Source organism: Actinomycetota bacterium (genome assembly GCA_014360645.1).
GTDB lineage: Bacteria > Actinomycetota > Geothermincolia > Geothermincolales > RBG-13-55-18 > Solincola_B.
This window is the reverse complement of sequence record JACIXD010000006.1, coordinates 56703-114373: the sequence shown is the minus strand read 5'-3', so window position 1 is coordinate 114373 and position 57671 is coordinate 56703. Positions and strand designations below refer to the sequence as shown.

Annotated in this window: 49 protein-coding genes, 1 tRNA gene and 1 pseudogene (2 of these 51 cut by a window edge); 50 read left to right on the top strand and 1 reads right to left on the bottom strand. The window is 65.8% G+C overall.

Annotated features, from left to right (window positions below; genetic code table 11):
* From uvrB to H5T74_06915, 44 genes and pseudogenes are all read left to right on the top strand, one after another.
* A protein-coding gene (gene uvrB, locus H5T74_07130; GenBank protein MBC7230147.1) for an excinuclease ABC subunit UvrB crosses the window boundary here: on the top strand, nucleotides 1-1824 show its 3' portion. It extends 189 nt beyond the left edge of the window; the window shows 1824 of its 2013 coding nt (coding positions 190-2013); its start codon lies off the left edge, out of view; its stop codon occupies nucleotides 1822-1824.
* A 187-nt stretch (nucleotides 1825-2011) separates the two neighbouring features.
* The gene (gene uvrA / locus H5T74_07125; GenBank protein MBC7230146.1) at nucleotides 2012-4891 is read left to right on the top strand and encodes an excinuclease ABC subunit UvrA; all 2880 of its coding nucleotides are present in this window, start codon (nucleotides 2012-2014) and stop codon (nucleotides 4889-4891) included.
* An 8-nt stretch (nucleotides 4892-4899) separates the two neighbouring features.
* Nucleotides 4900-6849, top strand: a complete 1950-nt coding sequence (gene uvrC / locus H5T74_07120; protein MBC7230145.1) for an excinuclease ABC subunit UvrC — start codon at nucleotides 4900-4902, stop codon at nucleotides 6847-6849.
* The gene (locus H5T74_07115; GenBank protein ID MBC7230144.1) at nucleotides 6846-7355 is read left to right on the top strand and encodes a methylated-DNA--[protein]-cysteine S-methyltransferase; all 510 of its coding nucleotides are present in this window, start codon (nucleotides 6846-6848) and stop codon (nucleotides 7353-7355) included. Before uvrC ends, H5T74_07115 begins: the two co-directional genes overlap by 4 nt.
* Nucleotides 7356-7471: 116 nt before the next feature.
* On the top strand, nucleotides 7472-8329 hold the full coding sequence (gene rapZ, locus H5T74_07110) for an RNase adapter RapZ (GenBank protein ID MBC7230143.1): 858 nt from the start codon (nucleotides 7472-7474) through the stop codon (nucleotides 8327-8329).
* A gap of 8 nt (nucleotides 8330-8337) precedes the next feature.
* The gene (gene whiA / locus H5T74_07105; protein ID MBC7230142.1) at nucleotides 8338-9267 is read left to right on the top strand and encodes a DNA-binding protein WhiA; all 930 of its coding nucleotides are present in this window, start codon (nucleotides 8338-8340) and stop codon (nucleotides 9265-9267) included.
* 227 nt (nucleotides 9268-9494) lie between these two features.
* Entirely contained in the window at nucleotides 9495-10487 is a 993-nt protein-coding gene (gap, locus tag H5T74_07100) for a type I glyceraldehyde-3-phosphate dehydrogenase (GenBank protein ID MBC7230141.1), read from the top strand.
* A gap of 11 nt (nucleotides 10488-10498) precedes the next feature.
* Nucleotides 10499-11689 carry a phosphoglycerate kinase gene (locus H5T74_07095; protein MBC7230140.1) on the top strand — a complete coding sequence of 397 codons (1191 nt, stop codon included), beginning with the start codon at nucleotides 10499-10501 and terminating at the stop codon, nucleotides 11687-11689.
* A 5-nt stretch (nucleotides 11690-11694) separates the two neighbouring features.
* Nucleotides 11695-12456 carry a triose-phosphate isomerase gene (locus tag H5T74_07090; GenBank protein MBC7230139.1) on the top strand — a complete coding sequence of 254 codons (762 nt, stop codon included), beginning with the start codon at nucleotides 11695-11697 and terminating at the stop codon, nucleotides 12454-12456.
* 119 nt (nucleotides 12457-12575) lie between these two features.
* The gene (secG, locus tag H5T74_07085) at nucleotides 12576-12791 is read left to right on the top strand and encodes a preprotein translocase subunit SecG (GenBank protein MBC7230138.1); all 216 of its coding nucleotides are present in this window, start codon (nucleotides 12576-12578) and stop codon (nucleotides 12789-12791) included.
* Nucleotides 12792-12937: 146 nt separating this feature from the next.
* Nucleotides 12938-14134 (top strand): methionine adenosyltransferase, encoded by a 1197-nt coding sequence (locus H5T74_07080; GenBank protein MBC7230137.1) that lies wholly within the window; start codon nucleotides 12938-12940, stop codon nucleotides 14132-14134.
* A 61-nt stretch (nucleotides 14135-14195) separates the two neighbouring features.
* Nucleotides 14196-14720, top strand: a complete 525-nt coding sequence (gene def / locus H5T74_07075) for a peptide deformylase (protein MBC7230136.1) — start codon at nucleotides 14196-14198, stop codon at nucleotides 14718-14720.
* Nucleotides 14720-15679: a methionyl-tRNA formyltransferase gene (fmt, locus tag H5T74_07070; GenBank protein ID MBC7230135.1), complete on the top strand. Its 960-nt coding sequence runs from the start codon at nucleotides 14720-14722 to the stop codon at nucleotides 15677-15679. The genes def and fmt overlap by 1 nt, the downstream gene beginning before the upstream one ends.
* A gap of 489 nt (nucleotides 15680-16168) precedes the next feature.
* Nucleotides 16169-17611 carry a 16S rRNA (cytosine(967)-C(5))-methyltransferase RsmB gene (gene rsmB / locus H5T74_07065; GenBank protein MBC7230134.1) on the top strand — a complete coding sequence of 481 codons (1443 nt, stop codon included), beginning with the start codon at nucleotides 16169-16171 and terminating at the stop codon, nucleotides 17609-17611.
* 384 nt (nucleotides 17612-17995) lie between these two features.
* The gene (recA, locus tag H5T74_07060; protein ID MBC7230133.1) at nucleotides 17996-19051 is read left to right on the top strand and encodes a recombinase RecA; all 1056 of its coding nucleotides are present in this window, start codon (nucleotides 17996-17998) and stop codon (nucleotides 19049-19051) included.
* 52 nt (nucleotides 19052-19103) lie between these two features.
* Nucleotides 19104-19523, top strand: coding sequence for a RecX family transcriptional regulator (locus tag H5T74_07055; protein ID MBC7230132.1), 420 nt, complete (start codon nucleotides 19104-19106; stop codon nucleotides 19521-19523).
* A 438-nt stretch (nucleotides 19524-19961) separates the two neighbouring features.
* Nucleotides 19962-21500 carry a ribonuclease Y gene (gene rny, locus H5T74_07050; protein MBC7230131.1) on the top strand — a complete coding sequence of 513 codons (1539 nt, stop codon included), beginning with the start codon at nucleotides 19962-19964 and terminating at the stop codon, nucleotides 21498-21500.
* Nucleotides 21501-21624: 124 nt separating this feature from the next.
* Nucleotides 21625-22740 carry a sensor histidine kinase gene (locus H5T74_07045; GenBank protein MBC7230130.1) on the top strand — a complete coding sequence of 372 codons (1116 nt, stop codon included), beginning with the start codon at nucleotides 21625-21627 and terminating at the stop codon, nucleotides 22738-22740.
* Between the two features lie 115 nt (nucleotides 22741-22855).
* Nucleotides 22856-23116: a stage V sporulation protein S gene (locus H5T74_07040; protein MBC7230129.1), complete on the top strand. Its 261-nt coding sequence runs from the start codon at nucleotides 22856-22858 to the stop codon at nucleotides 23114-23116.
* A 59-nt stretch (nucleotides 23117-23175) separates the two neighbouring features.
* A complete protein-coding gene (locus H5T74_07035) occupies nucleotides 23176-23562 on the top strand; it encodes a DUF948 domain-containing protein (protein ID MBC7230128.1) in 387 nt (128 codons plus the stop codon).
* Between the two features lie 105 nt (nucleotides 23563-23667).
* The gene (locus H5T74_07030; GenBank protein MBC7230127.1) at nucleotides 23668-24363 is read left to right on the top strand and encodes a sugar phosphate isomerase/epimerase; all 696 of its coding nucleotides are present in this window, start codon (nucleotides 23668-23670) and stop codon (nucleotides 24361-24363) included.
* A gap of 46 nt (nucleotides 24364-24409) precedes the next feature.
* Entirely contained in the window at nucleotides 24410-25723 is a 1314-nt protein-coding gene (miaB, locus tag H5T74_07025; protein MBC7230126.1) for a tRNA (N6-isopentenyl adenosine(37)-C2)-methylthiotransferase MiaB, read from the top strand.
* A gap of 290 nt (nucleotides 25724-26013) precedes the next feature.
* Nucleotides 26014-27381: pseudogene (gene amrA / locus H5T74_07020) on the top strand (AmmeMemoRadiSam system protein A).
* A gap of 9 nt (nucleotides 27382-27390) precedes the next feature.
* Nucleotides 27391-28353: a tRNA (adenosine(37)-N6)-dimethylallyltransferase MiaA gene (gene miaA, locus H5T74_07015; protein MBC7230125.1), complete on the top strand. Its 963-nt coding sequence runs from the start codon at nucleotides 27391-27393 to the stop codon at nucleotides 28351-28353.
* A gap of 77 nt (nucleotides 28354-28430) precedes the next feature.
* Nucleotides 28431-29285 carry a diaminopimelate epimerase gene (locus tag H5T74_07010; GenBank protein ID MBC7230124.1) on the top strand — a complete coding sequence of 285 codons (855 nt, stop codon included), beginning with the start codon at nucleotides 28431-28433 and terminating at the stop codon, nucleotides 29283-29285.
* A 134-nt stretch (nucleotides 29286-29419) separates the two neighbouring features.
* A complete protein-coding gene (locus H5T74_07005; protein MBC7230123.1) occupies nucleotides 29420-30580 on the top strand; it encodes an LL-diaminopimelate aminotransferase in 1161 nt (386 codons plus the stop codon).
* 270 nt (nucleotides 30581-30850) lie between these two features.
* Entirely contained in the window at nucleotides 30851-32122 is a 1272-nt protein-coding gene (gene hflX / locus H5T74_07000) for a GTPase HflX (protein MBC7230122.1), read from the top strand.
* 259 nt (nucleotides 32123-32381) lie between these two features.
* Entirely contained in the window at nucleotides 32382-34490 is a 2109-nt protein-coding gene (locus H5T74_06995) for a diguanylate cyclase (protein ID MBC7230121.1), read from the top strand.
* Nucleotides 34491-34725: 235 nt separating this feature from the next.
* Nucleotides 34726-34803 (top strand) — tRNA-Pro (locus H5T74_06990).
* A gap of 324 nt (nucleotides 34804-35127) precedes the next feature.
* Nucleotides 35128-35736 carry a CDP-diacylglycerol--glycerol-3-phosphate 3-phosphatidyltransferase gene (gene pgsA / locus H5T74_06985; GenBank protein MBC7230120.1) on the top strand — a complete coding sequence of 203 codons (609 nt, stop codon included), beginning with the start codon at nucleotides 35128-35130 and terminating at the stop codon, nucleotides 35734-35736.
* Between the two features lie 79 nt (nucleotides 35737-35815).
* A complete protein-coding gene (locus tag H5T74_06980) occupies nucleotides 35816-36499 on the top strand; it encodes an MBL fold metallo-hydrolase (GenBank protein MBC7230119.1) in 684 nt (227 codons plus the stop codon).
* A gap of 21 nt (nucleotides 36500-36520) precedes the next feature.
* A complete protein-coding gene (locus tag H5T74_06975; GenBank protein MBC7230118.1) occupies nucleotides 36521-39022 on the top strand; it encodes an NTP transferase domain-containing protein in 2502 nt (833 codons plus the stop codon).
* A 91-nt stretch (nucleotides 39023-39113) separates the two neighbouring features.
* Nucleotides 39114-39602 carry a cysteine hydrolase gene (locus H5T74_06970; protein ID MBC7230117.1) on the top strand — a complete coding sequence of 163 codons (489 nt, stop codon included), beginning with the start codon at nucleotides 39114-39116 and terminating at the stop codon, nucleotides 39600-39602.
* Between the two features lie 133 nt (nucleotides 39603-39735).
* A complete protein-coding gene (locus H5T74_06965) occupies nucleotides 39736-40527 on the top strand; it encodes a lipoate--protein ligase family protein (protein MBC7230116.1) in 792 nt (263 codons plus the stop codon).
* Between the two features lie 167 nt (nucleotides 40528-40694).
* On the top strand, nucleotides 40695-40958 hold the full coding sequence (locus H5T74_06960; protein MBC7230115.1) for a hypothetical protein: 264 nt from the start codon (nucleotides 40695-40697) through the stop codon (nucleotides 40956-40958).
* A 161-nt stretch (nucleotides 40959-41119) separates the two neighbouring features.
* A complete protein-coding gene (locus H5T74_06955; protein ID MBC7230114.1) occupies nucleotides 41120-41593 on the top strand; it encodes an FHA domain-containing protein in 474 nt (157 codons plus the stop codon).
* A 152-nt stretch (nucleotides 41594-41745) separates the two neighbouring features.
* The gene (locus tag H5T74_06950) at nucleotides 41746-42477 is read left to right on the top strand and encodes a MerR family transcriptional regulator (protein ID MBC7230113.1); all 732 of its coding nucleotides are present in this window, start codon (nucleotides 41746-41748) and stop codon (nucleotides 42475-42477) included.
* Nucleotides 42478-42479: 2 nt separating this feature from the next.
* Nucleotides 42480-42980, top strand: a complete 501-nt coding sequence (locus tag H5T74_06945) for a Mut7-C RNAse domain-containing protein (GenBank protein MBC7230112.1) — start codon at nucleotides 42480-42482, stop codon at nucleotides 42978-42980.
* A gap of 235 nt (nucleotides 42981-43215) precedes the next feature.
* The gene (mgtE, locus tag H5T74_06940; GenBank protein MBC7230111.1) at nucleotides 43216-45009 is read left to right on the top strand and encodes a magnesium transporter; all 1794 of its coding nucleotides are present in this window, start codon (nucleotides 43216-43218) and stop codon (nucleotides 45007-45009) included.
* 282 nt (nucleotides 45010-45291) lie between these two features.
* Nucleotides 45292-46701 carry a D-alanyl-D-alanine carboxypeptidase gene (locus tag H5T74_06935; GenBank protein ID MBC7230110.1) on the top strand — a complete coding sequence of 470 codons (1410 nt, stop codon included), beginning with the start codon at nucleotides 45292-45294 and terminating at the stop codon, nucleotides 46699-46701.
* Nucleotides 46702-46739: 38 nt separating this feature from the next.
* A complete protein-coding gene (hpt, locus tag H5T74_06930) occupies nucleotides 46740-47300 on the top strand; it encodes a hypoxanthine phosphoribosyltransferase (GenBank protein MBC7230109.1) in 561 nt (186 codons plus the stop codon).
* Nucleotides 47301-47395: 95 nt separating this feature from the next.
* Nucleotides 47396-47866 carry a bifunctional nuclease family protein gene (locus tag H5T74_06925; GenBank protein MBC7230108.1) on the top strand — a complete coding sequence of 157 codons (471 nt, stop codon included), beginning with the start codon at nucleotides 47396-47398 and terminating at the stop codon, nucleotides 47864-47866.
* Nucleotides 47867-48014: 148 nt separating this feature from the next.
* Nucleotides 48015-49064: a potassium channel protein gene (locus tag H5T74_06920; protein MBC7230107.1), complete on the top strand. Its 1050-nt coding sequence runs from the start codon at nucleotides 48015-48017 to the stop codon at nucleotides 49062-49064.
* Between the two features lie 344 nt (nucleotides 49065-49408).
* Nucleotides 49409-49816, top strand: coding sequence for a hypothetical protein (locus tag H5T74_06915; protein MBC7230106.1), 408 nt, complete (start codon nucleotides 49409-49411; stop codon nucleotides 49814-49816).
* Nucleotides 49817-49919: 103 nt separating this feature from the next.
* On the opposite strand, the gene H5T74_06910 is transcribed toward H5T74_06915, so the two are convergent.
* Nucleotides 49920-50621 carry a helix-turn-helix domain-containing protein gene (locus H5T74_06910; GenBank protein MBC7230105.1) on the bottom strand — a complete coding sequence of 234 codons (702 nt, stop codon included), beginning with the start codon at nucleotides 50619-50621 and terminating at the stop codon, nucleotides 49920-49922.
* A gap of 92 nt (nucleotides 50622-50713) precedes the next feature.
* Here H5T74_06910 and H5T74_06905 point away from each other — a divergent pair, with 92 nt between their 5' ends.
* The 6 genes from H5T74_06905 to H5T74_06880 all read left to right on the top strand — a co-directional run.
* Nucleotides 50714-51013 (top strand): hypothetical protein, encoded by a 300-nt coding sequence (locus tag H5T74_06905; protein MBC7230104.1) that lies wholly within the window; start codon nucleotides 50714-50716, stop codon nucleotides 51011-51013.
* A gap of 96 nt (nucleotides 51014-51109) precedes the next feature.
* Nucleotides 51110-51313: a DUF1858 domain-containing protein gene (locus H5T74_06900; GenBank protein MBC7230103.1), complete on the top strand. Its 204-nt coding sequence runs from the start codon at nucleotides 51110-51112 to the stop codon at nucleotides 51311-51313.
* A gap of 406 nt (nucleotides 51314-51719) precedes the next feature.
* Complete coding sequence (locus tag H5T74_06895) at nucleotides 51720-52280, top strand: signal peptidase I (GenBank protein ID MBC7230102.1); 561 nt, start codon at nucleotides 51720-51722, stop codon at nucleotides 52278-52280.
* Between the two features lie 506 nt (nucleotides 52281-52786).
* Entirely contained in the window at nucleotides 52787-53545 is a 759-nt protein-coding gene (locus tag H5T74_06890) for a glycerophosphodiester phosphodiesterase (protein MBC7230101.1), read from the top strand.
* A gap of 1100 nt (nucleotides 53546-54645) precedes the next feature.
* Entirely contained in the window at nucleotides 54646-56367 is a 1722-nt protein-coding gene (locus tag H5T74_06885; protein MBC7230100.1) for an AMP-binding protein, read from the top strand.
* Nucleotides 56368-56988: 621 nt separating this feature from the next.
* A protein-coding gene (locus H5T74_06880) for a hypothetical protein (GenBank protein MBC7230099.1) crosses the window boundary here: on the top strand, nucleotides 56989-57671 show its 5' portion. The gene runs 379 nt beyond the window's last position; the window shows 683 of its 1062 coding nt (coding positions 1-683); the start codon lies at nucleotides 56989-56991; its stop codon lies off the right edge, out of view.

The window sequence follows — 57671 nt, the reverse complement described above, 5'->3', positions numbered from 1 at the left end:
CCCAACAAGACCCTGGCGGCGCAGCTCTGCAACGAGTTCCGCGAGCTGTTCCCGGAGAACGCCGTGGAATATTTCGTCAGCTATTACGATTATTACCAGCCGGAGGCCTACGTGCCCCGCTCGGACACCTACATAGAGAAAGACACCTCCATAAACGAGGACATCGACCGCCTGCGCCACCGCGCCACCTCGGCCTTGCTGTCGCGCCGCGACGTGATCATCGTGGCCTCGGTGTCCTGCATCTACGGCCTCGGGAGCCCCCAGGAGTACCTGAACCGGGTGCTCATCCTCGAGCGAGGCAGGGAGTACGACCTGGAGGCGGTGGTGCGCCAGCTGGTGGACATGCAGTACGTGCGCAACAACTACGAGTTGGCGCGCGGCGCCTTCCGGCTCAAGGGGGATACCCTGGAAATCTATCCCAGCTACGAGGAGAGAGTGGTCCGGGCAGAGTTCTTCGGGGACGAGCTGGAGCGGGTCACCGTCATCGACCCCCTCACCGGGGAGGTGTTGAGCAGGGAGGAGCGCCTCGCGGTGTACCCGGCCACCCATTATCTCACCAGTGAGGAGAACCTGCGGCGCGCCGTGGAGTCCATACGCGAGGAGTTGGAGGGACGCGTGGCGGAGCTGGAGGCGGCGGGTAAGCTCCTGGAGGCGCAGAGGCTGCTGCAGCGCACCACCTACGACCTGGAGATGCTGCGGGAGATGGGGTACTGTTCCGGGGTGGAGAACTATTCCCGGCACCTGGACGGCAGGAGGCCCGGCGAGCCCCCCTATACCCTGCTGGATTTCTTCCCCGAGGATTACCTGGTGTTCATAGACGAGTCCCACATCACCGTGCCCCAGCTGCGCGGCATGTACGAGGGCGACATGTCGCGCAAGCGCACCCTGGTGGAATACGGTTTCCGCCTCCCCTCCGCCTTGGACAACCGCCCCCTGCGCTTCGAGGAGTTCCTATCCCGGGTAAACCAGGTGATCTGCGTGAGCGCCACCCCCGGGGACTGGGAACTGGGTCTCTCCGCGCGGGTGGTCGAGCAGATCATCCGCCCCACCGGCCTGGTGGACCCCGAGCTTTCGGTGCGTCCCGCCCGGGGCCAGATAGACGACCTCATGGCGGAGATACGGCGCCGCGTGGAGCGCGACGAGCGCACCCTGGTGACCACCCTCACCAAGCGCATGGCGGAGAACCTCACCGATTACCTCCTGGAGATGGGCCTCAGGGTGCGCTACCTGCACTCCGAGATCGACACCCTGGACCGCGTGGAGATCATACGCGACCTGCGCACGGGGGAGTTCGACGTCCTGGTGGGCATCAACCTGCTGCGCGAGGGCCTCGACCTGCCCGAGGTGTCTTTGGTGGCCATCCTGGACGCCGACAAGGAGGGATTTTTACGCAACGAGCGTTCCCTCATCCAGACCATCGGGAGAGCCTCGCGCAACGTGCACGGGGAGGTGATCATGTACGCCTCGGAGGTCACCGAGTCCATGCGCCGGGCCCTGGAGGAGACGGAGCGCAGGCGCGCCCTGCAGATAGCCTACAACCGAGAGCACGGCATAGACCCCCAGACGGTCCGCAAGCGCGTGAGCGATATAATGGATATGGTCCTGGTCCCGGACGAGAAGGCTCCCTACCGCGTGCGCAGGAGGGAGCAGGAGGAGATGCCCCTCCCCGAGCTGGAAAGGCTCATCGCCGGCCTCGAGGAGGAGATGCGGCTGGCCGCCGACGACCTCCGCTTCGAGTACGCGGCGCGCCTGCGAGACGAGATCGCCGACCTCAAGAAACGCCTGCGCCGTCGGGCGGAGCGGGAGAGGGCCGGCGGCGTTTGAGGACCTCCCACGCCATGGGCGCACGGCCATTGCCGGCAAGGGAGGCGCGGAGCTTTCCCGGGTCGTGAGGGCGGGGGGCGGGGAGAGGCCGGGCAACCGGCCCCCGCACGGAGGCGAGCGCCGTCTATGAGACCGGGCAGGGGCGCCATGGTCCGGGTCCGGACACTTCTACGGAACGGGGATGGTGATGGAGGGAGCGACCGAGCTGCCGGAGGTGCCGCCGTATACGGAATGGATAGTCATCAGCGGCGCGCGTGAGCACAACCTCAAGAACGTCCACCTCAGGCTGCCCCGGGGCAGGCTCATCGTCATGACCGGCCTCTCGGGAAGCGGCAAGTCGTCCCTGGCCTTCGACACCATCTACGCCGAGGGGCAGCGCAGGTACGTGGAGTCCCTGTCCGCCTACGCCAGACAGTTCCTGGGCCAGATGGAGAAGCCCGACGTGGACCACATCGACGGGCTCTCCCCGGCCATCTCCATCGACCAGAAGAGCGCCACCAGGAATCCCCGCTCCACGGTGGGGACCATCACAGAGATCCACGACTACCTCCGCCTCCTCTACGCGCGCATAGGCAGGGCGCACTGCCCGTCCTGCGGCCGGCCCATCGAGCGCCAGACCGCGCAGCAGATCATCGAGAAGGTGCTCGCCTACGAGCCCGGGACGCGCCTCTACATCCTCGCCCCCCTGGTGCGCGGGCGCAAGGGTGAGTACTCGCGGCTCCTGGCGGAGATGAGGGGAAAGGGGTTCGCCAGGGCGCGGGTGGACGGACGTTACGTAGACCTGGAAGAGGACATACGCCTGGAGAGGTACGTACGGCACGACATCGAGGTGGTGGTGGACCGCCTGGTGATCAAGGAAGGCCTGCGCCGCCGCCTGGCGGACTCCCTAGAGACCGCGCTCGAGCTCGGAGGGGGCATGGTGGTGGTCGGGGCGGAGGGGGAGGAGGACCGCTGGTACAGCGAGCATTTCTCCTGCCCGCAGTGCGACGTCAACCTGCCGGAGCTGGAGCCGCGCATGTTCTCCTTCAACAGCCCCTACGGAGCGTGCCCGGAATGCAGCGGGCTTGGATACCTCCAGGTCATCGATCCCGAGCTGGTGGTGCCCGACCCCACCCTGAGCATCGAGGAGGGGGCCATAGCGGCCTGGCCCAGCGCCGCCACCTCCACCTACGCATACCGCCTCCTGGAAGCGCTGGCCGAGAAGTACGAGTTCAGCACGCGCACTCCCTTCGGCGAGCTACCCGCGGAGATAAGGGAGAAGATCCTCTACGGCACTGGGGAGGAGAAGGTGTACGTGCGCTACCGCAGCCGCCGAGGCTACGCGCGCGCCTACTTCACACGCTACGAGGGGGTGATCAGGTGGCTGGAGCGGCGTTACGCGGAGACGGACTCGGAATACGCTCGCGCCCGCATCTCCCAGTACATGAACCTCAGGCCTTGCCCCGCCTGCGGTGGTGCACGGCTGAAGCCGGCCAGCCTCGCGGTCACCGTGGGGGGCCTGAACATCCACCAGCTCTCATGCCTTTCCATCCGCGAGTGCGCACGCTTCCTGTCAAGTCTTCCCTTGAGCCCCACCGAGGAGGCCATCGCGCGCCGCATCCTCAAAGAGCTGTCGGCGCGCCTGGGTTTCCTCGTGGACGTGGGCCTTGATTACCTCTCCCTCGACCGCGCGGCCTCCACCCTGGCGGGCGGGGAGGCGCAGCGCATACGCCTCGCCACCCAGATCGGGAGCGGGCTGGTGGGGGTGTTGTACATCCTCGACGAGCCGTCCATAGGACTTCACCAGCGCGACAACCGCCGCCTCATCGCCACCCTGGAAGGCCTGCGCGACCTCGGCAACACCCTCATCGTGGTGGAGCACGACGAGGCCACCATCCGCGCCTCAGACTGGGTGGTGGACATCGGGCCGGGGGCGGGGGAGCACGGAGGAGAGATCGTCTACAGCGGTCCCCTGCAGGGGCTTCTGCAGCACCGGGATTCCATAACCGCCAGCTACCTGCGCGGCGACCGGTCCATCCGGCCGCCCGGTGCACGCCGCGCCGGCAACGGGCGCAGCCTGGTGATAAAGGGGGCGGAGGAGCACAACCTCAAGGGGATCGACGTGGAGATACCGCTGGGAAGGCTGGTGTGCGTGACCGGCGTCTCGGGGTCGGGAAAGAGCACCCTGGTGCACGACGTCCTCTACCGCGGGCTGGCGAGGAGGCTCTACCGCTCCAAAGTGCCCCCGGGGAAACACGCCGGCATCTTGGGCCTGGAGCACATCGACAAGGTCATCAACATCGACCAGAGCCCCATCGGTCGCACCCCGCGCTCCAACCCCGCCACCTACACCGGGGTATTCGACCGCATACGCGCCGTCTTCGCCCAGACGGTGGAGGCCCGTGCGCGGGGCTACAGGCCCGGCAGGTTCAGCTTCAACGTGCGGGGAGGCCGGTGCGAGGCCTGCCGCGGCGACGGCACCATCAAGATAGAGATGCACTTCCTGCCCGACGTCTTCATCCCCTGCGAGGTCTGCAAGGGCAAGAGGTACAACGAGGAGACCCTGCAGGTGACCTTCAAGGGACGCAACATCAGCCAGGTGCTGGAGATGTCCGTCGAGGAGGCGCTGGAATTCTTTTCCGCCATCCCTCCCATCCGTCGCCACCTGCAGACCCTCAACGACGTGGGCCTGGGGTACATAAAGCTCGGGCAGCCCGCGCCAACCCTCTCCGGCGGCGAGGCGCAGCGGGTGAAGCTCGCCTCTGAACTGAACAGGCGCGCCACGGGACGCACCCTCTATCTCCTGGACGAGCCCACAACGGGCCTCCATTTCGACGACATCGCCAAGCTCCTGGACATGCTCCAGGGGCTGGTGGACGCGGGCAATACCGTGCTCATCATCGAGCACAACCTGGACGTGATCAAGTGCGCGGACTGGGTGATCGACCTCGGTCCCGAGGGAGGCGGGGAGGGGGGCCGCGTGGTGGCGGAGGGGACGCCGGAGGAGGTGGCGGCGACCCCCGGCTCCTATACCGGAGAGTTCCTGCGTCCTCTGCTGGGCCTCGAAACAAGAGAGAAAGCGGGGTGAGGTCCGGGGTGAGCGAGCTGAAGGGGGCAGCGGCCTCGCTGCCGGACGGACCCGGGGTCTATCTCTTCAAGGACGCGTCCGGCAGGGTGATCTACGTGGGCAAGGCGGCGTCCCTGCGCAAGCGCGTGGCCTCCTATTTTCAGGGAGGAGAGCCCGACAACCCCCGCCTGGAGATGCTGCGCTCCCGGGCGGCGGCCGTCGACTTCATCGTCACCGCCAACGAGGTGGAGGCGCTCATCCTGGAGGCCAACCTCATAAAGCGCCATCGCCCCGACTACAATATCCTGTTCCGGGACGACAAATCCTATCCCTACATGGCCATCTGCGCCGGGGACGCCTTTCCCCGCGTCATATTCGTTCGCGGCAGGCGCCGTCCCGAGAACGTCTATTACGGCCCCTTTCCCCACGCCGGCGCGGTGCGCGAGGCCATCGAGACCCTGCGCAAGGTGTTCCCCTTCCGCTCCTGCCGGGGAAGGGAGCCCGGCAAGAGCACCGGCAGCCCGTGCCTCGAATACCATATCGGGCGCTGTTGCGGGCCATGTACCGGCGAGGTCACCAGGGAGGAATACGGGCGCATCATCGCCGGGGTGCGCGAGTTCATGGAGGGGGGACACGAGGAGATCCTGCGGGGGCTGGAGGAGCGCATGCGCCTCGAGGCCTCGCGCCTGGAATACGAGAACGCGGCGCGCACGCGCGACCGCATCCTGGCCCTGCAGCGCATCCTGGAGAGGCAGCAGGCGCACAGCCTGCGGGGCGAGGATCAGGACGTGTTCGGGATATTTGCCGATGAGCTCGACGCCTGCATCACGGTGTTCACGGTACGTGGCGGGAAGATACTGGGGAAACAGGATTATTATTCCACTCTTCCCGCTCTCCAGGACGAGGGAGAGGCGCTGTCCGCCTTCCTCCCCCGCTATTACATGGACGCCACCGCGGTCCCGCCCCGGGTGTTGCTGTCCCATACCCCGCCCGAGGAGGAGATGGGGCCGCTGCAGGCCTGGCTGCGGGAGAAAGCGGGAAGGGCGGTGCGGTTGAGCGTCCCGCAGCGGGGGGAGAAGCGCCGTCTGGTGGAGAAGGTGGTGGAGAACGCCCGCCTCGCGCACGGACTGCAGCGGGCCCGGCTGGAGAGCGACCTGGGCTGGATATCGCGCGCCGTGGAGGGGATCCACAGTGGTCTCTGCCTGCCCCGGGTGCCTTACCGCATCGAGTGCTACGACATCTCCAACCTCGGCGCCGACGACGCCGTGGGCTCCATGGTGGTCTTCGAGGCGGGTATCCCGGCGCGCGGCGACTACCGGCGATTCCGCATCCGCGGGGTCATGGGGCAGAACGACGTGGCCATGATGGAGGAGGTGCTGGACCGCCGCCTCTCCAGGCTCAGGGACGCCGGCGAGCATGCCTGGCGGGCCCGGGAAGGCGGAAGGGGCCCGCGCCTCGATTCCTTCCATAAGAAGCCGGACCTCCTGGTGGTCGACGGGGGGGAAGGCCAGCTTGCGGCGGCCTTGAAGGCCCTGCATAAACACGGTTTTACGGATATCGCCGTGGCTTCGCTGGCCAAGCGCCTGGAGGAGATACATCTGCCCGGAGAACCCTCCCGGGTGATGCTGCCCCGGGACAGCGAGGCCCTGCACCTCCTGCAGCGCATACGCGACGAGGCGCACCGCTACGCCCTGGAGTATCACCGCCGCGAGCGCGGAAGGAGGACGAGGGCTTCCCTGCTCGACGGCGTGCCGGGCATCGGGGCAAAACGCAAGAAGGCGCTGCTGCGCCACTACGGCAGCGTGAGGGCCATCGCGGCCGCCACCCTGCCCGAGCTCGCGGCCCTCAGTTTCATGGACCGGCGCAGCGCCGAGAGCCTCTACCGTGCCTTCCATCCCGAGGAGAGCGGGGAGGAAAGGAAGGAGTCCACGGCCGGTGGCAGGGGCGCGGAGGCCGGCGAAGGGGAGGTGGAAGGATGATCCATCCCGCGGTACGCGAGATGGCGACGCCGGTGGGAGTTCTGCGCATCTACCTGCTGGGGGACAAGCCGGCTCGCCTTACCCTGGGGGAAGTGGGCAGGCCGCCCGTCCCCTGCCTGTTGAGGCCCCCGCGGCTGGTGTCGGAGATGGAGGACGCCCTGGCGGTCTACTTCGCGGGAGGGGCGATCGACCGTGCCCTCTCCCTCCGCCTGCTGGGACTCTTCCATCCCACCCCTTTTCAGGAGGCGGTCTACCGTCGGGTCATCGCCATCCCGCGGGGAGAGACGCTCTCCTACCGCGAGGTGGCCGTGAGCGCCGGCCATGCGGGTGCGGCGAGGGCGGCAGGCAACGCTCTGCGCGACAACCCCTTTCCCATCTTCATCCCCTGTCACCGCGTGATCAGGGCGGACGGAGGGCTGGGGGGCTTCGGAGGACGAGAGGACATCAAGGCCATGCTCCTCGCCCACGAGGGCATCGAGGTGGACAGAGACCTGGTCCGCGCATGACCGTGCGCATGGCCACGGACGGTGGAGCCGCGGCGGGTGGCAGCGGCATGCCTGTTCATGCCCGCGCCGCAAGCGCTATAATCAGGTAAAGGCGACCAGAGTAGCGGAGGTGCAGGCTGGAGATAACCATCGTCACCGGCCTCTCGGGAGCGGGAAAATCCATCGCCATAAAGAGCATGGAGGACCTGGGACACTTCTGCGTCGACAACCTCCCCCCCTCCCTGCTGGTGAAGATGGTGGAGCTGTGTTCGGGCGAGGGCGCCAGGATCGACCATCTCGCGGCGGTTATCGACGTTCGTGGCGGAGAGTTCTTCGAGGACCTCAACGAATCCCTGGACGAACTGGATCGTGGCGGTATCCCTTACCGCATCATCTTCCTGGAGGCGGATGACGAGACCCTGCTCAAGCGTTTCAAGGAGACCAGGCGTTCCCACCCCATCCATGCCGGGGGTGGGATCCTGGAGAGCATCGCCAGGGAGCGCGAGCTCCTCCGTGGTCTACGGGGGCGCGCAGACATCGTCATCGACACCTCGGGGACGAACGTGCATCAGTTGCGAGAACAACTGGTGGAACTTTACAGCGGCGAGGAGGGCATCACCCTGCCGGAGATGACCCTGGTGTCCTTCGGTTACAAATTCGGCCTGCCCCTTGACGCCGATATGGTCTTCGACCTGCGCTTCCTCCCCAACCCCTTCTGGGTGGACGAGCTGCGCGACCTGGACGGGAGCGACGAGCGCGTGCGGCGTTATGTGCTGGACCAGGAGGAGAGCCTGGAATTCCTGGACCGTGTGGGATCCCTGCTCCTCTTCCTCAAGGACCGCTTTCTGCGCGAGGGCAGGAGGTACATAACCGTTGCCTTCGGGTGCACGGGCGGGAAGCACCGCTCGGTGGTGCTGGTGGAAGAGATGGCGAGGCGCCTTCAGGGAAGCGACTGGCGCGTGAACGCGCGACACCGCGACGTGCAGCGGGGCTGAGAGGGGAGATGGCCTTCACCTCGGAAGTGAAAGACGAGCTGGCGCGGCTCGGGCCGCCGCGCCGCTGCTGCAGCCTGGCCGAGCTCTCCGCCCTCCTGCGCCTGGAGGGTTCGCTGCACATCCTGGGGCCTCACCGGGTGGCTCTGCACACCGAGAGCGAGAACGCCGCCGTGGCCAGGAAGATGTTCTCTCTCCTCAGGGAGCTCTTCGACCTCGCACCGGAGCTGCGGGTGGAGAAGGCGCCGCGCCTCAGGGGACACAACTGCTACTGCCTTTTCCTGGCAGAAGATCCCCGCCTGGCACAGGTGCTCAACGAACTCCATCTCCTGGACGACGCCATGCGCCCGGTGATGGGGGTGCCGGCCCGCCTCACCAGGAGGACCTGCTGCGCCGCCGCCTACCTTCGAGGGGCCTTCCTGGGAGGCGGCTACGTGAGCCGGCCGGAGAGCCCCGCCCATCTGGAGATAAACGTGCGCCACCTCGAGATGGCCGAGGGGCTGGCGAGCCTGGCGGGACGTTTCGGTCTGGAGATGAGCGTGAACCGCAGGCGCGACCTCTACTGCGTGTACAGCAAGGGCCGGCGGGAGCAGGCCGACCTCCTCGCCCTCATGGGGGCCCACGCCGCGGTGTTGAGGCTGCAGAGCGACGCGGTGATGCGGGAGATGCGCGCGGGGGTCAACCGCCGCGTGAACAGCGAGACCGCCAATCTCGAGCGCGCCGTGGACGCGGCCCAGAGGCAGCTGCGGGACATCAGGCGCATCGAGGAGGCCATGGGCCTGGAGAGCCTCTCGCCCGCCCTGAGAGAGGTGGCATTGACGCGCCTGCGGCACCCCGAGGCGAGCATGCAGGAGCTGGGGGCCTGCATGCAGCCTCCCCTGAGCAAGTCAGCCGTCCACCACCGCCTGCTGCGCATCCGCCGCATCGCCTCAAGCCTGTGAGGCTTGTCCGTTCCTGCAGTGCCGGCGAGCGCACCCGTTAATGCGTGCCTTCTTTGCTGCCGGAAGGTCTCGTCCGTGACTTTGTCGCGGTCCCGGAGAGCGCCTTGGCGCAGGCGAACGCGGGCAGGCGATGTTTACCAGACACGCTAAATGCTTATAATGGCTTGTGGAAAGGCATCGGCAGGATATCCCGGCGACACGGGAGCGAGTCGAAGGAGGTATGCGACATGGCCGCAAGAGTGGGCATAAACGGTTTCGGCAGGATCGGGCGCCTGTTTCTGCGCGCGGCCGCCGCCAAGGGCGTGGAGGTGGTGGCGGTCAACGACCTCACGGACACCAGGACCCTGGCGCACCTCCTCAAGTACGACACCGTCTTCGGCAAGTATCCCGGCAGCGTGGAGGCGGGCGAGGGAGAGCTCGTCGTGGACGGCAGGAGCATAAAGGTCCTCTCGGAGCGTGATCCCGCCCTGCTCCCCTGGAAGGACATGGGGGTAGAGGTGGTCATCGAGGCCACCGGCGTGTTCACCGCTCGCGAGGGGGCCGCCAAGCACCTGGAGGCAGGGGCGCGCAAGGTGGTGATCACCGCCCCCGCCACCGACCCGGACATCACCGTGGTCATGGGGGTCAACCATGACCGCTACGACGCGGAGAAGCACCACATCATCAGCAACGCCTCCTGCACCACCAACTGCCTGGCGCCCGTGGTCAAGGCGCTCATGGACGCCATAGGGGTGGAGAGCGGCTTCATGACCACCGTGCACGCCTACACCAACGACCAGCGCATCCTCGATTTCCCCCACAAGGACCTGCGCCGCGCCCGGGCGGCGGCGGGGAACATCATCCCCACCTCCACGGGAGCCGCCAAGGCCATCGGCCTGGTCATCCCGGAGCTCAAGGGCAAGATGGACGGCATCGCCATGCGCGTGCCGGTGATGGACGGCAGCGTGGTGGACCTGGTGGCGGTGCTCTCGCGCGAGGCCGGCAAGGAGGAGATCAACGCCGCCGTGCGCGCGGCCGCCGAGGGCCCGCTGCAGGGCATCCTGGAATACACCGAGGACCCCATCGTCTCCTCGGACGTGATCGGCAATCCCGCCTCCTCTGTGTTCGACGCCGCCTCCACCATGGTCATGGGCAGGATGTGCAAGGTGGTGTCCTGGTACGACAACGAATGGGGTTTCTCCAACCGACTGGTGGACCTGCTGGGCATCCTGCTGCCGTGAGGTGGGCCGCCATGGCGGTGAGAAGCGTGCGCGACCTGGAGGTCGCGGGGAAAAGAGTGCTGGTGAGGGTGGACTTCAACGTCCCCCTCGACGAGTCGGGCGGGGTGAAGGACGACACGCGCATCAGGGCCGCGTTACCCACCCTCGAGCTGCTGCGGGAGCGCGGGGCGGCCTTGGTGGTCATGTCCCACCTGGGACGCCCCAAGGGAAAGGTGGTGGAGGAGCTGCGCCTGGACGGCGTGGCCGCAAGGCTGGGCGAGCTCCTCGGCGTGGCGGTGCGCAAGATCGACCTGGTGGTGGGGGAGGAGGCCGAACGGGCAGCCGCCGCCCTCTCCCCCGGCGAGGTGCTCATGTTGGAGAACCTGCGCTTCGAGGAGGGGGAGGAGAAGAACGACCCCGCCTTCGCGGCTGCCCTGGCGCGGCTGGGGGACCTCTACGTGGACGACGCCTTCGGAGCCGCACACCGCGCCCACGCCTCGGTGGTGGGGGTGGCGGAGCTCCTGCCCTCCGCGGCGGGCCTGCTCATGGAGAAGGAGGTTTCCGTGCTCCAGGGCCTGCTGCGCGACCCCGCGCGACCCTTCGTGGCGGTGCTCGGCGGGAGCAAGGTGTCGGACAAGCTCAAGCTCCTGGGCAACTTCCAGAGACTGGTAGACACCATGCTCATCGGAGGAGGGATGTGCTTCACCATGCTCAAGGCGCAGGGGGTGGAGATCGGCGCCTCCCTGTGCGAGGATGAGCTGCTGGATGAGGTCAAGGGGGTGCTTGACCCTGTGGAGGAGGGAAGCGCCGCGGTGGTGCTGCCGGCCGACCTGGTGGTGGCGGAGCGCTTCGAGGCCGACGCTCCCAGCAGGGTGGTGAGCGCAGGTGAGATACCCGCGGGCTGGATGGGCCTGGATATCGGTCCGGACACGGTTAAGGATTTCAAGCGTCACCTGGAGGGCGCGGCGACCATCTTCTGGAACGGCCCCATGGGGGTGTTCGAATGGGAGCGCTTCCAGGAAGGGACGCGCGCGGTCGCCGAGGCCATCGCCTCCTCCTCTGCGGTGAAGGTCGCCGGCGGCGGCGACACCATAGCGGCCATCGAGAAATACGGGCTCCGCGAGGCCTTCACCCACATCTCCACCGGCGGCGGGGCCTCCATGGAGATGCTGGAAGGAAGGGTGCTGCCGGGAGTGGCGGTGCTGGAGAAGGAGCAGGGGTGATGGAGATGAGGACGCCGCTTATCGCCGGCAACTGGAAGATGTACAAGACCAACCAGGAGGCGGTGGAGCTGGTGCGCGAGCTTACCGCCGGGATGGAGAGCACGGAGGCCGCGGAGGTGGCCGTCTGCCCTCCCTTCACCGCCCTCGCCGACGTCTCGCGCCTGCTATCCGAGACGGGGTCGCGGGTGGCGCTGGGAGCCCAGAACGTCTATCCGCGCCGCGAGGGCGCGTTCACGGGAGAGATATCGCCCCCCATGCTCAAGGTCCTTGGGGTGATCTACGTCATCGTCGGACATTCCGAGCGCCGCGAGATCTTGGGGGAGGACGACCAGCTGGTGTCCGCCAAGGTGCGCGCGGTGCTGGACGAGGGCATGACCCCCATCCTCTGCGTGGGAGAGACCCTGGAGGAGCGCGAGGCGGGCGACGCCTTCAGGAAAGTGCAGTCCCAGCTCGAGGCGGACCTGGCGGAGGTCGGCGTCGGGGAAGCGGCCGGCCTGGTGATCGCCTACGAGCCCATCTGGGCCATCGGCACCGGCAGGACGGCCACTCCCGCAGACGCCCAGGAGATGAACTCCTTCATCCGGGAGCGTCTGGCCGCGCGCTTCGGAGACGCCAACGCGCAGTCAGCGCGCGTGCTCTACGGGGGGAGCGTGAAGCCGGACAACGCCGGGGAGCTCATGGCCATGCCGGACATCGACGGCGCCCTGGTGGGAGGGGCCAGCCTGAAGGCGGGGGATTTCCTGGCCATCGTGCGCGCCGCCACATGAGCGCTGGCCGCGGGGAGAAAGGCCGTACCTGCGGCGGGCGGGCCCGCGGGCACGTCCTTATGTTATAATGAACCCTCGTATCGAGGAGGTATTGAGCCGTGGACGTATTGAAGTACATCATGCTGGTCTTCTTCTTCCTTTCCAGCGTCTCCATGACCGTCTTCGTGCTGCTGCATTCCGGACGCGGCGGAGGCATGTCCAGCCTCTTCGGAGGCGCATCCGTGGGAGGCGCGGCGGGAACCCAGATCGTGCAGAAGAACCTCGACCGCATCACCATCGCCAGCGCCGTGGTCTTCGTGGTCTCCACCCTGGTGCTCATCTTCATCTACAAGTAGCGGGGGTGTCCCCGTCGCGAATCCTCTGCTTCGCGAGGAAGCGCGGGCGAACCGCCTACCGCGAAGTCCTGAACGTGTATAATAATGCGGTTAAAGCGTTTGTCGCCGCGCCGCGGCAGCGGCGTTGCAGGAGGAAAGGAGGGGAAGTGTCCCAGCGCCACCTGTTCACTTCGGAGTCGGTCACCGAGGGACACCCGGACAAGATAGCCGACCAGATCTCGGACGCCATACTCGACGAGGTCTACAAGGACGACCCCTTCGGACGTGTGGCGGTGGAGACCCTGGTCACCACGGGGCTGGTGGTGGTGGCGGGGGAGATGACCACCTCTACCTACGTGGACATCCCGGGGACGGTGCGCCGCACCATCGAGGAGATCGGCTACACGCGGGCCAAGTACGGCTTCGACCACGAGACCTGCGGGGTGGTGGTCTCCATCGACCCCCAGTCCTCGGATATCGCGCAGGGCGTAGACCACGCCCTGGAGGAGAGGACCGGCGAGGCCGAGGACGAGATGCTGGACTCCCTGGGCGCCGGCGACCAGGGCATGATGTTCGGCTACGCCTGCAACGAGACCCCGGAGCTCATGCCCATGCCCATACTCCTTGCCCACAAGCTGTGCCACCGCCTCTCAGAGGTGCGCAAGGCGGGCGTCCTCCCTTATCTCAGGCCCGACGGCAAGAGCCAGGTGACGGTGGAATACGAGGGCGACCGCCCGGTGCGCGTGGACACGGTGCTCATCTCCGCGCAGCACCGTCCCAACGTGGACATCGAGGAGCTGATGAAACCGGACCTCATCGAGCACGTCATCCATCCCGTGCTCCCTCCGGATATGTACGACCGCAGCCTCCGGGTGCTGGTGAACCCCACCGGGAAGTTCGTCACCGGGGGCCCCATGGGGGACACGGGACTCACGGGACGCAAGATAATCGTGGACACCTACGGCGGCATGGCGCGCCACGGAGGGGGTTGCTTCTCGGGCAAGGACCCCACCAAGGTGGACCGTTCCGCGGCCTACGCGGCCCGTTACGTGGCCAAGAACGTGGTGGCCGCAGGCCTCGCCGACCGTTTCGAGGTTCAGCTGGCCTACGCCATCGGCGTGGCGCATCCAGTATCGGTGATGGTGGAAGCCTTCGGTACGGAGAAGGTCCCCCTCGAGGTCATCGAAGCCCTCATCCGGGAGTACTTCGACCTCCGTCCCGCGGCCATCATCAGGGACCTGAAGCTGCGGCGGCCCATCTACAGGAAGACGGCGGCCTACGGGCATTTCGGGCGCCAGGACAAGGACTTCGCCTGGGAGCATACCGACAAGGCGGAGCTGTTGCGCAAGGAGGCCGGTATCTAGGAGAGCCCGGAAAAGGCGGCCGGAAGTCATTCCGGACCATGACCAGCGGAGGAGCGGGAAGATGGCGGTCCTGCCCATAAGGACTTTCGGAGACCCGGTGCTCAAGGAGAGGTGCGCGGAGGTCGAGCGCATAGACTCCGACGTGGAGAGGTTGGTGCGCGACCTCATGGATTCCATTCCCAGGCCGGGCGGTGCGGGGCTGGCCGCGAACCAGATCGGCGTGGTCAAACGGGTCTTCGTATACGAGAACGAGGGAGAGCTCGAGGCGTGCATAAACCCGCGCATCGTCTTCGCGTCGGAGGAAGAGGTAGAGGAGGTGGAGGGCTGCCTGAGCCTGCCGGGGCCCGTCCTCCCCGTGAGCCGGCACCTTTCCGTGGAACTGGAATACCTGGACCTCACGGGCGAGCTGAGGCGCGTTCACGCCGAAGGTTGGCTGGCAAGGGTCTTCCAGCACGAGATGGACCACCTGGACGGAAAGCTCATCCTGGAACGCACCGACCGCGTGAGCCGCGTGGAAGCACTGCGCATGCTTGAGGAGGGGTGGGAGCCAGGCGTCGGCGGTCAGCGCGGGAGTGGGGCCCGCTGATGCGCTTGCGGGGTGCGGAACCGAGATACCTGTTCGTCGGCAGCGGAGATTTCGCGGCCGCCCTCCTGCGTGAACTGGCGGAGGCCGGGTTCCGTCCCCGGCGGGTGCTGACCCTCCCCGACCGGCCAGCGGGCAGGGGGCGCAAACCGCGCCCCACCCCCTGCAAGGCGGCGGCTCTGGAGGCTGAGCTGGCGCTCACGGAAACCTCTCATCCCGGCGAACCCGGCTTCCGGGAAGCCTTGAGCCGCGAGCATCCCGAGGTGGTGCTGGTGTCCGATTATCGCATCATCCTCCCCCGGGAGATCCTGGAATATCCTCCCAGGGGATGCGTGAACGTGCATCCCTCCCTGCTCCCGCGCCACCGGGGCGCCGCGCCCATCCGCAGGGCGCTAATGGAAGGGGATGAAAGGAGCGGCGTCTCCCTCATGCTCATGGACGAGGGCATGGACACCGGCCCCATCATCGCCGCCCGGGACACCGCGGTGGAAGAGGATGACGACGAACGGTCTCTGCGACTGCGCCTCGCCGCCTTAGGCGCCACGCTGGTGGAGAACTGCCTTCCCCTCTGGGTGGACGGTTACCTGGAGGCGCGCCCGCAGGGTGAGGAGGGAGCCAGTTACGCGCCCCCCATCCAACCCGGGGAGCTGCTCCTGGACTGGACCAGGCCGGCGAGGGAGGTCTTCAACCGCGTGAGGGCGCTCGCGCCCCGTCCCGGTGCCTATACCTACCTGCGCGGCCGGAGAATCAAGATTCTGCGCGCCGTGCCGGAGCGCACGCGGCCGGAGCTGGAGCCGGGGATGCTCTCGTCCGGCGGCGGAGGACTGCTCGTGGGCACGGGAGAGGGAACGCTGCGCATCCTCGAGCTGCAGCCGGAGGGAAAGAGGGCGATGTCGGCGGAGGAGTTCCTGCGGGGTTACCGGCCGGCGGAGGGGGAGCGCCTGGGAAAGGAGCCTGCATGACAGCGTCTCTGCCGGCGCGGGATCTCCAGCGGTCTGCGGATGGGAGCATGATGCGGCGGGAAGGCTACAATCAGTTCCGCGCTTTGCCCCCGTCCTGATGATGGCCGGTCCGTCGGGCGAAGGGGTGCGCGCCGTGCAGCTCGGCGGCCCGGCAGCGAAGCGGGCGGGGGACGCATGGGACGAGGATGGACCCAGCAAGCGCGGGAGGCGCGGCGGAACGGATGGATGTCGTTGACATGGGGGGCCGGTTCGCGGAGACTTCTCGGAAGGAAGATAGCGGGGCGCGGCGGCGTTGGAGAGGAGAGCGGCTCTGAAATAACATGCGGGGCGAGGCGACGGGCGAGCGGAAGGCGAGCGGGATGAAGGGCGCAAGGCCGCCTGAGGGGCGAGGGGGATGAAAAGAAGAGCGGGGCGCGGCGGCGTTGGAGAGGAGAGAGGTCGGGAAACGGCATGCGAGGCGAGGCGACGGGCGAGCGGAAGGCGAGCGGGATGAAGGGCGCAAGGCCGCCTGAGGGGCGAGCGGGAGGAAAAAGTCAGCGGGGCGCGGCGGTGGGCAAGCGCAAGGCGAGCGGAAAGGGAAAGCGAGGTACCCCGCCCCCCGGTGCGCGGGAGCTCGCCTTCGACCTCACCCGCCGGGTGAACGACGGCGGCGCATACCTGGGTCTCCTGCTGCGCTACTCGCTGGGGAAGTCACGCCTCGCACCGCGCGACCGCTCCCTGGTGGCGGAGCTGTGCTACGGGGTGCAGAGGCACCGCAACCTGCTGGACCACCTGATATCCCAGCTCTCGGACCGCCCCCTGGAGGAGATCGATGGCGCGATCCTGGACGTTCTGAGGCTGGGCATGTACCAGCTCTACCGCCTGGGCATCCCCGGCCATGCCGCCGCCAATGAGAGCGTATCCCTGGCGAAGGCGCGCCTGGGGCCGGGACCGGCATCTTTCGTCAACGCGGTGATGCGGAGGGCGGTGGCGGAGAAGGACTCCCTGTCCCTGCCGCCGCGCGAGGACACGCCGGAATATCTCGAGGTGGTGCACTCGCATCCTCGCTGGCTTGTGGAACTGCTATTGGCGCGCATGGCCCCGGAGGAAGCCGAGGCGCTGTGCGTCAGCGACAACACCATCCCCTCCCTCACGCTGCGCGCCAACCCGATGCGCATCGACGCCCCCGGACTGCTGGCGAAGGTCGAGGAGAGAGGCGGAGCGGGGGAGCTTTCACCCGCGCTGCGCGAGGCGGTGCGGGAGGTTTCTCTATCCTATCCCGCTCTGCAGGACCTGCTGTGCGAGGGGCTCTGCGTGGTGCAGGACGAGGGGTCCATGCTGGTGGGGTACGCCGTCTCTCCCGGAGAGGGCGACCTGGTGGTGGACGCGTGCGCCGCTCCCGGTGGCAAGGCTACCCACCTGGCCACGCTCGGAGGGCCCGCCTGCCGCGTCCTCGCGGTGGACGTCAACGCCAAACGCCTCGAGGCCATGAAGAAGTCCGTGGAGCGCCTGGGACTGGAGAACGTCGCGTTGCTGCAGGGCGACGCCCACGGACTTCCGGACCTGGTGGACGGGGAAGCCGACCTGGTCCTGGTGGACGCCCCCTGCTCCGGACTGGGAACCCTGCGCCGCAACCCGGAGCTCAGGTGGCGCAGGAAGCCCGAAGACCTCCCCGGCTTCACGCGCCTTCAGGCCTCACTGCTGGAGGCGGCGGCGCGCACGGTCCGCCCCGGCGGCGCGGTGGTCTATTCCGTGTGCACCTATACGCGCGAGGAGACATCGGAGGTGGTGGAGGCCTTCCTCGCCCGGCACGGCGATTTCCACGCCGCGGACCTCGGCGCCTTTCTGCCCGAGCCCTATCGCTCCTCGTTGTCGCCCGACGGGTATGCCCAGTTGATGCCGCACCTCCACGGCTGCGAGGGCATGTTCATCGCCCGCCTCGAGAGGAGTTGATGGAAACGGGGCCCGGCGCTCCGGAGGAGTGACCGAGGGACTCACCCGTGCCCCGGATTCCCGCTGGAGCACCGCCGGCTCCTCCGGCGGCACGTCCGGAGGTTTTGCCGTCACCGTGAAGACCTCAGCGCCGAGCCCCAAAGGTGTTGTTGTCACCCCGCTTAATAGGGCGTGATGCTCTTCATAGCAGAGTCGCAAATCCTCCGGCGGCACGTCCGGAGGTTTTGCCGTCACCGTGAAGACCTCAGCGCCGAGCCCCAAAGGTGTTGTTGTCACCCCGCAGAAATATAATGTGTGAGGACGCGAGGATGAGGCGTCGAAGACGATCGGGGCGGTTGCCGGTCGAGCACATATGCGGCGTGGATCAGTTCAGGAGGAGTGAAAGTGGAGAAACAGAAGGCTCTGGAGATGGCGCTGGTGCAGATAGAGCGCCAGTTCGGCAAGGGCTCCATCATGAAGCTTGGCCAGGACAACCACCGCTTCCAGGTGGAGGCCATACCCACCGGCGCCCTCTCCCTGGACCTGGCGCTGGGCATAGGGGGAGTGCCCAGGGGGAGGGTGGTGGAGATATTCGGCCCCGAATCCTCCGGCAAGACCACCGTGGCCCTGCACATCATCGCCGAGGCGCAGAAGAGGGGGGGCATCGCCGCCTTCATCGACGCCGAACACGCCCTTGACCCGGGTTACGCCAAAGCCCTGGGGGTGGACGTGGACGAGCTCCTGATCTCCCAGCCGGACACGGGAGAGCAGGCGCTGGAGATAGCGGAGATGCTGGTGAGGAGCGGGGCGCTGGACGTGGTGGTCATCGATTCCGTGGCCGCGCTGGTGCCGCGCCTGGAGATCGAGGGCGAGATGGGGGAGGCCCATGTAGGCCTGCAGGCGAGGTTGATGTCCCAGGCCTTGCGCAAGCTCGCCGGAACCATAAACAAGTCCAACACCACCGCCATCTTCATCAACCAGCTGCGCGAGAAGATCGGGGTGATGTTCGGAAGCCCCGAGACCACCCCGGGAGGCAAGGCGTTGAAGTTCTACGCCTCCGTGCGCCTGGACATCCGCAAGATCGAGAGCATCAAGCAGGGGGCGGAGATAACCGGCAACCAGGTGCGGGTGAAGGTGGTCAAGAACAAGATGGCGCCTCCTTTCCGCAAGGCCGAGTTCGACATCATGTACGGCAAGGGCATCTCCAGGGAAGGCAACATCCTCGACCTCGCGGTGGAGCACGGCCTGGTGAAGAAGAGCGGCTCTTGGTACACCTACGGAGACGAGCAGCTCGGGCAGGGGAGGGAGAACGCCAAGCAGTACCTGAGCGATAACCCCCAGCTCCTGGAAGCCCTGGATACGAGGTTGAGGGAGATGCTCAACCTCTCCAGGACCACTTCCCCGCTGCCCGAAAGGGAGGAGGCCAAGGAGGTGCCGAACGGAGACGGGAAGGGAAAATAGCTCCGGGCAGGAGGGCGGGGAGGTCAGGCGTGCTCTGTCCCGTGCCCTTAGAATGCTCTCCTACCGCCAGCGGAGCAGCCACGAGATAAGGGAGGACCTGCTGGCCAGGGGGTTCTCGTCTGAGACGGCGCGGGGTGTGGTGGAGGACCTGGAGGCGCGGGGCCTTCTCGACGATGCGGCGCTAGCGCGAGCGCTGGTGGCCGCGGCACAGCGGTCGCGTCGCGGGAGCGGGCGCGTCTACGGCGAGCTGCGGAGGCGGGGGATCGGGAGAGAGGTCGCAGAGGAGGCCATGCGCCGAGCCTTCGACCCCGACAGGGAGAGCGAGGACGCAGCTCGCATCGTAGCCGCCGTGCTTACGGAGCGTCCTCACGAGGACCGGGCCGAGGCGCTGAAAAAGGCAGCCGGTCTCCTCGCGAGAAGGGGATTCTCGCCGAGCTCCATATCTCGAGCTCTGGAAGGCTTTCGGACATGACCCGAGCCTCGCAGGGCAAGGCGATATCCGCTGCCATGCAACCGACCTTTCAGGGTTGTATGTCCCGCGGGCCCGGATAAAGCCGTCCCGCGAAGGATCAAGGCCCGACCTTTGACCCGGCCCCGGCGAGCTCCTCGATAAACGGGAAAAATCGGTTCTGCGCGGAAACCGCGGCTCCTCTCTACGCATGAAAAGACAGGACCGCTTTCCTTGACAGTGCAGGTGGCTACTCCTAGAATTTAATCAGGCTTAAGGTGTTCGTTCGTTCTTCAGGCGATCAGTCGCCTTAGGGATATACCGTTGGAGGCAGGTCTAAAGAGGGCCAAGACGGTAAATCTAAATCGCAGATTTAAGCCTTATGCCGAGATAACACTCGGCATTTTTGCGTTAAGTAAGGGGTTAAACCCCGGCTTTACATAAACGAAGGGAGGAGTATCCATGGTTGTCGTAAGCATAGTGATCGGCGTGGCGGCCCTTGCCTGCGGGCTGCTGGGTGGCTACCTGGCCAGGAAGTTCATGGCCGAGGCGAAGATATCCTCGGCGGAGGAGGAGGCCAGGAGGATAAAGCAAGAGGCGGAGAAGGTCGCCGAGACCAGGAAGCGTGAAGCTCTAGTCGAGGCTAAGGATGAGATCTTCGCCATGCGCAGCGAGGCGGAGCGGGAGATAAAGAACCGTCGCAGCGAGCTCCAGAGGCTGGAGCGCCGGCTCCTGCAGCGCGAGGAACAGCTCGACAACCGGGCCGAGAACCTCGAGAAGAGGGAAAGGTCGCTGGCAGCCAAGGAGAGCGAGATCCAGGACATGCGCGAAGAGGTGAAGAGGACGCTGGATGAGCAGAGGTCCAAGCTGGAGAGCATCGCCGGTCTTTCGAGGGAGGAGGCCAAGCAGCTCCTGCTCACCCAGGTGGAACAGGAGACCAAGCGCGAAGCGGCTCAAGTGATCAAGAAGATCGAGAGCCGCCTGCGCGACGAGGCGGACAAAAAGGCCAAGCACATCATCGCCAACGCCATCCAGAGATGCGCGTCCGACCACGTGGCCGAGACCACGGTATCGGTGGTCCCTCTGCCCAACGACGAGATGAAGGGGCGCATCATCGGCCGAGAGGGCAGGAACATCCGCACCTTCGAGACCCTCACCGGCATCAACCTCATCATCGACGACACCCCGGAGGCGGTGATCCTCTCCAGCTTCGATCCCGTGAGGAGGGAGATAGCCCGGCTAACCCTGGAGAGGCTCATAACCGACGGGCGCATCCAGCCCGCGCGCATCGAGGAGATGTACGACAAGGCCAAGGCCGAGGTGGAGGCGGAGATCAAGGAGGTCGGCGAGCAGGCCGTCTTCGAGGTGGGCCTACACGGCGTGAACCACGAGCTGATGAGGGTACTCGGCCGCCTCAAGTACCGCACCAGTTACGGACAGAACGTGCTCAAGCACTCCATAGAGGTGGCGCATCTGGCCGGGATAATGGCCGCGGAGCTGGGCACCGATATCAAGCTGGCCAAGCGCGCCGGCCTGCTGCACGACATCGGCAAGGCCATCGACCACGAGGTGGAGGGCTCGCACGCCATCATCGGTGCCGAGCTGGCAAAGCGCCTCAAGGAGAGCGAGGCGGTGGTGCATGCCATAGAGGCTCACCACGAAGAGGTGGAGGCCCACAGCATCGAGGCGGTGCTGGTGCAGGCCGCGGACGCCATAAGCGCGGCCCGGCCGGGAGCGCGGCGCGAGACCCTGGAGAGCTACATAAAGCGCCTGGAGAAGCTGGAGACCATCGCCGATTCCTTCGAGGGGGTGGAGAGCTCCTATGCGCTGCAGGCGGGGCGCGAGATCAGGGTGATGGTGAAATCGGACGTCATCGACGACCTGGGCTGCGTGACGCTGTCGCGCGAGATCGCGAGACAGATAGAGGACGAGCTGGAATATCCCGGACAGATCAAGATCACCGTGGTGAGGGAGAAGCGCGTGGTTGACTACGCCAAGTAGGCGCAACCCCCTCCCGGCCTGTCTGCCTCGCCCGCCTGCGGCGTTCAGGATGCGGGCATCGCTGCCGAGATGGAGAATAGAGATCGCGGAGAGAGCGACGGACCGGGCAGGGATGTGATCGCAGGTGTCGAGGACGGATGGAGATGAGAGCGATCTCCTGGGGTTCATCAGGAGCTTCGCCGACCACAATACCTTCACCGTCGAGGAGGACCTCGGCCACGGCTACGTGAGGCTGAGGATAACCGAGGCGGAGCGCCGCCAGGCTCTGCAGGACATCCGCTCCGTAGAGGACGTGGTGAAGGAGCTGGTGCGCAACGCGCGCGACGCCGGGGCGCACGAGATCTACGTCTCCTTCCAGAAGGAAAGGGGCCGCTGGCGCAACATCACCGTGCTGGACGACGGCGGCGGCATCCCGGCCCCCCTGCACCGCAAGATCTTCGAGGCCCGCGTCACCTCCAAGGTGGAAGGGGTGGTGGAGGACGCCTTCGGGGTGCACGGCAGGGGCATGGCCCTCTTCTCCATCAAGCAGGTGGCTGAAGAGGTCAGGCTGGTGGATTCCGTGGAGGGATGCGGCACCATCATCTTCGCGCGCCTGGATACCCAGAAGGTACCGGAAAAGAAGGACCAGTCCACCTTCCCGCGCCTGGAGAGAGACGAGGAGGGCAGAGCCGCGGTGGGGGGAGGACCGCGCAACGTCCCCCGGGTGCTGGCGGAATACGCCCTCGGCTGCGAGGGGGTGCGCTTCTTCCTGGGCTCCAACGCCGAGGTGCTGGCGACCCTTTATCACCGCTCCCAGGAGCTGCGCAAGGGCTGGGCGGAGGGCAGGGGCGGGGAGACCTGGCCGCTATGGTTCGATCTCGGGGGCATGAGCGAGGGACGAGCCCTGCACCGTTTCGCCCTGGAACGGCTGGGGCTGAGCGTGTCCGAGCGCAACGCCTTCCGTATCCTGGAATACGAGATACCTCCCCTCATGAGCGTGAACGAGCTCCTGGACGAGGGAGGGCGCGACTCCCCCCCGCGGCGGGCCGACCTCCACCGCCAGCCACGGGCGGTGTGGACCGACCACCTGGCGCGGCGCCTGGAGCAGGAGGACCTAGAGAGGATCTCCGGATCGCTGCAGGACCTCCTGCGGGAGATGGGGGAGAGGCACCTCCTGCGTTTCGAGCCCCCGGTCATCAAGAGGCGCAAGAACCGCATCATCATCTCCCTCGCGCTCCACGACCGGGAGGACGACGGCTGAGGGGATCCGGGAAGGCGCAATCCTTTCGCGCCATGCCGAAATGGTATATCATAATTCACTATTCAGGGATGTCGGCAGCGTTTCAAGGCGGTAGTACCGGGAGGAGTAACGGGACATGGAAGTGCTCAAGGTTTCTTCGAAGTCGAACCCCAACTCGGTCGCCGGAGCCCTGGCGGGCGTGTTGAGGGAGGCGGGCAGCGCCGAGATCCAGGTGATCGGTGCGGGGGCCCTCAACCAGGCCATCAAGGCCATCGCCATCGCGAGAGGGTTCGTGGCGCCGAGCGGCATCGACCTGGTCTGCATTCCCGCCTTCACCGACATCATCATCGACGGCGAGGAGCGCACGGCCATCAGGCTGTCCGTGGAGTCGCGCTGATCCGCGGCCGTCCATCAGACCGCGCCGCTTCGCGGGGCAGCCCTTTCTCAGGAGGAAAATTGCAGGTCCTCAAGGCGATATTGCTGGTGGTGGCCATCGTCTCCGTGCCCGCGCTCAGCTTTTTCCTCATCAGGCTGACCCTCAAGGCGGGGCGGGGCATCGACCACCTCAACCGAACCCTCGACGACGCGCGTCCCCAGGTCAACATGCTGCTAACCGGCCTCAACCACACCCTGGAGGAGGTCAACGGAGAGCTGGAAAAGATCTCCGCCATGACCGGCGAGGTGCAGGAGATGCTGGGGATGGCCGAAAGCGGCATGCGCTCGGTGGAGGGGGCCCTACGTTCGCCCCTGGCGCGTCTGGGAGGCATGCTCGCCGGTTTCGCCGGCACCTCGCTGCTCTTCCGGGGGGCGGCGCGCAGGTTGCGCAGACATGGCGAGAGGTAGGGGAGGTAGGTCCAGATAGCCGAGGTCATCCTCTCCACCGCATCCCTTTTCAGCTTCGCCCTCGATGACGCCTTCCGGCTCGCGGCGGAGGCTGGATTCACGGGCGTGGAGCTCATGGTCACTAAACGCGCGGACACCCAGAGCGGCGAGCTGGTCGCCGAGCTGGCCGCCGCTCACCGCCTCGAGGTCCGCGCCATACACGCGCCCTTCCTACTTGCAGCCAAGAAGGTATGGGGCGATCACCGCGGCAAGATCGACGCCTCCGTGGCCATGGCCAGGGAACTGGGGGCGATGGTGGTGGTGGCGCATCTTCCCTATCTCTGGCAGTGGGGATACGCACGCTGGCTGCGGCGCGAAGCGGAAGCCCGCTGCGAGGCTGCGGGGGTCACGCTGGCGGTGGAGAACGCCATGCTGGTCAAGGCCCACCGCCCGCTCAATCTCAGCCTCTACAACAGCCTCGAGGAGCTGGCAGGGTTCCCCCACCTCGTCTTCGACACCAGCCATTTCGCCATCGCGGGCGTGGACATCTTCCGGGCCTGGGAAAGACTGGGAGAACGCGTCCGCCACGTTCACCTTTCCAACAATTACCGCAAGGGGTTCGACGACCACGCACTGCCCTTCGAGGGCAGGTTGCCTCTGGACCGTTTCCTGCGCCTTATCGCCCGGGACGGCTTCGCGGGATGCGTGTCCCTGGAGCTGGGGCCGGGGCCGCTGGAGGCTAGGCTGGGCGAGGCCAGGCTGGTGGACAACCTGAGGCGCAGCCTGGAGTTCTGCCGCGAGCACCTCGCGGCGGGCAACTGAGCCGCAGGAACCCTCTTCCCGCGCCGCCTGCGTTAATATGTATGTCATGGAGAGGAGATACGCCCTGCTCACCTTCGGGTGCCAGATGAACATCCACGACTCCGAGCGCATAGCGGGCTTGCTGGAGCGGGAGGGGTGGAGGGAGGCCGAGCCGGAAGAGGCCGACGCCATCATCCTCGTGACCTGCTGCGTACGGGAGAGCGCGGAGCGCAGGCTCTACGGCAGGCTGTCCGCGCTGCGACCGCTGAAGGAGAGGAACGGTGCTCTGATCGCCGTGGGCGGCTGCCTGGCGCAGAAGGAGGGCGAGATGCTGCGAAGGAAAGCGCCCCACGTGGACCTTATTTTCGGGACCCACCAGTACCCGCAGATCGCCGTTCTCCTGGAGCGGGCGGCACAGGGCGCCGTATGCAGCACGGCCATGGGCGGGCTTTCGCCGCGCGGGCTGCCCGCCCGGCGCCGGGAGGACTTCCGAGCCTGGGTCACCATCACCAACGGCTGCGACAACTTCTGCTCCTACTGCGTGGTCCCTTACGTGCGGGGGGAGGAGACCAGCCGCCCCGTGGAGGAGGTCATGCGGGAGGTGGGGGAGCACGTGGCGGCCGGCGCCCGGGAGATCAACCTCCTGGGACAGAACGTCGATTCCTATCGGCGCAAGGAGGAGGGGAGGAGCCGTTTCGCCGACCTGCTCAGGGCCTTGGGGGCTTCCTTTCCGGAGGTGTGGCTGCGCTTCACCACCTCGCACCCGAGGGATTTCGACCTCGAGGTGATGCGGGCCATAGCGGAGACCCCCGGGGTATGCGAGTATGTGCACCTTCCGCTGCAGGCCGGGTCGGACCGCGTGCTGGAGGCCATGCGGCGCGGCTACGGGAGGGAAGAATACCTGGAGAAGGCCAGGGCCCTGAGGCGGGAGGTGGAGGGGGTGGCGCTGTCCACGGACATCATCGTGGGTTTCCCGGGAGAGAGCGAGGAGGATTTTCGGGACACCCTGGAGATGGTGGAGCTCTGCCGTTTCGACACCGCGTTTACCTTCGTCTTCAACCCGCGGCCGGGAACGCCCGCGGCCCAGCTAGCGGATGACGTGCCCCACGAGGTCAAGCGCGAGCGCATGTCCCGGCTGACCGCCCTGACCCGCCGCCTCACCTCCCAGGCCCTGCTGGCGGAGGTGGGGAGGGAGCTGGAGGCGCTGGTGCACGGCCCCAGCCGCAGGGACCCCAATTTCTGGGCGGCGCGCACGCGCCGCAATCTCCCGCTCCACTTCCAGCGCGGCGGAGAGGACCTCACGGGCAGGTTCGTGCGCGTGCGCGTGACCGGCGCGGGGAGCTGGAGCCTGCGGGGAGAGCTCTTGGAGGTGATGGGCTGAAATGCCGCCATGCGTGTTTCATGCCCCCTATGCCGTTCACAAACGCTGCTTCGGCCGGGAGGTGACGGGCTGAACCGCCGGGGATCGCGTGCACGTTTTCCGCCCAGCGTACCTGGGTATGCTATACACGGAGTCGGGAACGAAAGCCCCTGCGGCCTCCGGGCCGAGGCCTGGAGGCGAACTCACGGAAATGAGTCGAAGGAACGGCTAAGTGAAGGAGGAAGGAGCCTCATGAGCGGGGGCGCGGGATATAGAAAGGCGGGGGTGACGGCATGACCAGGAAGGAAGGGATGGCGGCAGGCTGCATCGTGCCCCATCCGCCGCTGCTCGTACCGGCCATCGGCGGGCGAGACCTCGAAAAGGTGCGTTCCACCCGACGAGCCATGGAGGCCCTCGCGCGTAGGTTGGCGGAACTCGCGCCCAGGGTGCTGGTGATGATCTCCCCCCATACCCCCATGTACCGCGACTCCTTCACCGTCAAGGGCTCCCCCGAACTGACCGGCAGTTTCGCCGCCTTCGGCCAGCCGGGGGTGCGCATCTCCAAGCGCAACGACCTGGAGCTGGTGGAGGCCCTGTTGCGCGTGGCCGGAGAGGAGGGGCTGCCGCTGGCACCGGTCTCAGCGCGGCCGTCCCGCTGGCTGGAGGGGGGAGAGGAACTCGATCACGGCCTCCTGGTTCCCCTTTACTACCTGGACCAGGCCTTCGAGACCCCCGTGGTATCTCTTTCCATCTCCGGCCTGTCCTACCAGGACCATTTCCAGCTCGGGCGCGCGGCGGCCAGGGCTTGCGAGGAACTGGGTCGCAGGGCGGTGTTCGTGGCCAGCGGCGATCTCTCGCACCGCCTTTTGCGGGGAGCTCCGGCGGGATACAGTCCACGGGGGGCGGAGTTCGATTCCCGCATCCGGGACATCGCCGCGGGCGGGGATTTCGACTCCCTGCGAGACATCCCCGAGGATCTGGTGGAGGAGGCGGGGGAGTGCGGCTTTCGCTCCATCCATGCTCTCTGGGGAGCCCTGAAGGACGGCGACCTGGTTAACGAGGTTCTGTCCTATGAAGGCCCCTTCGGGGTAGGGTATCTTGTGTCGTTGCATACGCGTGTGAGCTAGGAGGTGTTCCCCGTGAAGGACGAGGCGGCGCGGCAGGAGGAGAGTCCCCACGTCAGGCTGGCGCGGGCCGCCATCGAGGCCTGGGTGAGGGAGGGAAGGCGGCTGCGGGCTGCGGAGTCCGGAAACCTGGGCGGGGAGCTGGAGGAGAAGGCCGCCGCCTTCGTGAGCCTGAAAAAGCGGGGAGAGCTGAGGGGTTGCATCGGCACCTTCCAGCCCTGTTACGATAACCTCGCGGAGGAGATCATCAGCAACGCCATCAGCGCCGCCACGCGCGACCCCCGCTTTCCGCCCGTGACCGCGGAGGAGATACCGGAACTGGAGATCAGCGTGGACGTGCTCAGCGATCCCGAGCCGGTCCCCGACGCCTCCCATCTCGACCCCAAGCGCTACGGGGTGATCGTGAAGAGGGGAGGGAGGATAGGGCTTCTTCTGCCCGACCTCGAAGGGGTCGACAGCGTGGAGCAGCAGCTCGAGATCGCTCGCGCCAAGGCCGGCATCGCCGAGCACGAGCCCGTACAGCTCTTCCGCTTCACCGTGACCAGACATCACTGACGGGTCGAGATGGCCGGAGCGGGCGGCGAGATAAGGGTTGCGGCCATCCTGGGGCCCACCGCGGTGGGCAAGAGCAGGGTCGCCGTGGAGCTGGCTTCGCTATGTCCGCTGGAGATCATCTCCGTCGATTCCATGCAGGTCTACCGGGGCATGGACATCGGGACCGCAAAGCCGGACGAAAGCCTGCGCCGTCGCGTCGTCCACCACATGATCGACGTGGTGGAGGCGCAGGAGGAATACTCCGTGGCCCTCTTCCAGGCGCAGGCCAGGGATATAATGGCAGATACAGCGGCGCGAGGCAGACTCCCTCTGCTGGTGGGAGGGACGGGGCTCTACTTCGAGGCCGCGGTCTTCGACCTGCGCTTCCCGCCCGGCAGCCGCGATGACCGGCTGCGGCGCGACATCGAGGACTGGGCGCGCAGGGATCCCGAGGGACTGCGCCGCAGTCTCGCGGAGGTGGACCCGGATTTCGCATGCGGCGAGGGGATGGAGAACCTGCGGCGGGTGGCCAGGGCCATGGAGGTCTACCGCCGCACCGGCAGACCGTTTTCCTCCTTCCAGGTGAAGAGGGGACAGCAGAGGCCCCTCTACCGCTACGCGGGCGTGGTGTTGACGCTGCCGCGCGAGGAGCTTTACCGACGTATCGACCGCCGCGTGGAGGAGATGTTCGCGGCCGGCCTGGTGGAGGAGGTGCGCGGGCTGCTCTCCCGGGGAGGGCTGTCGCGCACCGCCGCCCAGGCCCTTGGGTACCGGGAGGTCATCCGTCACCTTGACAGGGGGATACCCCTCGAGGAAACTATCACTGAAATCAAGCGGAGGTCCCGCAATTACGCCAAGCGCCAGCTGACCTGGTTCAGGCGCGTACCGGGGCTCTTGTGGATGGAGATGGAAGGGGAGGAGGGCCCCGGCTCCTACAGCGCCGCGGCCCGCAGGATCCATGATCACGTGGCAAGAGAGCTCGGACTCGGGTGAGGGCCGCGGAGCACGTGCAGGCGCCGCCGCCGCGTGCTCTCGGCAGGCGGTGAGTCGTATACACCGGCGGTGAGGTCATGAGGTTTTACAAGTATCACGGCACCGGGAACGACTTCGTCATCCTGGACGGCTTCACGGGAACCCCCGTGCCCTCGGCGGGGGAGGTGGAGGCCTGGTGCAGGAGGCATACGGGCATCGGCGCGGACGGGGTGATCCATACCGCTCCCTCCGAAGCCGGGGGAGACGCCCGCATGCGCATCTTCAACGCCGACGGGAGCGAGGCCGAGATGTGCGGCAACGGCATCCGCTGCCTCGCCAAGTATCTCTACGAGCGTGCGGGCATCACCAGGAAAGAGATGCTCATAGAGACGGCTGCGGGGATGAAGTCCCTGCGCCTGGAGGTGGAAGAGGGAATGGTGCGGGAGGTGGAGGTGGACATGGGCATGCCGGACCTGGCATCCCCGGACCTCCCTTCGTACGGCGATCCCTCCAGGCCGGGGATGGTGAACCTCGAGCTCGGGAACGGCGCCTCGCTGGAGGTCTTCTGCGTGTCCATGGGAAACCCCCACTGCGTGATCCCGGTGGGGGACATCGAGGAGGCTCCTGTCGCCACCCTGGGACCGGAGATAGAGGTACATCCCGCCTTCCCGCGGCGCACCAACGTGGAGTTCATGGAGCCCCGCGGCGGCGACCGACTCCTGGTGAGGGTCTGGGAGCGGGGAGTGGGGGAGACGCGGGCTTGCGGGACCGGCGCCTGCGCCGCGGCGGTTTCGGCGGTCAACCTGGGCCGGAGTTCCTTTCCCGTGCGCGTGACCCTGCCCGGAGGAGACCTGGTCATATCCGCCGACGAACACGGACACCTGCTCATGCGGGGTCCGGCGGTGGAGGTCTTCATGGGCGAGCTCTCTCCCTCCTTCTATACGGACCGGTGACGGGCAAACGAGAACGCGTGAAGGAGGAGAGGTGAAGGTCGCCAGGCGCATCTCGGAGCTGCCGCTCCGGGGGTGAGCCGCAAGCCGCAACCGGGGGTGGACGGACCGCAGACGGAAAGCGTGAAGGAGGAGAGGTGAAGGTCGCCAGGCGCATCGCTGAACTGCCGCCATACCTGTTCGCCGAGATCGACCGGATAATCGAGGAGAAGCGATCGCGGGGAGTGGAGGTGATCAACTTCGGGGTGGGAGACCCCGACCTCCCCACCCCTCCCCATGTGGTGGAAAGGCTGAGCGCGGAGGCGGCGCGCCCCGAGAACCACCGCTACCCCTCATACCGCGGTATGGCGCGTTACCGCGAGGCGGCGGCGGAGTGGTTCCGGAACCGCTTCGGCGTGGGCCTCGACCCGGAGAGGGAAGTGCTCGCCCTCATCGGCTCCAAGGAGGGCATCGCCCACCTTCCCTTGGCCCTGCTCGATCCGGGCGATCTTGCCCTGGTGCCCGACCCGGCTTACCCCGTTTACCGCACCTCGGTGACCTTCTGCGGCGGAATTCCCATGGAGGTGCCCCTGGAGGAGGGGGAGGGATTTCTTCCCAGGCTGCGCGACATCCCCGAGGAGACCTGGCGCTGCGCGGAGCTCATCTTCCTCAACTATCCCAACAACCCCACCGCCGCCGTGGCCGACCACGCCTTCCTGGAAGAGCTGGTGTTTTACGCTCGCCGACACCAGGTGGTCATCGCCCACGACCTGGCCTATTCCGAGATCACCTACGACGGCTACGTGGCGCCCTCTGTGCTGGAGATAGATGGGGCGAAGGAGCTCGCGGTGGAGTTCCACTCCCTCTCCAAGACCTACAACATGACCGGCTGGCGCGTGGGCTTCGCGGTGGGGGGCAGGGACATCATCTCCGCCTTCGCCGCGGTGAAGGAGAACATCGACTCCGGCGTCTTCAACGCCGTACAGCTCGCGGCGGTATCGGCGCTTGAGGGACCCCAGGACTGCGTGGAGGCCAACCGCGAGATATACCGGCGCAGGAGAGACATGCTGGTGGAGGGCCTGCGTTCCTTGGGCTGGGAGGTGGACCCGCCTAGGGCCACCCTGTACGTGTGGATGAAGGTCCCGGAGGGCTACGATTCCGCCGCCTTCGCGAGGGAGCTGCTGGAGAAGGCCGAGGTGGTGGTGGCCCCCGGCTCCGCATACGGGCGTCGGGGTGAAGGTTACGTGCGTTTCTCGCTCACCCTGCCGGACGGGCTTATCCGCGAGGGCATCGAGCGCATGAAGAGAGCGTTCTCCTGAGCCGCAGCCGCGACTCGCGGTCGCGCGGCGGTAGCGCCTGCACGGCGTGACCCGAGCCGCGGGAGGTCCGGGGAGGCGGGGAAGACGAGGCAGCGGCGTGCGGGCGGCCCTCGGGGCATGGAGGGATATTCCGATGGAGACCGGCGCACCCACCTCCGGCGGGGGTGCGGTTCCCGGGGAGACTGAGGAAGCGGCAGCAGGCGGGAAAGGGGGCTGAGGTCACTGCCCGGAAAGGAGAGGGAAGACCCCGAAAGGGCCGTTCTGGTCGGCGTGCGCTGGGGGGAGACCTCTGAGGAGGAGGCGGAAGAGAGCCTGGGCGAGCTGCGTTCCCTGGCTCTCACCGCCGGCGCGGAGGTGGTGGGAGCGGTGCGCCAGTCCCGGAACAGACCCGATCCCGCCACCCTGCTGGGAAGGGGAAAGCTGCAGGAGCTGCGTGAACTGTCGGCATCCGGCCATGCGGATATGGTGATCTTCGACCAGGAACTGACCCCCTCCCAGCAGCGCAACCTGGAAAACGCCCTCGGGGTCAAGGTACTTGACCGCACCGCCCTCATCCTGGACATCTTCGCCATCCACGCCCGCTCCAAGGAGGGTAAGGCACAGGTGGAGATGGCCCAACTGCGCTATTCCCTCACCCGCCTGGCGGGAAGGGGAGTCGAGCTGAGCAGGCTGGGTGGAGGCATCGGCACCAGGGGTCCCGGCGAGACGCAACTGGAGGTGGACAGGCGGCGCATCAACGCGCGCATCAAGACCCTGGACAGGGAGCTCAGGGACCTCTCGCGCATCAGGAAGCTCAAGCGCAAGCGGCGCGAGAGACGCTCCGCGTCCACCTTTGCCCTGGTAGGTTATACCAATGCCGGCAAGTCCTCCCTCCTCAACGCCCTTACCGGGGCGGGGGTGACGGTGGAGGACCAGCTCTTCTCCACCCTCGACCCCGTCACGCGCCGCCTGGAGCTGCCCGGAAACCGCCACGCGGTGATCACCGACACCGTCGGCTTCATCCGGCGCCTCCCTCACCAGCTGGTGGAGGCCTTCAAGTCCACCCTGGAGGAGGTGGCGGAGGCGGACGTGCTGCTGCACGTCATCGACGCCGCCTCGCCCGGGCTGGAGGAACGCATGCGGGCGGTGGAGGAGGTCCTGGAGGAGATCGGGGCGGGCGACCTGCCGGCGATCAGGGTCCTGAACAAGTCTGACCTTCTGGACGCCGCCGACCGGGCGGACCTCGCCCGCGCCGTGCCGGACGGGGTCTTCGTCTCCACCCTCATCGGAGTAGGGCTCGCGGAGCTGCGCGAGCGCATGGCGGAGGCGCTGCGGCCCTCGCGCGTGGTGACCCTGCTCCTTCCGTACTCGGAAGGAGACCGTCTCGCCCTCCTCTACCGCGTGGGGAATGTGCTGGAGATCAAGGAAGGGGAGGAGGGCTGCCGCGTGGTCGCCGAGATACCGGAGAGTATGCTGCACCGTTTCGCGGACCGCATGCGGAGGGGCAGGAGGTCGCGCGGAGGAGGGGCGGAGGGGGACGCGACGCGCAGCGTGGAAGGATGAGGCGGAAAGAGGGGGCGGGGGATCCGCCGAGCGCGGACGTCCGTCTTCGCCGGATGCTAATATGGTCCTGATGGCGGAGACCCGCGGAAGGGGACGGGGATGCGGCTTCGATGTATCCGGATGGCGGCAGGTCCGGGAAGAGGATGGCGGAGACCCGCGAAAGGGGACGGGCATGCGTCCGTGTGCGAGAGCCACACCTTTTAAAGGACGCGGAGCACGGATACCCGGGCACGGAATTCAAGGGCTGAAGAGGAAGCGGATGGCGGCTGGTTACCGGATCCTGGGAGAAAAGGAAAGGCTTGACCCCCGCGGCAGGGAGGTCGCCTTCCGCGTCCTCTTCACGCTCATGCTCCTGGGACTGGTGCACCTGGACCGTCTCGGCGTGGACCTGGGGGCGGAGGTGGAATATTCTCCGCTGTACATCCTGGCCGCCGCCTACCTCCTCTATGCCGCCTTCACCTACTTCCTGTACGGCACCATGGGCCTCAAGGGGACCATGCGCGCCTTCACGGGGGCCGTGGACATCGCCTTCTTCTGCGCCGCGCTGCATTTCTGCGGGGGCGTGGAGAGCTATCTCTTCCTCTTCCTGGGTATCGCACCACTGATAGGGGGGATATACGACGGTTACCGCGGGGCCATTTACGCCTTCCTGCTGAGCGCGGCCTTCTACGGCGTGGTTGCGGCCCTCGACTCCGGCCACCCTGCGGGCTATGACCTCGCCCAGGCCTTGGCCTTCCGTTACCTCTATCTCATCGGCGCCACCGCCATGAACCTCTTCGTCATCGACCTCCTCATCAGGGACCGGGGGAGGCTCAAGGTCTTCTACGAGATAAGCGTGAGCTCAAGCAAGAGCCACGCCCTCTACAACGTGCTCAAGGAGATGACCCAGCGCTTGGCGGAACTCACACGCGCGGAGGTGGCCACGGTGTTTCTCTATAACGAGAAGACGGGGACCCTGGAGGCGCAACAGCCCTCGCTGGGCCTCGATTTCATGGCCGCGGGCAGGCTGCGCCTGAAGGTGGACGATCCCGGTGTGCTCACCGACTGTTTCCGCCAGGGAAAGGCCATTCTCGTCACCCGCAGTCAGTCCAGGGACATGGCGGTGGCGCCCTTCCACCCCGACTACGAGATATTCGACCTCGTGGCCTGTCCGCTGGCCGCGCGGGGCAAGGGGATCGGGGTCCTGGTGCTCGCCAACAAGCTCGGACGCCGCGGTTTCGGACGGCGCGACCTCGAGATGGTGGAGCTCCTTTCCCCACACGTATCGGTCTTTCTCGACAACGCGCTCCTCTACCGCCGCAGCGAGGAGAAGGTCGCCCAGCTCACCAGCCTCATACGGGTGGTGGATGCCATTAGCACCGTCTCCAGCCTCGACCAACTCTACAACCTGGCCCTTGACGTCATCCGGGGCCTGTTCGCCGCGGAAAAGGCCCTCATCAACATCGTCAATCTCGACACCGGGCTGATGGAGACGGTGCGCAGCTTCGGGTTCAGCGCGGAATACGTGGAACGCCACCTCAGCCACCCCTTCAAGCGCAGCGGGGGATGCTACGTACTGGACCGCGACGAGGCCTACCAGTGCGGAGATATCGCCACCGAATCCCGCTGCTTCAACATGGCCGTGGACCCGCGTACGCGCTCCGTCCTCTGCGTTCCCATCCGCGCGGGCAAGAAGATCTACGGCATCCTGCACATGGCCAGCAGCTACCGGGACGCCTTCGACGATGAGGACGTGACCCTGGCCAAGGCCATCGGGGAACAGATCGGCATGGCGGTGGAGAGCGCGCGGCTCTTCGAGGAGATATCTCGGCTGGCCATAACCGACGAGCTGACGGGGCTTTACAACATCCGCCATCTCAAGCGCGTGCTGGGGGAGGAGGTGAAGCGCTCTCTGCGTTACGAACGCCCTCTCTCCTTCATCATGTTGGACATCGATTACTTCAAGAACTACAACGACCGGCACGGCCACCTGAGAGGGGACGAGGTGCTGCGGCTGCTGGCAGGCCTCCTCATGCAGAACACCAGGGACGTGGATTCCGTCTTCCGCTACGGGGGAGAGGAGTTCTCGGTGATCATCCCCGAGGTGGAGAAACACGAGGCCATGGCCATGGCCGAGCGCATCAGGCGCGTCATCCAGGACCACGTGTTCCCCTTCGAGGAGGACCAGCCGGGCGGGAACCTCACCGTGAGCATGGGGGTCGCCAACCTTCCCGAGGACGCCTTCGACGCGGAGGAGCTCATCGACATGGCCGACCGCGCCCTCTACCATGCCAAGCAGTCGGGCCGCAACCGGGTGTGCGCTTATGGCGCCGGGGATGGATTCACCTATCCCCGCCTGCACGGCGACGATGCGGCGCCGGCCCCCTGAACCCCCCGTCCGTCCTGTCTGTAAGATCGAAGGGCGGCCACCGATAAAGCCGTAAGCGGACACCGGGAGACCTTCCCGGTGTGTCTGGGTCCGTGATGAAAGCCCCATCCACCGCTCATGTCGTCAATGAATCGTCCACATTCGGTTTTGCATTCGGATTTGGGATGACAACGAAGGTTCTTTCGTTGCAATGCGCGTTCGCGGCGGATAGAATGAAATGCTGGAGATGCGAATACGGGATGTGGCGCAGCTTGGTTAGCGCGCTTGACTGGGGGTCAAGAGGTCGCCGGTTCAAATCCGGCCATCCCGACCACAAGGAGCGGGGCTTCCCGAAAAAGGGAGGCCCCTTTCCAGTACTCCCCGGCGAAGGCGGCGGCACGGTTACCCTTGCCCGCGGGCAACCGCCGGCCGTCCACGGGGTGTCCCGCAGGCACGCGGCGTGATAAATTACCCTTGTGGTACGCATAAGGCGACCGCGGGAAATACGGCGGCCGCGCCGCCAACGGTATGGGATTCCCCGTGGTGAGGTTGCGGACCGGCAGACCGCGCGCCATGGTGGAGCGGGGCCGGAGAGGGGTCGGAAGGGCGACGGGGAGGCGTCGCCGATGGCGGCGACGGGACAAGGCGGAGGTGCCGGATGATCAGGAAGAACATCGCTAACTTCTTCACCTGCCTGCGCATCATCCTCATACCCGTGGTGCTGTGGCTCATCTCCGCCGCCTCCACCTCCAGGGTGGACGGCGCCCATTACTGGGCCCTGGGGGTGTTCGTGTTCGCCGCCGCCACCGATTTCATCGATGGCCAGATCGCCCGCCGTACCAACACCATCAGCGAGTTCGGCAAGGTGGTCGATCCCCTGGCGGACAGACTGCTGGTGATCTCGGTGCTGGTGGCCCTGATGTGGCGCCATTTCCTTCCCCTTTGGATGGGCTTGCTCATCGTGAGCCGCGACGCCCTTATGCTCATAGGCGCGCCGGTGGTGGGCATCAGCGACCCGAAGATACGCGAGAAGCTGGCCGTGCACTGGACGGGAAAGCTGGCCACCGCCCTGCTCTTCGCCGCCATCTGCGCCTTCCTGCTCTGGAACCTGCCGCAGGCCTCTGGTGAGGCGGGCTTTTTCGACCGCGTGAACCCCCTCGGTTTCGCGCTTTTCTGCGTGGGGATCGTCTTTTCCTACCTCAGCGGTTTCATCTATATCCGCAGGGGTATAAAGATCTTAGGCGCCGAGAGCGCCCCCGGCTCCTGATCCCGCCGCCCTCCCAGGCGGCGACCGCCCGGGGGACACGCGCCGGCCGTTCAGCCGTACATCGCTCAAGGAGGAGAAGATGACCGTCGACTTCACCGCCGAGAGGCCGCTCGCTGAAGCGGTGCGCGTGACCTGGCTGGGGCACGCCATGTTCAAGCTCGAGGACGGGGCGGGGAACCGCCTGGTGACGGATCCCTACGGCGAGGGGGTGGGATACTCCCTTCCCGACGTGGAGGCGGACCTGGTGCTGGTGAGCCACGACCACTTCGACCACGGCAACGTCGCCCTGGTAAAAGGCTCCCCCGCGGTGATAAGGGAGCCCGGCGAGCGGGAGGTGAACGGGATACGCATCACCGGCTTCCCCACCTATCACGACGCCAGCGGGGGCAGGGAACGCGGGAGCAATATAGTTTTCCGCTGGGAGATGCAGGGGCTGACCTTCGTACACCTCGGGGACCTCGGACACTCCCTCGAACCCGACCTCGCCTCGCGCCTGCGGGGCGCGGACGTCCTGTTCGTGCCCGTGGGAGGCACCTTCACCATCGACGACGCCCAGGCCGCTTCCCTGGTGCAGGAACTGGCTCCGCGGGTGGCGGTCCCCATGCATTACCGCAACTCCGGTTGCTCGTTCCCCATCCTCACCGAGGAGCCCTTCACGGCGCGGTTCTCGCGCGTGGAGAGGGCGGGGAAGTCCCCCGTGTTCGTGGCGCCGGGAGAGCTCCCCGAGCCGACCCTGGTGCTGGTGATGGATTTCGTCTCCTGACCTGACAAGGGAGGCTGCGGAATGAAGGCGGTGATCATGGCGGGCGGGCAGGGCACCAGGTTGCGCCCCCTCACCAGCAACCAACCCAAGCCCATGCTCCCGGTGGTCAACCGGCCCATGATGGAGCATATCGTGAACCTGCTCCGACGCTGCGGTTTCAGCGAGGCCGTGGTGACCCTGCAGTTCCTCCCCACCCTCATCAGCAACTACTTCGGTGACGGAGAGGAATGGGGCGTGGCCATGCGCTATTCCACCGAGTCGACCCCTCTGGGGACGGCGGGAAGCGTGAAGAACTCCTCGGCGTTTCTGGATGACACCTTCGTGGTCATCAGCGGCGACGCCCTCACGGACATCGACCTCAACCGGGCGGTCGAATTCCACCGCCGCGTGGGAGCCGCGGCCACCCTCACCCTCATCCGGGTGGAGAATCCCCTGGAGTTCGGCATCGTGGTCACCGACCCGGAGGGGCGCATTGAACGTTTCCTGGAGAAGCCCAACTGGGGCCAGGTGTTCAGCGACACCATCAACACCGGTATCTACGTCCTGGAGCCCGAGGTGCTGGATCTCATACCCGAAGGCCAGCCCTTCGACTTCTCCAAGGACCTCTTCCCCCGGCTGCTGGAAAAGGGATTTCCGCTCTATGGCTACGTGGCGGACGGCTACTGGTGCGACATCGGCAACTTCGAGCAGTACATCGCCGCACATCGCGATATCCTGGACCGTAGGGTGAACATCGACCCTCCGGGATTCCGTGTGGCCGAGAACATCTGGGTGGGCGAGGGGGTGGACATCGAGGAGGGCGCCGAGATCAGGGGTCCCGCGGTGCTGGGCGACCACTGCAAGGTAGAGAGGGGTGCGGTGGTGCGTGAATACAGCGTCCTGGGGCACAACGTCGCCGTGAAGGGCGAGAGCTTCGTACACCGCGCCATCATCTACGACAACTCCTATGTGGGCAACGGCTGCCACCTCCGGGGGTGCGTGGTGGGAAAGAACTGCGACCTCAAAGGGAACGTGCGCCTGGAGGAGGGGGTGGTGATAGGGGACGAGTGCCTCATCGGCGAGAACGTGCTGGTGAACCACGACGTGAAGATATATCCCTTCAAGACGGTGGAGGCGGGGGCCACGGTGAACACCAGCATCATCTGGGAATCCAAGGGCCTGCGCACCCTCTTCGGCAAACGCGCGGTCTCCGGGATCATGAACATCGACATCACCCCCGAACAGGCCCTGCGTATCGCCATGGCCTACGGCTCGGGGCTTCCCATGGGCACCACGGTGGTCACCTCTCGCGACGCCTCCCGCTCCGCGCGTACCATCAAGAGGGCGGTGATAACCGGCCTGAACTCGGCGGGCATCAACGTCTCCGACCTCGAGATCTCTCCCTCGCCGGTGAACCGTTTCGCCATCAAGGCGGAGCGCGCAGTGGGAGGGGTGGACGTGCGCATCTCCGCCTTCGACCCCCAGTCCATCGAGATCCGCTTCTTCGACGAGGAGGGCATCGACATCTCCGAGGGCAAACAGCGGGACATCGAAAAGGTGTTCTACCAGGCCAATTTTCGCCGCGCCTTCGTGGACGAGATCGGGGCCATCATCTTCCCGCCACGCGTCCTGGAGATGTACGCCAACTCCCTCCTGGCGCAGGTGGACCTGGAGTCCCTGCGCAGGCGGCGCTTCCGCCTGGTGGTGGACTACGCCTACGGGAGCTGCAGCGCCGTGCTGCCCTCCATCCTGGGCAGGATGGGATGCGACGTCCTGGGGCTGAACGCCTTCACCGACGAGAAAAAAGTCACCCTCAGCCAGGAGGAGCTTTCCTCTTCCCTGCGCAACCTCTCGCAGCTGGTGAAGACCTCCGAGGCGGAGCTCGGCATCATGCTGGACAACGCGGGGGAAAGGCTCTATCTCCTCGACGGCCGGGGCAGGCAGGTCCCGCCACAATCGACCCTGCTGCTCTTCGTGAAGCTGCTGTCGGAGACGGGCCGCAAGGGAAAGATAGCGGTGCCGGTGAGCATGACCTCCCGGGTGGAGGACATCGCGGAGGCATACGGCAACGAGGTGGTGCGCACCAAGGTGAGCCGCAGCGAGCTCATGCGCGCCTCCCTCGACGGAGGGGTGGTCTTCGCGGGGGCGGGGAGCGGGGGCTTCATCTTCCCGTCCTTCCTGCCCACCTACGACGCCATGGCAAGCACGGCCATCCTCCTTGACAGACTCTGCGCCTACGGCAGGCCTCTTTCCGAGCTGGTGGACGAGCTCCCTCCGGTGCACCTGCTCTCGGAGGAGATCCCCGCCTCCTGGGACCAGAAGGGGATGATCATGCGCCGGCTGGTGGAGGATGAGGGGGACGGCGGGAGGCTGGAGCTGGTGGACGGCGTGAAGGTCAACCTCGACGGCGGGGCATGGATCCTCATCCTGCCCGACCCGGACGAGCCCTCCCTCCATCTCATTTGCGAGGCTGAGGACGATACGCGCGCCGCGCGCATCATCGGGGAATACGTCAAAAGGATCATGGACATGACCGCCGGATGAGGTGAGCGTGGGCCGGTAGCGAACCGCGGAGGGAAAGTAAAAGGAGGAAGAAGTGGAATTCGAGGCGGAGAGCGCTCTGCTGGTCATCGACATGCTCAACGATTTCGTCGCGGATGAGGGAGCGCTGGTGGTGCCTGGCGCCCGGCGTATCGTGCCGCGCATCGCGGAAATCATCGCCGAGGCGCGCCGCCAGGGCGTGCCCGTCATCTACGTGACCGACAGCCACCGCGATGACGACCACGAGTTCAAATACTGGCCACCCCATGCAGTGAGCGGTACCTGGGGAGCTCAGGTGGTGGACGAGCTGGCTCCCCATCCCGGCGACTACATGGTGCCCAAGCGGAGATACAGCGCCTTTTTCGGCACCGACCTCGATAATTACCTCAGGGAGATGGGGGTGAGGAACCTCTACCTGACGGGCGTTCTCACCAACATCTGCGTCTACGCCACCGCCCTGGACGCCTCCATGCGCAACTACACGGTCAAGGTCTTCAGGGACGCTGTGGCCTCACTGAGCGAGGAGACCGACCGCTTCATCTTCCGGCAACTGGAGGAAGTGCTGCAGGCGGAGCTTCTGTAGGCCGGCATGCGGCGCCGACTTGCCGCGCGGAATGGGATTTCGCGGGAACGCCATACCGGAGAAAGGGATGAAGGGGACGCGCGAAGCGCGCTGGCGGCTCATATTGACGCCACCCGCGAGCGGGGCCTCCAACATGGCCCTTGATCACGCCCTGCTCGCATCCGCGGCGCGAGAGGGCTTCATGCCCACCCTACGCTTCTACCGCTGGTCCCCACCCGCGCTCTCCATCGGACGCTTCCAGCCCGTGCGCGAGGTGGACCTTACGGCGTGCGAGGAGGAGGGGATCGGGGTGGTGCGGAGGCCCACGGGGGGCAAGAGCATCCTCCACATGGACGATTTTACCTACAGCATCGTGCTTCCCGGGAGCTGGGAGCTGCCGCGCAGCGTGGTGGCCGCCTACCTGGTCATCTGCAGTGGCATCATCGCCGCGCTGCGCGAAGTGGGGGTGGAGGCATACGTGCAATCCCGGAACGGCGAAGACTACCGCGTCTCGGGAGGAGCGTGCTTTGCCGCCACCACCAGGGCGGACCTGGTGTGGGAGGGTCGCAAACTCTGCGGCAGCGCGCAGGTGAGGCGCAGTGGCGCCATCCTGCAGCACGGCTCCCTCTTTCTATCCGACCGCGCGGAGACCCAGTTCCGCGTCCTCTCCTTTCCCTCGCGTGAAGAGCGCGCGACGGCGCTCCACGACTACCGGCGCCGCTGCGCGACCCTGGAGGAGGCGGGGTGCCGCGCGAGCTGGGAAGAGCTGGGATGCGCCTTCCTGCGCGGCTTCCAGGAGGCCTTTGAGGTAGAGATCGCGGAAGGCGAGCTCACGCAGTGGGAGAGAGGGCTCTGGCGCAGGCTGGAGGATGCCTACAGATCGCGGGAATGGCTCCTCAACGCCGATTCGCGCCCCCTTCCCGCACCCGTGCCGGCGGACGCGTGAGGGGGACGTGGTCCGGCGACCCTGAAGCGAACACGCGCTTAGGCCAAAAGCGTCCATAGAGCAAAAGAGTCTATTCTGGTAAAATCGATGTGAGCTACGTTCCATCTTAAGGAGGGTCGTGGATGAGCGGGGAAGGCAAACAACCTCCGGGAGTTCCTCCCCACGAGGTGTATATCGATTACACCAGCAAGAGCGACGAGGAACTGAGGACGATCCTGCAGGAGCTGTTGAAGGAGGAGAGCAGGATCTCCTACCAGAGGAGGATACTGCACGGCAAGATCGATATCCTGCGGGCCGAGCTGGTCAGGCGCAAGAAGGCCGGCATCGCGGAGGGGAAGACCCTCATCAGCGACGAGGAGATCAGCCGCCTCACGGAGATACTTGCCGGGGAGGCGATGGGCGCGCGGCGCAACGACCCCACCGTCGACTGAGCAAACGAGATGCATTAATGGTAAGGCTTTCATTTATGTTTACCTGCACGCATAATAAAGGTTGGTTGCGGGGAATCCGGTGCGGTACCGGAGGCGCGGGCCGCCGCGAAGATCCGGCTTGTCGGCGGCGGGGTGCGCGCCCAGAGAGGAGGTAAGGGCATTTGTTCTGCAATCTCTGCGGGCACGAGAACCCGGACGGGAGCCTCTACTGTGCCCGTTGCGGCGCCAGGATAGAGCCGCAGGGCGAGGGCGGCGAAAGCACCATCGGCCTTCCTCCCGTGGAGAGCGAGGTGGAGGAAGAGGTCGAGGTCTCGCTTCCCGCGGAGGCCCTGAAGAGCGGCACGGCCATACTGGTGATAAAGAAAGGCCCGGATGCCGGCATGACCTTCACCCTTGACCACGACCTGGTGTCCATCGGCAGGCATCCCGAGAGCGATATCTTCCTCGACGACATAACCGTGTCCCGCAAGCACGCGGAGATACGCCGCGAGGCTTCCTCCTTCACCCTCATGGATACCGGTTCCCTGAACGGCACCTATCTCAACCGGGAGCGCATCGAATCCGCCGTGCTCCAGAGCGGCGACGAGATACAGATCGGGAAATACCGGCTCCTCTTCTTCGCGGCTCCGGACTGACCCCGGAAGGAGCCGATTTCCGGTCCGCGGGTCCGGGATTCGTGAGGGACAGGAGAAGCCGTGGTCGCAGGGGATGGCGGTCTGGAGTTGAGCCTCAAGGAGAGGTCGACCTGGAGTAAAAAGGCAGAGATGGACGGGGGCGGCAAGGAGTCATGGAGACCGGCAAGGAGAAGATGAGCATCGGGGACCTGCTCAAGTCCCTCAAGGGAGAGTTCCCTGACCTGACCATCTCCAAGATCAGGTTCCTGGAGAGCGAGGGCCTGCTGTCGCCGGAACGCACTCCCTCGGGGTACCGCAAGTTCAGCCAGGCGGACGCGCAGCGGCTCAGGTTCATCCTCAAGCTCCAGCGCGAGAAGTATCTCCCCCTGAAGGTTATCAGGGAGAAGATCAACGAGCTGGAGAGCGGCAGGGCTCGCGCGGGAGACCTGGTGCCGGGCATGGCCGGCTCCCTGGAGATAGGAGAGGATCTGGCGGCATACGACGACACGGTGCTGCTCAGGGAAGAGGCGCCCGCAGCCCTGGAGGTCAGCCCCTCCTTCATATCCACCCTGGAGGAATTCGGCCTCGTCAGGGCTCGACAGGGCGACAACGGCCCCTACTTCGACAAGGAGGACGTGAAGATCCTGCGCATAGCGCGGGAGTTCTCGCGCTACGGACTTGAGCCGCGCCACATGCGTATGTACGAGAACCTCACCGACCGCGAGGCCATGGCCTTCGAGCAGATCATCACCCCGGCGCTGATGTCCAAGGACCCCGAGGCCAGGCGCCGCGCCCTGGACAACCTGCTCCAACTGGTGAACCTATCGCGCGAACTCAAGGACCTGCTGCTGAAGAACCGGGTCAAGGAATATTTCGTCAAGGCCGGCCAGCCCGTGCCTTTCTGAAGGTGGCAGGGCCGAGTAGGGAGACGCGCTTCCTGGCCGACCGCATGCTGGGCAGGCTGGCGCGTTACCTACGTTTCCTCGGATACGACGTCTCCTATCCCCCTCCATCTACCGACACCGCCCTCATTGCGGCGGCGCGCGCCGAAGGCCGGGTCCTGCTCACGCGGGACCGGGGAATACTCGAACGGGCGTCAGGGGGGAAGCCGGTGGTGGTGGAGATCGCCTCCTCCTCGGTGCTGGAGCAGGTGGCGCAGCTGTACTCCGAGGGCTGGCTGGGCGGGCGCTTCCCGCCTCGCTGCTGCGAATGCAACTCCCGCCTGGAAGAGATCTCCTCGGAGGAGGCGAGGCACCTGGTACCGCCTTTCGTGCTGGCGGTGCAGGTGCGCTTCGCGCTGTGCGCCGTCTGCAACGCCGTGCTCTGGGAGGGCAGCCACTGGGAATCCTTTCACGCCGCCATCTCGCGCGGGAGCGGCGGTTTGACACCCCCGGAAGAGGGCGCATAGAATGCATGGGGGCGGCACTCTCTCACCCCGTGTACCCCGTATCCGTGCCCTATACCGGCATGGAAAACGCGGCGGAGAAGCGAGGAGAGGCAGGGCCGCTTTCGGGAAAGGCGGCACGCATGCGTGACCGCCGCGCACCGCCCGGTGGGCCCCGCTCCCGGGCGGGCATGCGCAGGAGCTCCAGGCAAAGCGCCGGTGACCGCAGGGGAAAGATCCGCCACGGGAGCGATGGACGATGTTCTTCTCCCAGCTCCAGGAGGGAAAGGTCGAGGACCGCGCCGGCCGCCCGGTGGGCAGGGTCCACGATATCGCCATGAGCGTGAACGGCGGCCTTCCCCAGAGCTCTTTCCTGATGATATCGCGTTCACGCCGGGGGAGGAGAGAGACGGCCACCGTGCCCTGGAGCTGGGTCGCTTCCCTGGCGCCCGGCTTAGTCCGCCTGGGACGCGACTGCGAGGAGGTGTGGAAGAGCGGGTTGGAGCCCTCGGGCCTTCTCCTGGGGCGTCACCTGCTTGACCGTCAGATCGTGGACCTGCACGGCAACAAGGTGGTTCGGGTGAACGATCTGCGGCTGGCGGAGTTCGATCACCGCCTGCGCCTCACCGGCGTCGACGTGAGCCTGAAGGCCCTGCTGCGCCGCCTGGGACTGGAAAAGACCCTGGGGACGCTGCTGAGGGCGGTGGGGGTGGACCTCGCCGAGAACACCATACCCTGGGCCTTCGTGGCGCCCCTGGAGCTCCGCTCTCCGGACCTCAGGCTCACCCTGACCCAGAGACAGCTCCTCGAGCTGCATCCCACCGACATCGCGGACATCATAGAACAGCTTGACCCGGAACACCGCGAGCGCCTCCTGGACCTCTTGGGAACCATCACGGCGGCGGAATCCCTTTCCGAGGTTGAGCCGGCCATGCAGGCGGACGTCATCGAGAACCTCACGGAGGCCAGGGCCTCGAACCTCCTAGAGGTGATGCCCCCGGATGAGGCCGCGGACATACTCGCCGCCCTCCCCAGGGACAAGGCCGAGCGGCTGCTGAACATCATGGGGGTGGAGGAGGCGGAGACCATCAGGGAGCTCCTCGGGTACCGCGAGGACACCGCGGGGGGGAGGATGACACCCGAATTCCTGGCCGTGCCCAGCCATTTCAGCGCTGCCGATACCATGGCCTACCTGCGCGAGAACGCTCCCGACGCCGAGACCCTGTATTACGTCTACGTAAAGGACGACGAGGGGCGGCTCAAGGGAGTGGTCTCCCTGCGCGACCTCCTGACCGTGCCCCGGGACCGGCGCGTGGAGGACTTCATGTATCGAGACGTCGTCTCCGTGAACGTCAACGACGACCAGGAGACGGTGGCGGACGTGATGAGCCGTTACAACTTCCTGGCCTTGCCGGTGGTGGACGACGACAACGTGCTCAAGGGGATCATCACCGTGGACGACATGATCGACGTGATCAGGGAGGAGGCACGCGAGGACATCTCTCACCTGGGGGGCCTGGAGCTTGCGGAGTCCGGCGCAGCTCCGTCCCTGCGCAGCCGCCTGCCGTCCATCGTGGTGGCGCTCCTGGGCGGACTGGCGGCGGCCTTGTTACTCGCCGCCTTCCGCGAGTCCGTCCTCCCCCTCATCACCCTCTCCTTCTTCATCCCCCTGGTGCTGAGGGCGGCGCAGGACATGAGCGTCGTCTCCCATGCCGTGGTCCTGGAGGAGATCGGGGGCAAGGAGCTGGGACTACGGGATATCTCCCTCATCACCTGGCGTGAGATGAGGGTGGTGGCGCTCATCTCCCTGGGGATCGCCCTGCTGGGCGGGACGCTCTCCGGGCTCTGGGAAGGCCGGACGCGCCTGGGACTCGCGGTAGGGCTCTCCCTTTTAGCCTCCGTCTGCCTGGGGGCGGCCTTGGGCATCGCCATCCCCATCGCGACCCGGAGCATAAGGGGCGAGTTCAGGTACACCCAGGCCCGCTTCTCCTCGTTCTTCGTGAGCCTGGCCGCCCTCGCCGTATACCTGGGCATCGCCGCGGCGATCCTTTGAGCGTGCCTTGTCGCCGTACGTGCCCCCGCGCATGAAGCGGCGAACGCCGCAGGGGCGATACCCGAAATTCCGTGGAATCCCGTGCGGCATACCCGCCGAACCCCCGGCAGGTGCGCGGAGCAGCGGGCACGCGAGGGCGGGGAGGAAGCGAAACCTCCAGCTGCCCCCGTTAACTACCCGGGACCGCGGCGTCATTGGGATGCGAAGCTCCGGAGAGCGGCGCCGCCGTAAAACCCGAACGCGCTTTTTACACCACTGACCCTTCTGCTAAACTCCTCCTTGATGGATAACAGCGAGAACCACGGCCGCACGGACACACCCGAGGCTCGCGAGCGCCTCTCCCAGGAGGAAAGGCGCCGCCTCGCGGAGCGGAGGATCAGGGAGCTGCGCGCCCGCAGGCGGCGGGAGAGAAGGGCGGCCATGCGCCGCCGCCGCATGGCCGTCTCCCTGTGCGGCCTCTCCTTCCTCCTCCTCTTCCTCGCCGCCGCGGCATCGGCGCTCGCCTCGGGGGGCGGCGAGCAGACATACATCTCCGCGCGCCTACCAGCCTCCAACCTCTCGACCCTGGAGGAGATGGCCAGGCCGGAAGGGACCATTTCCGCTCCCGATATCCCCGCGGCCGCCGCGGCTTTGCTCGATCCCGGCACCGGGGACATGCTCTACCTCAAGAACGCGGACCAGTCCCTGCCCATGGCCTCTACCACCAAGATCATGACCGCACTGCTCGCCCTGGAGAGGGCCTCCCCCGGCGATACGGTGACCGTCAGCGAGACCGCCAGCGCTGTGGGGGAGTCCTCCGCCTGGCTGGAGAAAGGCGAGACCCTCACCGTGGAACAGCTCACCTACGCGGTGCTGGTGCAGTCGGCCAACGACGCCGCCGCCGCCCTGGCGGAACACGTCGCAGGCTCGCAGGAGGCCTTCGTGGGCCTGATGAACGAGAAGGCGGCCGATCTCGGACTCGCAAACACCCATTTCAGCAACCCCCACGGCCTGGACGCCGCGGGACATCACACCTCCGCGCGCGACCTGGCCAACCTCGCCGCAGCCGCCATGCGCAACCCGGAGTTCAGAAAGATCGTTTCCACCAGAACGTTCCAGTTGCCGTGGCCCGGCCATCCCGGTCCCCGCGTCTTCGAGAACCACAACAAATTGCTCAAGCTCTACCCCTACGCCACGGGCATCAAGACCGGCTACACCGCCAAGGCGGGCAAGTGCCTGGTGGCCTCGGCGGAGAAAGACGGGCGCGAGCTCATCTCGGTCATCCTCAACGGCGGGGAGAGCTACTGGGACCAGACCATCGCGCTCATGGAATACGGTTTCAACGACTTCGCGCGCGTGGAATACGCGTACGCCGGCCAGCCACTGGCGGAGGTGGAGGTGGGGGATTTTCCACGCCGCAACGTCCATGCCGTGGGATCTCGTGACCTCGTGTTCACCGTACGCCGGGATAGGCTGGACGCATACCGCGAGGCCGACCTCGCGTGGTTCGAGTGGGTTCCCTATCCCGTGGCCGCCGGCCAGGAGGTCGGCTACCTGTCGTTGGGCGATGATGGCGAGGGTGTGAACAGGGTATCCCTGGTGAGCGACGTTTACCGCAACCGGCCGTCTTTCCTGGTGCGCTTCTTCGCCTTTATCGCCGCAGTCTTCGCGCGCCTGTTGGAATGGATAAGGTGGCTGGTGCCCGGCTGGTGAGGAAGGCGGCTGCGTAGAAGGGTGGGAGGTGTCTCCGCATGGCTCAGACGAGGCCGGGACGGGTGCTGTTCGGAGAGGAGGAGATAGCCCGCCGCGTGCGTGAGCTCGGTGGTGAGATCACCGCCTATTACCGAGACCGGGGGGTCGTGGAGGTGACGGTGGTGAGCGTGCTCAAAGGGGGATTCGTCTTCCTGGCCGACCTCGTGAGGCACCTGGACCTGGACCTCAGGCTGGATTTCATGGCCATCTCCAGCTACCACCACGCCGGCGAGCGTCCGCGGGGGGTACGCATACTGCAGGACCTCTCTCAGAGCATCTACCGCCGCCGCGTCCTGCTGGTCGAGGATATCATCGACACCGGCCTCACCCTGAGCTACGTGCTGCGCAACCTCGGGGAACGCGAGCCGGCGGAGATACGACTCTGCGCCCTGCTGGACCGCGCCCTACGCCGCATCGCTCCCATAGAACTCCACCACCGCGGATTCGAGGTGGGGGAGGAGTTCCTGGTGGGATACGGCCTAGACTACCGGCAGCGCTGGAGGAATCTCCCCTGCATCTGCGTGCTGGAGGAGCCGGCGTCTCAAGGCCTTATACGGTGAACTCGCGCGGGGACTCGGGTACAATAGGTATTGACCGCATTGACAGGCGATAGTGGGTGCTATAGTTTAACCTTGAAACTAAGGATGTGATGGCGATGGTGGAGCTCCAACTGATAGGCGTCAGGGTTGAACTGCCGGCCAACCAGCCCATAGTGCTCCTCAAGGAGAGGACCGGGGACCGCTTCCTTCCCATATGGATAGGCGCCTTCGAGGCCACGGCCATAGCCTTCGCCCTCCAGGGCATAGAGACGGCCCGCCCCATGACCCATGACCTCATGAAGAACATCATGGACCGGCTCGGCATCACCATGCAGCAGGTGGTCATCTCCGACCTCAGGGAAGGGACCTTCTACGCCGACATCACCCTGGAATACGAGGGCAAGCCCTTCGTCATCGACGCCCGCCCCAGCGACGCCATTGCCCTGGCGGTGCGCACCGGGGTCTCCATCTACTCCGACGAGCATGTGCTCAACGAGGCGAGCGTCTTCATCCACAGCGACGAGGAAGACGAGATCGAGCGCTTCCGCGACTTCCTGAAGGACGCCAAGCCCGAGGACTTCATGTAACCCCGCCGCCTCTTCCATGCGGGACTCCCGCCCATGGGCTTTTTTTCCAGCGCCCGCGGAAGCCGGCGCCGGCTATGGATAGCGTGCTCGGAGTACGATACTATTTGCGTGGAACAAGGCGACCCATGAACGCGCGGGGTGAAGAAGATTGCGGGAGAGGCTGAGGACCCTGGAGCGGGCGTTCCTGCTCCTCGTAACGGTGATCGTGGTGGGCACAGCGGGCTACATGATCATCGAGCACCAGAACTTCCTCGACTCTTTCTACATGGTGATCATCACCGTGACCACCATCGGCTACGGCGAGACCTTTCCCTTGGGGACGGGAGGGGAGATCTTCACCCTCTTCCTCATCATCATCGGGGTGGGCACCGTGGGCTATACCCTGGTGAGTGCGGTAGAATTCATGATAGAGAACAGCGTGAGCGGGATCATGGAGAGGAGGATGCGCAAAGAGATCGAGGAGATGGTGGGGCATTACATCCTCTGCGGCTACGGGAGGGTGGGCCAGCACATCGCCGCTGACCTCAGGGACGCGGGCGCCGACTTCGTGATCATAGAAAAGGATCCCCAGGCGGCGGAGAGGGCCTTGGGGCAAGGTTTCCTGGTCATCAGGGCCGACGCCACCTCGGACGAGACCCTACGGGAGGCGGGGATCGAGAACGCCAAGGGGCTGGTCAGCGCGCTCTCCAGCGACGCCGAGAACCTCTACATCACCCTCACCGCCCGCGAGCTCTGTCCCCACCTCTTCATCGTCAGCCGCTGCGATGCGGAGGAGTCCGAGCCCAAGCTGCGCCGGGCGGGTGCGGACCGCGTCATCTCCCCGCATTCCATCGGCGGCAGGCGCATGGCCGCCATGCTCCTCAAACCCACGGTATGGGATTACCTCGACCTGGTCACGCGCGGGCAGTACATAGAGTTCAACGTGGAGAACCTGGAGTGGCGCATCGACGATGTGGAGGTGCAGCCCAACTCACATCTCGACGGCAAGACCATCGAGGGGGCCAAGATATATTCCGAATCCGGGGCCTTGGTGCTGGCGGTGAAGAAACGCGGGGTGGGGTTCAACACCAAGCCCTCCAAGGACATCAGGCTCGACCCCGGCGACTTCATCGTGGCCATCGGCACCGTGGAGCAGCTGGCCAGGCTGGAGGAGATGGCCACCTCCAGGACCTGGGCGCAGGGCGGGCGCTACACCTGAACGGCCTCTAAAGCCCCGCCTTGCGGGGCGGCAGGGCAGGCCGCGCGGCGGGCAGGACGTCTCCGGCTTCCACCCCGGCGGATTCAGCGCCACATATCTCTCCCTCCCCGCGCCGGCTCAAGAGAGCCGTGTCCGCTCTATCCGGCGCCTGACGGTAGGCGAGGGCGGACGGGGTGCGGAGGATAGCGGGCCGCGGGCGGTATATTGTTGGATGTACTGGCAATAATTGTTTACAGGGGAGGCAGAGGTGCGGGGAAGCGAGAAGCGCCCGAGGCAGCGGTAGGCCGGGGAGGGCGCTGCGCAACGGGACGCAGGTGACGCCGGCATCACGTCAGGAGGGGAAGATGGATTCCGGGGATAGAAAAGGAGCGATATCCCTGGACGGCCTGGAATACAGGCGATGGGACGAGGTGCGTTTCGCCCACCGCAGCGAGCAGGAGTTCGCGCGTCTGCTGGATTTTTACGACATCAGGTGGCTCTACGAGCCGGTGAGTTTCGACATCGCGTGGGACAAGAAGGGCAACCCGGTGTCAAAGTTCACCCCCGACTTCTACCTCCCGGAGTTCGACCTCTTCATCGAGATCACCACCATGAACCAGAAACTGGTGACCAAGAAGAACCGCAAGATCCGCAGGCTCCAGGAGCTCTACCCGGAGATCCGCTGCAAGATCTTCTACCGCAAGGACTTCCAGCACCTGCTCTTCAAATACCATATCGGCCTTGACGAGAGCCCTCCCGAGAGCGCGGACTGAGGCACCGGGAGCCGGCTGCCGGGATCGGACGCATGTCGCACCGGCTTCGGGGCACCGCCGAACCGGATGCGGCAGCGAGGCGCGGCGCCCACTGCGTCGGGGCTCAGGGGCGGGAGGCATCCAGGACCGAGAGTCTGAAGGCGCAGCGGGATTCGCCGCGCTCGAGACGGTAATCTCCCGCCATGCTCAAGAAACCCTCCTCGAGGCGCCGGTGCACCTCGCAGACGAAATCCCGTCCCTCGCCGGGGATATCCCCGAAGGGGCAGCCGAGGAAGGTCACCACCAGGTTCCCGGGCGGCAGCTCCGCGATGCGGGAGCGCATCCCACGGCGCCGCATCTCCTCCTCCCAGGCCTCCTTGAGGGCCGACAGCGGGCACCCCTGCGAGAGGCGGGCGAGGGGAGAGCCCGCCCGCGCTGCTTCCTCGCGGCCCAGCGCGAAGGCCTCCTCCTCCGCGCGGCGCGACGCGCCACCGCCCGCGCGGGAGACGGCACGCACCATGATCTCCGCCAGCAGGCGGTACTGCCGTGGAGGCACGCTCAGCTCCCAGTCCCCGTCTCCGGGGCGGTAGAGATGCGCCGGCCTTCCGCCGCGTTTCTGCCTGCTGCGCACCACGCGCAGCAGCCCGCCTTTCACCAGTTTGTCGAGGTGTAACCTAGCGGCGTTGTCGTGTAGCCCGAAATGCCTGGCCACCTCCCGCACCGAGAGGGGGCTCTCGGAACGTATCACGAAATCCATGATCTCGCGCCTGGTGGGGTCCGCCAGGGCCGTGGAGACATCGGCGATGCGTTCGCCATAGACGGTCATCGCATACCTCCAAAAAAGAGCTTGACGAGGATATTATATAACAATATATTTATATAGTAAATAATATAATTAATGTATAAAGGAGGTAGGGGATGATCCGGGTAAAGTCGCGCTGCTGGAGGTGCGGTGAGGTCAACCTGTCCCTCGAGGACATCCTCCTAGTGGAGCACGGAGACGGCGACGGCACCTTCTACACCTTCATCTGCGGCCTCTGCGGAGAGGCGCAGGCCTATCCGGCCGACGGGCGCTTCGTGGACTTCATGCGCATGAACGGCAGTGGGCCCGTGGTCCTGACTCCTCCCATAGAGTACAAGGAGGCCAGGGGAGAGCCGCCCCTCTCCTGGGACGACCTTCTCGACCTGCACCTGCTCCTCGAGGACCAGGCCCCATAGCGGGCACTTCGCAAGGGGCATGAAATACATCCTGTTCATACCGGCCTCGAGGGCTTAAACTATGCACATGGAAACGAAGGTCAAGGAGGTGAGAAGATGGCCATTACCAAGGACATGACCATACAGGAAGTGGTGGAGAAGAACCCCGAGACCATCAGGGTGTTCCTGGAGCACGGCCTGCACTGCATCGGCTGTTCGGTGGCGCGTTTCGAGAACATCGAGCAGGGCGCCCTCGCCCACGGCATCGACGTTGATGCGCTGATCAGGGACTTGAACTCCACCGTGGAGGAGAAGGCCTGAGGGCCGCTTCGGACGCAGAGCATATTCGAGCCGGTTGCCGGCCACCAAACGCAGGTCTCGACTTTATCGTGCATGACGTCGGCATGACCGCCGCCTCGTGATCGCGACCACGAGGCGGCGGTCTTTGTCCGTGGCTCCGCATCTCATGATACCCGCCCTGCCGGAGATGGACCCCTTCCTCACCACGGGAACGGGTGGGTATCCATACGCCCCTTGCGTGCACCGCCATGTCCAAGCTCATACCGCAAAGGCGCTCTTATGGCCCATTGTGGTGATGAAAGAGCGGCCGCGGGCTATCGATTGATAGCGTAAGCGGAGCGACGCCGGCGACAGAAGGCCTTCAAGGCGCCGTCGACGCAGCCGCCTTGTGGTAAAGCGAGAAGCCTGCGGTCTAAGGAGGGTCGAGTTGAGAAAAGGAGGTCTCGGAAGGGTGCTTTCCCGGCTGCTGGGAACCGCGGTAATGGCCATGCTCGTCTTCGCCCTCGCCAGCAACTTTTTGATCATCGCCCAGGCCACCATCTCTCCCCTGAGCCCGGTGAAGGGCAACTCCATGTACCCGCATATCAAGGATGGGGACGCGGTGCTGGTGACCCCGAAGGCCGATAAAGACGTGCAGGTGGGCGAGGTGGTCGTCTTCCCCGACCCAGAGGAGCTCGAACAGAGCGTCGTACACCGGGTGGTCGCCCTGGAGGAGGAAAAGGGCGCCGTGTACGCGGTGACCAAGGGGGACAACAATCCCGAGGAGGACCCTTTCGCGGTACCTCTGAGCCACATCACGGGTGAGGTGAGGGTGGTCATCCCCAAGGGAGGCATCTTCATCGATTACCTGCGCAGTCCCGCTGGATACCTCGCCTGCGTGATCACGCCCCTCCTCGTACTGGCGCTCTATATGCTGGCGCGGTACTACCTCGAACGTTCCGGCCCGCGCAGGGGATGGCTGTCCCTCGAGATCATTTCCCAGACCTGAGCTCACCCCTGCCGTGCGGCGATGGATGCCGACGCACGGGGTCTCTTCCCACGGGCACGGGATGGGCACCGGTTCCCGATCTTCGACGGCCACGCAACGGGGCATCCTTCCCGCGCGCGGCGGCAGACGCCCGGCGGGCGAGCCGCGTTCTTTTTCCTTGCCCGCATCGAGCGCCCGGTTCATCGTTCCATCATCCTTGAGCTCGATCCGCCTTCCTACGGGCTAGAGCAACGCAACACCGGCAGGGATTCAAGGCGGGGATGAAGGTGATACGAAGAAGGGCTCCATGTCCTTATAAAAGGTCCTTATAAAAGGCTTTATAGGACGGGAATTCTTATTGTCGCCGAAGAGAAAAACCCGGTTGACCTCAAACAGCGCCCCCCGGGGGAGTACGGAGAAAGAAAACAGCTCGCCTGAGATCCGCCTGCGGCGGGTGTGTCATGAAAACTCAAAGGGGAGGCCTCCGATGCCGAACCATAGAGCGGAGATAGGAGAGAGGTTGTCGGATGATCATCGAGATCAGCGAGGACGGTCGCGTCGAGCGCAGAGAGTTCCTCCTTATCGTCCACCGGGGAGGCAGGGGCTTTGGGCCCGAGAACACCCTGGAGGCATTGGAGGCAGCCCTCGATCACGGCGTGGAGATGTTGGAGACCGACGTGCGCATGTCCAGGGACGGCGTGCCCGTCATCCTTCACGGCCCCTTCCTTGGCCTCGGCCTGGCGGCCCGCATGGACATGCGGGAGATAAGGGAACGCGCCCCCCACGTGCCCACCCTGCGTGAATACCTGGAGGTGGCGGGGGGAAGGTGCTCCCTCAACCTGGAGATCAAGCGATGCGACCCGGGGATCCTTGCGCGAGAGCTCAAGGGCGCGCCTCACTTTCCCTATCTGCTCATCAGCTCCTTTGACGGGGATTTCCTGCGCTCCTTCCGCGCCACCGGCGTCGACGCCGAGCTGGGCCTGCTTAGCCAGTTCGAGATCGGGCATGAACGCATGCTGCGCGAGGCGGCGGGCTGCGGAGCCGCGGTGCTGCTGCCCGTAAGCATGGCGACGGACGATGAGCTGGTCGGGGAAGCGCACGCCGCCGGCCTTCGGGTCATCCCCTGGACGGTCAACACCCTTGAATCCCTGCGCGATCTGGTCATGGCCGGCTGCGACGGGGTGATCACCGACCGCTACGCGACCTTCCACGACCGCCTCGCTTCCGGGCCCCTTTCCGGCAAAGGCGGCGAGGCGGAGGACCCCCGCGACCGTAAACGGCGGTGAGATCGAACCGCACCCGCATTGACCACACGCCGAGCCCGGGGTCTCAAACATGTCACGACCTGCAGGCTCGCCATTTCGCACCACGCCGCCTGTGAGGAGCGAGAGCACCTTTACCGGGTGTAGATATGGAATCGTTATTCGAAGGCACGATGGTCGCGGCTCGTCTGTAAGTGGGATAGGGCCTACGGCCTTTGGTTGCAGCGAAACAGGGTCTCTTTCCGGGATATCGATGTGTCCGAAGCGTAAGGATACCGACCCCCATCGGGGAAAAGCCCCTACAAAGGTGGAAGCAGCCGACCTTGGGAGCCAGCTGCTTTCCGGGTGGGGCGTTGGACTTTTTTATCAGTCCAGTTCGTATTGTCGGGCAGAAAACCGGGCTTTTGTATCGGTCTTTGGTATTAGAAAAAGGGCTTTTCAGGCTCTGCTGAGTACTTTTTGGTAGTATTGCTTAACGCGGAAAGGGCGCGCTTCATCGCAGGGGGGCCTGGAGACACGGGAGAAGCGGTCTGAAAAAAGACGGTGGGGAGACAGGCCCGCAGGCAGCATGCGGCCATGGGGCTTGTCGATCCGGACCGGTACGGGGGCGGTGGAGCCGCTCGCCGCGAGAGGGGGAGAAGGCTGAGGCCGCGAGGGGCGCTTCTTGCGAGGGCGAGAGGGCGACGCGGGAGGCGCATGCCGCGGAGGGAGGGGAGAGGCGCTTGAGCGAGGGTCTCTCGATCCCATGATGGGGAAAGCACCTCAGGTGGAGGCGAGGTGGAGTCGGCCTTCAGGGGCTGCGGGGTCGGGAGGGTGGTCTCGCGCGGGTGAGGTGCCGGGGAAAAGGGGACAACTCCCAAGACGCCTTGCGGGGATGCCGCAGGAAGATCAAAGCGGCGTTTTACGGCACACCCACCTATGGGTTATCATACCCATAGGCCCCACCGTCAGCGTGAGGGCCGGCAGGGGTAGAGAGAACGACCGCACCACGACATCACGGCACGGCAAAGAGCAGCGGAAGCGCATTGCGCTCCTTTATGTCATCCATTTTTCCCCGGCCGGCCGCTCAGCATCCCGCGGCGACAGGGCCGCAACGTAAGGCGATGACGAAAGGGAGGGATGTCATGGAGAAGAACTACAAGTGCTGGCCCAAAGGAGTGCCGAAGACCCTCACTTATCCCGAGGTCCCGGTGTTCCAGATCCTTCGTTCGGCGGCCTTACAGTGGCCGTGGCGCAACGCCATCGTCTTCGGGGGTATGGAGATCACCTTCCAGGAGCTGGATGCCCTCTCGGACCGCTTCGCCAACGCCCTGGTCTCCCTGGGGGTGAAGAAGGGGGATCGCGTGGCCGTCCATCTCCCGAACTGCCCCCAGTTCGCCATCGCCTATTACGGGTTGCTCAAGGCGGGGGCCATCTTCGTCCCCATGAGCCCGCTACTGGCGGAGCGCGAGATAGATTTCCAGCTCAACGACGCCGAGGTGGAGACCTTCATCGGCCTGGATCTGCTCTTCGGCGTGCCGCAGCAGGTGATCCCCAGATCGCCGGTGAAGCGCACCGTCATCGTGAGCCTGGCCGACTGCTACCCGCCGCTCTCCGCCCCCGTGAAGATGCTGCAGAAGCAGCCGGTTCCCGAGGGGGCCATTGATTTCGTGTCCCTGGTCGCCGACTACCCTCCCGAGCCGCCGCAGGTGGAGTTCGACGTCCGGGAGGACCTTGCGCACATCGCTTACACGGGGGGCACCACGGGAACCCCGAAAGGGGTGATGATCACCCATTACAACGCGGTGGTCAACTGCTGCCAGTTCGCCTACTGGTTCGGGGGCGGGGACGTCCTCTACGAGGACGGCAAGTTCCTTGTGAAGCGCGAGGAGGGAGACCGGGATGAGGACCACCCAGCCCGCCGCGCGGCGGAGATCTCCCTCATCGTGGTGCCGTGGTTCCACGCCATGGGGGCCATCGGCTACCTCACCATGCAGCTGCTCGGGGGCAACACCCTGGTGGTCTTTCCCCGCTTCGAGCCCGCGGAATACCTGCAGGCCATCAACAAGTTCCGCGCCACCGTCTTCGGGGGAGCCCCCCAGCTCTTCGTGCCCTTGGTGGAGCATCCCCTCTTCGCGGAGATCGACATGTCGGACATCCGCCTGGTGGCCTCGGGGGCGGCCCCCATCCCGCACCACCTCCTGGAGACCCTCATGGAGAAGATCCCCGGGGTGATCTGCGAGGCCTACGGGCTCTCGGAGTGCACCATGGGCTGCTGCGCCAACCCGCCCTCCCGCGAGGGGTTCCGCCTCGGCTCCGTGGGCCTGCCCATGCAGGACACGGAGATAAAGATCGTGGACCCCGAGAAGGGCGAGGCGGAGATGCCGGTGGGGGAGATAGGCGAGATATGCATCAAGGGCCCCCAAGTGATGAAGGGCTACTGGAGAAAGCCCCAGGAGACGGCGGAGGTGCTGAGGGACGGCTGGTTGTACACCGGGGACATCGGAAAGTTCGACGAGGACGGCTACGTCTATATCGTGGACCGCAAGAAGGACATGCTCATCTACAAGGGATACAACGTATATCCCCGCGACCTGGAGGAGGTCCTCAACTCCCATCCCGCGGTGGCACAGTCGGCGGTGGTGGGAAAGTACGACGAGCGCTCAGGAGACATCCCCATAGCCTTCGTGGAGCTCAGGCCCGGTGCATCGGCCAGCGAGGATGAGCTACTGGAATACGCCAACGGCAAGCTGGCGGCGTACAAGAAGATACGCATGGTGAAGATCGTGGAGGCGCTTCCGGCAAGCGGGGCGGGGAAGATCCTGCGGCGCGAGCTCAGGGAACAGGCCCAGTCGTTAGAGCTATAGAAATACAGTAACTTAACATAAGATACATTATCGGCGGTATGTATCTCCACCCCGGTTATCTCGCTACGTGCGCGGCGACAGGGGTCGTTCTCGCGGATATCGCCTGCGGGGAGGAGGTCCACAGTTGGCGGAGGGGCGTCGCCAAGCAGGGGTGGCCGTAAAATCCCTCGCCATGAAGGAACCTCCCTCCTCATATGCAGCCCCTAGGGCCGTCTTTCCGCGCGGTTGAACGCCGCAGCAAAGCCGCCGCACAAAAAAGGGTCTGCGATCGATGTTCCCTCCCAAGCTCTTCATGCGATCTGACGATCATCGGCAAAAGGGGCGCGGATGGCTTCGAGCCCGCATCGTTCCCTCGCGCCCGCGGTGAGCGCGCGGAGACCGGATTCATGAACACGGGCTCCGAGGGCCGGGCGGACAAAGACGCGCCTCCGCGCATGCCGAATGCCCCGCTCAAATGCGGCATCGCGCACGGTTCGGGAACGGACGGGAAATGGCGCGGCCGTTTAAGGGATTCGGGGCCAGGGGACGAAGTATATGAATAAAGGTATCGATATAACATATACAGACAAACATATAGGTTATGTTCATTAACTGGCGGAAGCTCGATCAAGGGAGGGAGAGATGTCCGGTGCCAGGAGATGCCCCAGGTGCGGGGTGCCCAAAGAGTTCTCGCGCGAGAACTCCTGGAATCCCGACGGGACCATCACCCAGACCAGGAACCCCGACCACCGCGTGATCTTTTACGAGGCGGAGGGGATGAAGAGGCTGCTCGCCAACCTGGAGTCTCTGCTGGGAGTGTCCGTGGACCGCATCGCCATCGAGGGCAAGCGCAAGTCCACCTACCATTATCTGGAGGGGATGTTCTCGGGGTTTAAGCTGGCCGTGATCAAGGCCTTCCTGCGCCGCAAGGTCTACGAGACCATCTCCGCCCGGGGAGCGCTGCTCGGCTACGGGCATTACGAGCTGGTGGACTTCAAGGCGGGCGAATACATAAAGGTCTTCGGGAGGAACATCTATTCGGAGACCCTCTTCTGCGGCGACCTCGCGGCGGTGTTCAACCGCGTGGAGGGGCTGCCCGCGCAGCTCCACATCGAGGAGAAGGACGGCGGACACCTCATCACCGTGACCCCGGGGCCGGAGGTGGAAGAGGAGATCGCCTCGCGCCTGGTGCGCGTGGTCATCCCCCGCAAGCCCGGCAAGCTCTCCTACGACCTCTGCCCCGCCTGCGGCATCCCGGAGGATATAGCCCGTTTCAGGTGGGACCTGGAGGCCGGCACCATCACCGACCCCGCAACGGGAAGGCA

What these genes read in the sequence shown, in the direction of transcription:
- miaA (MBC7230125.1), top strand. Translation starts at nt 27,391, where the DNA reads ATGGCCGGAGCGGGCGGCGAGATAAGGGTTGCGGCCATCCTGGGGCCC.
- fmt (MBC7230135.1), top strand. Translation starts at nt 14,720, where the DNA reads ATGCGCTTGCGGGGTGCGGAACCGAGATACCTGTTCGTCGGCAGCGGA.
- H5T74_06910 (MBC7230105.1), bottom strand. Translation starts at nt 50,621, where the DNA reads ATGACCGTCTATGGCGAACGCATCGCCGATGTCTCCACGGCCCTGGCG.
- H5T74_07055 (MBC7230132.1), top strand. Translation starts at nt 19,104, where the DNA reads ATGCTCTCCTACCGCCAGCGGAGCAGCCACGAGATAAGGGAGGACCTG.
- H5T74_06950 (MBC7230113.1), top strand. Translation starts at nt 41,746, where the DNA reads ATGGAGACCGGCAAGGAGAAGATGAGCATCGGGGACCTGCTCAAGTCC.
- rsmB (MBC7230134.1), top strand. Translation starts at nt 16,169, where the DNA reads ATGAAGGGCGCAAGGCCGCCTGAGGGGCGAGCGGGAGGAAAAAGTCAG.
- miaB (MBC7230126.1), top strand. Translation starts at nt 24,410, where the DNA reads ATGGAGAGGAGATACGCCCTGCTCACCTTCGGGTGCCAGATGAACATC.
- H5T74_06905 (MBC7230104.1), top strand. Translation starts at nt 50,714, where the DNA reads ATGATCCGGGTAAAGTCGCGCTGCTGGAGGTGCGGTGAGGTCAACCTG.
- H5T74_06925 (MBC7230108.1), top strand. Translation starts at nt 47,396, where the DNA reads ATGGTGGAGCTCCAACTGATAGGCGTCAGGGTTGAACTGCCGGCCAAC.
- H5T74_06965 (MBC7230116.1), top strand. Translation starts at nt 39,736, where the DNA reads ATGGCCCTTGATCACGCCCTGCTCGCATCCGCGGCGCGAGAGGGCTTC.
- H5T74_07040 (MBC7230129.1), top strand. Translation starts at nt 22,856, where the DNA reads ATGGAAGTGCTCAAGGTTTCTTCGAAGTCGAACCCCAACTCGGTCGCC.
- H5T74_06970 (MBC7230117.1), top strand. Translation starts at nt 39,114, where the DNA reads ATGCTCAACGATTTCGTCGCGGATGAGGGAGCGCTGGTGGTGCCTGGC.
- mgtE (MBC7230111.1), top strand. Translation starts at nt 43,216, where the DNA reads ATGTTCTTCTCCCAGCTCCAGGAGGGAAAGGTCGAGGACCGCGCCGGC.
- H5T74_07090 (MBC7230139.1), top strand. Translation starts at nt 11,695, where the DNA reads ATGAGGACGCCGCTTATCGCCGGCAACTGGAAGATGTACAAGACCAAC.
- H5T74_06915 (MBC7230106.1), top strand. Translation starts at nt 49,409, where the DNA reads ATGGATTCCGGGGATAGAAAAGGAGCGATATCCCTGGACGGCCTGGAA.
- H5T74_07010 (MBC7230124.1), top strand. Translation starts at nt 28,431, where the DNA reads ATGAGGTTTTACAAGTATCACGGCACCGGGAACGACTTCGTCATCCTG.
- H5T74_07115 (MBC7230144.1), top strand. Translation starts at nt 6,846, where the DNA reads ATGATCCATCCCGCGGTACGCGAGATGGCGACGCCGGTGGGAGTTCTG.
- whiA (MBC7230142.1), top strand. Translation starts at nt 8,338, where the DNA reads ATGGCCTTCACCTCGGAAGTGAAAGACGAGCTGGCGCGGCTCGGGCCG.
- H5T74_06975 (MBC7230118.1), top strand. Translation starts at nt 36,521, where the DNA reads ATGAAGGCGGTGATCATGGCGGGCGGGCAGGGCACCAGGTTGCGCCCC.
- H5T74_06885 (MBC7230100.1), top strand. Translation starts at nt 54,646, where the DNA reads ATGGAGAAGAACTACAAGTGCTGGCCCAAAGGAGTGCCGAAGACCCTC.
- hpt (MBC7230109.1), top strand. Translation starts at nt 46,740, where the DNA reads ATGGCTCAGACGAGGCCGGGACGGGTGCTGTTCGGAGAGGAGGAGATA.
- gap (MBC7230141.1), top strand. Translation starts at nt 9,495, where the DNA reads ATGGCCGCAAGAGTGGGCATAAACGGTTTCGGCAGGATCGGGCGCCTG.
- H5T74_07095 (MBC7230140.1), top strand. Translation starts at nt 10,499, where the DNA reads ATGGCGGTGAGAAGCGTGCGCGACCTGGAGGTCGCGGGGAAAAGAGTG.
- uvrA (MBC7230146.1), top strand. Translation starts at nt 2,012, where the DNA reads ATGGAGGGAGCGACCGAGCTGCCGGAGGTGCCGCCGTATACGGAATGG.
- secG (MBC7230138.1), top strand. Translation starts at nt 12,576, where the DNA reads ATGCTGGTCTTCTTCTTCCTTTCCAGCGTCTCCATGACCGTCTTCGTG.
- H5T74_06890 (MBC7230101.1), top strand. Translation starts at nt 52,787, where the DNA reads ATGATCATCGAGATCAGCGAGGACGGTCGCGTCGAGCGCAGAGAGTTC.
- H5T74_06900 (MBC7230103.1), top strand. Translation starts at nt 51,110, where the DNA reads ATGGCCATTACCAAGGACATGACCATACAGGAAGTGGTGGAGAAGAAC.
- pgsA (MBC7230120.1), top strand. Translation starts at nt 35,128, where the DNA reads ATGATCAGGAAGAACATCGCTAACTTCTTCACCTGCCTGCGCATCATC.
- H5T74_06935 (MBC7230110.1), top strand. Translation starts at nt 45,292, where the DNA reads ATGGATAACAGCGAGAACCACGGCCGCACGGACACACCCGAGGCTCGC.
- rny (MBC7230131.1), top strand. Translation starts at nt 19,962, where the DNA reads ATGGTTGTCGTAAGCATAGTGATCGGCGTGGCGGCCCTTGCCTGCGGG.
- H5T74_06980 (MBC7230119.1), top strand. Translation starts at nt 35,816, where the DNA reads ATGACCGTCGACTTCACCGCCGAGAGGCCGCTCGCTGAAGCGGTGCGC.
- def (MBC7230136.1), top strand. Translation starts at nt 14,196, where the DNA reads ATGGCGGTCCTGCCCATAAGGACTTTCGGAGACCCGGTGCTCAAGGAG.
- H5T74_06995 (MBC7230121.1), top strand. Translation starts at nt 32,382, where the DNA reads ATGGCGGCTGGTTACCGGATCCTGGGAGAAAAGGAAAGGCTTGACCCC.